Genomic DNA, 55587 nt, shown 5'->3' with positions numbered 1-55587 from the left:
GGTATCGCTCCGGACGCGGTCGACGTGGCCACCCCGCTCCAGCTCGACCGGGCCGCGCGGTGGCCGGCGGTCACGAGTGGGTGACCGCCCACGCCGTTACACCACAGCGCTCTCGACGATCACAGCGCGACCGCAGGCTCTTCGGCATAGGCGGCGTGCAGAATGCGCAGGAATTCCTGGTCCTGGACGAGCGGCTCGTCGCCGAGTCGCGCGACCGCGATGCCCGGCGTCCACGAGTTCACCACCGCGGCCGCGACACGCCCGCCGAGCTCGCCGCACCTGACCTCCTGCGTCCGTTGAGGAACCCTTAGTGCGTCGAGTCGGCGCGTCAGGATCTGCATCGTGACGCCGGGGAGGACCTCGGCGCACGGCCAGATAACGGCCTCTCCGTCCCAGAAGGCGAGGTTCCAGATGGTGGCCTCGCTCAGCCGACCCGATCGGTCGGCGAACGCGGCGTCGTCGAAGCCCCGGGCGCTCGCGCGCCTGAGCAGGAGCGTCTTCGACACCTCGCCGACGTGCTTGACGCGGGGGAGATGCCGCTCGTGCTCGACGACGTCGAGCGAGAGAGGTCCGGACGGCGCAGTCGCGGGATCGGTGACCTTCACCAGCACGTCGAGGTCAACGTCCTCCCCAGCGGGGGCGAACTCTTCCGGCCGCGAGGAGACGAAGCATGTCAGCGACGCGTCCGGGGGAGCGGCCGCCAGAGCGCTGCGCATCTGCTTGAGGATCGTCTCGTCAGCCAGGTGACGGCCGAAGAGCTCGTCGCTGGCGTCCCGAAGACGGGCCAGGTGCAGGTCCAGCCCTCGCACACGATGGTCCCGGACCTGCATCGCGGTGAAGTGGGCGAACCCGGCGAAGGCCAGTGGCGCGAGGTCCGCCGCCTCGGCCGCCCTACCATTGAACAGAGTGATCGATGTGGTCATGCAAGCGACCGTAGGAGTTGACACCAGTGGCAGAGGCAAGCGGCGCGACCCAGGGAGCGGCGCTGCGGATCGGCGATGTCGCGGCTCTCACGTCGGCCACGCCGCGGATGCTGCGTCACTACGAGAACCAGGGCCTCATCGCTGCGGAGCGCTCGTCCGCCGGCCAGCGCCTGTTCGCCCCGTCCGTCGTCGAGCAGGTCCGCTCCATCCGGTGGCTGCTCGGCGCAGGGTTGCCCGTGGAGGCTATCCGCGAGCTCCTCGACTGCATCCACGACACCGACCGCCTCGAACCGTGCGCAGTTCCGCTGCTCGTGGAGCATCTCCAGGCGTACGACGGCCGCATCGCCGAGCTCACGACGACGAGGGACGCGCTGCAGGGGCTCATCGACGCGTCGAACGGGTCATGATCGACCATCTGCGTCCCTGATGGCGGCTCGGACCACCGTCGACACGACGTCGTTCGGTGGCGCTGGTCGAGGATGCGGCGCTCCTCGCCTCCCATGACAGCCCCGGCCGGGCGCGGGCGCTGATCGTGCTCGCCATGGAGGAACTCGCCAAGGCACGCTGGCTGTACGAGGTGGCCGAGCTTGGAGACGTTCACGGCCACGGCCAAGCAGCGCAACCTCGACAAGCAGGCAGGCTTCTACGTCGATCGGGACGGCGAGAGCATCACCAGCCCTCTCGCCATCACCGCCGGCGACATCGCGAACGCCATCCGGCGCATCGCCAAAGTGGTGCAGATGCACCTGGTTGAGGACCACACCCGTCAACAGGATGCGCCCGATGCTTCATTGAACCCTTGGAGAGGCGCCACAACTCCAAGATCGCCGACCCCCGGAGTCCGAGACGTCGGGGGCTCTCGCAGCGCCGAACCGGCCTAGCTCTCCTCCTCCGAGCCCGCGCGATCTTGCACTTGCATACCCCACGAGCCTCGCAAACAGGGCGTTCCGGGGGCTCAAACTGCAAGATCTGTGCCCTCACCTCCTTGAGCACGGGTGGGCGGAGTGGGGCGGTCTGCCCGGCGGGGCGGGGGTTCTGGGGTGGGTGTCCGGTTCGGGGGTGGTGGGCGGCACCGTGGAGGCGGAATCGGTGGCGGGTCGGTGGCGTTGTAACCGGGTGAACGACCGAGCAAGGGCTCGCCCCCGAGCGGGGCGGTATCCGTGAAGGCCCGGGAATCATCCCGGCCCGCCGGTCGTTGAACACGTCTCCGGCGCCGCGTAGAGGCACCCCCTGTGCCCCGCGAGCAGCCGGATCCCCTCGAAGACTTTTGAGCGCCTGACGGTGCCCACGTATCCCGTCCCCCGCGGGTGCGTCGACCCCCGAATGGAGCATTTCTGATGAACACGATTCTGCGTAAGAGCGTTCTGGGTATTGCTGGTCTGGCTTTCACCGGTGGCGTGTTCGCCGGCCCGGTGGCCGCCCACGCGGCCGACACGACCGCGAGCGTGAAGCCGGTGAGTGTCGCGGTGCAGGGTGACAAGCTGATCCCGCATGGCGTGCAGGGTGAGCAGTCGCGGATCGAGTTGAACGACGAGCAGACCAAGAACGTCAAGGCGATCATCGCGGCGACGAAGAAGGCCGGCATGGACGAGCGTGCCGCGGTCGTCTCGATCGCCACCGCGTTGCAGGAGTCGAAGTTGGAGAACCTCGGCCACCTGGGTGACCGTAACGACCACGACTCGCAGGGCCTGTTCCAGCAGCGTCCGTCCAGTGGTTGGGGCACGGTGGAGCAGATCACCGATCCTGAGTACTCCACGACGGCGTTCCTGAAGGGTCTGAAGCAGGTCGACGGTTGGCAGGACATGCCGCTGACCAAGGCCGCCCAGACCGTCCAGGTGTCGGCCTACCCGGACCACTACGCCCAGTGGGAGCAGCAGGCCGCCGACCTCGTCGCCGAGCACTGGAACAAGTAAGACCAAGAGCTGAAGGCCGGCACCCCGAACCAACGGGGTGCCGGCCTTCACGCGTCCGGGTGAACCGGGCCCGGTAGCCGGGGTGGCCGCAGCGGCCGCGAGGGTTGGATGCGGGCATGGACGAGGTGGACGCCCCGGCACTACGGCAGGCGTACGAGGAGTTGTTCGTGGAGATCGACGCGGGCGGGTTCGGCCCACCGCCCGAGGGCCAGCTGAGCGCCGAGCAGATCGTCGCGCACCTCGCCGCCAACGACGAGCTGATGAGCGAGGCGACCGAGGCGGTGCTGGCCGGGTCGCCGTTCGCCTACTACGACCTGGACACCATCCACCGTCCGCAACTGGACGCGCTGGTCTCCGAGTGCGGCGGGCTGGACGGTCTGGCCGCGTTGTTCCGGGCCACCAGCCAGAAGTTGTGCGCGCTGGCCGAGCGGCTCGGCCCGGCGGCGGAGACACCAGTGGACACGGTGCTACGCGAGGGCTTCGACCTGGACGTGGACGACTCATTACCGTGGGGCAGGGCGCTGGACCTGCACATCCGCGTGCACCTGCCGCTGCACCTCGCCCAGCTCCGCGCCCTGCGCCGCCAGCCCCACCTCGCCTGAGCCGCCCGAACCGTCGAGCCGCCCGGACCGTCGATCATGCAGTTGTGGCAGTGGACAACTCCGGCATGCCCGGCCTTCCAGGCGCCACAACTCCATGATCGACGAGAGTGGAACGCGGATTGGAACGCGGGGCAGGAGACGGGCGGAACGTTCGGCGGTAGGCGGTGGGGGATACGCCGACCCGGGTGTGGAAGTGCTGGCGCAGTGCGGCGGTGGTGCCGAAACCAGCGTCCCGGGCGATCCGGTCCACGCTCAGATCAGTCGTCTCCAGCAGCACCCGGGCGTGCTCGGTCCGCTGCTGGAGCAGCCACTGCGCCGGGCTGAGCCCGGTCTCGGAGCGGAAGTGCCGGGTGAACGTACGGACGCTCATCCGTGCGTGCGCCGCCATCTCGCGCAGTGCCACCGGCTCGTGCAGCCGCTGCCGTGCCCACTCGCGGGTGGCGGCGGTGCCGTTGCCGGCGCCGCGGGGCACGGGCCGTTCGATGTACTGGGCCTGCCCGCCGTCGCGCCACGGCGGCACCACGCAGCGCCGGGCGGCCCGGTTGGCGACCGCGCTGCCGTGGTCGGTGCGGACGACGTGCAGGCACAGGTCGATGCCGGCGGCCACCCCGGCCGAGGTGAGCACGCGGCCGTCGTCGACGAAGAGCACGTCGGGGTCGAGCGGTACGCCGGGGTGCAGGCGGCGGAAGCGCGACGCGTACGCCCAGTGCGTGGTGGCCGGGCGGCCGTCGAGCAGGCCGGCGGCGGCGAGTACGAACGCGCCGGTGCAGATGGACATGACGCGCGCGCCTCGGGCGTACGCGGCCCGCAGCGCGTCGGCCACCTCGACGGCGAGCGTGCCGTCGTGCAGCGGTGTACCCGAGTGGATGCCGGGGACGATCACGGTGTCGGCGCGCTCCAGCAGATCCAGGCCGTGGTCGGGGAGGACCTGGAATCCGGCGCTGCTGCGGACCGGCAGCCGGCCGGGGGTGCAGGTCGCCACCGCGTACAGCGGGATGTTGTCGTCGGCGCGGGCGGCGCCGAGGACCTGGGCCGGGGTGCCGAGGTCGAGCGCCACCACGCCGTCGAGGGCGAGGACGGCGACCCGGTGCGGTACGGACATGGCCCGATTATTGCGCACGATGGCTTTCCGGCCACTCGTCGCGGAAACCGCCCGGCCCGAGACTCGGTAGGTGACCCGATTCCGCCTGCACCCGGCCTGGCTCGTCGCCGCCGTCGCCTTCGTCGCGCTGGTCGGCGCGGCCGGTTTCCGCGCCACCCCGGGCGTGCTGCTGCACCCGCTGCACGCCGAGTTCGGCTGGCCGCTGGCGACCATCTCCGCCGCCGTCTCGGTCAACCTGCTGCTGTACGGCCTCACCGCGCCGTTCGCCGCCGCGCTGATGGACCGGTTCGGCATCCGCCGGGTGGTGGCCGGCGCGCTGGTGCTGGTGGCCGCCGGCAGCGGCCTGACCGTGGGGATGACCGAGAGCTGGCAGCTCCTGCTGTGCTGGGGCGTCCTCGTCGGGCTGGGCACCGGGTCGATGGCGCTGGCGTTCGTGGCGACGGTGACCGGGCGCTGGTTCGTCAAGCGGCGGGGCCTGGTGACGGGTGTGCTCACCGCCGGGGGCGCGGCCGGGCAGCTCGTCTTCCTGCCGCTGCTGGCGGTGCTGGTGCGCGACCACGGCTGGCGCACGGCGGCACTCGTCGTCGCCGGGGCCGCGCTGGCGGTCGTACCCCTTGTGGTGTGGTTGTTGCGGGAGTATCCGGCGGACCTGGGGCGGCCCGCCTACGGCGCGACCGAGGTCGTGCCGCCGGCCCGGCCGGCGGGCGGCGCTGCGGCGCGGGCGGTCGGCGCGCTCGCCGCCGCCGCGCGGACGCGGCCGTTCTGGCTGCTCGCCGGCGGGTTCGCGATCTGCGGCGCGACCACGAACGGCCTGGTCGGTACGCACTTCGTGCCCGCGGCGCACGACCACGGCATGCCGGAGACCACAGCCGCCGGGCTGCTCGCCGTGGTCGGGCTCTTCGACATCGCCGGCTCGATCGCCTCCGGCTGGCTCACCGACCGGGTGGACGCCCGGCTGCTGCTCGGCGCCTACTACGCGTTGCGCGGGGCGTCGCTGCTGGTGCTGCCGGGCCTGTTCGCCGGTACTGCGGAGCCGAGCATGCTGGTCTTCATCGTCTTCTACGGGCTGGACTGGGTGGCGACGGTCCCGCCGACGGTGGCGCTGTGCCGGGAGTGGTTCGGCGCGTCCGGCGCCGTGGTGTTCGGCTGGGTGTTCGCCGCGCACCAGTTCGGCGCCGCGCTCGCGGCCACCGGTGCCGGCCTGGTCCGGGACCGGCTCGGCGACTACGCGCTGGCCTGGTACGTGGCCGGTGCGCTGTCGGTCGGCGCGGCCGGGCTGTCGCTGCTGCTGCGCCGCCGTCCCGCCGACGAGCCCGCGTTCGTGCTGCCGGTGGTCTCGGACCGGCGGGCCTGGAGCTACCGGGGGTGACGGGCCGCCGCCACCGGGGGCTGACAGGTCAGCGCCACCGGGGCCGACCGGTCAGCCGGCCGCCCACTGCTGCTCGGGAGCGCCGCTGCACGGCGCCTGCTCCAGCTCGCGGCCGGGCTCGGTGCCCGCGTCGTCGACCTGCGCGCACTTGCCGCTGTGCACTGCGACGAGCAGCGCCGCGCCGTCACCGGCCGCCTGGAACTTCCACTGCTGATTGGCCTGCCCGTTGCAGGACCACTGCTGCACGTCCGTGCCGTCGTCGGTCTTCGCCTCGTTGACGTCCAGGCACTTGCCGCTCGCCGCGTTGACGAGCAGGTAGGTGTCGTTGGTGACCGGCGTGACCACCCACTGCTGCTCCGGCCCGCCGGTGCAGTCGGCGAGCGCCGCCTGGGCGCCCTCGGCCTCGTCACCGGTCACGCCGAGGCAGCGCCCGGACGGCACGCCCCGGATCACCTTCGGCGTGGCCACCGGCGCGGCGGGGGTGCTCGGCGCCGCGCTCGGCGAGGGCGACGCCGACGGCGTGGGCTCCGCCGTCGGTTCCGCGCTCGGTTCGCTCGGCGCTACGGTGGGCACTGCCGCCGCCGGCACGACCGGCCGGTCGGAACCGCCGCCGAGCACACCGGTGGCGAAGAAGGCCCCGAGGAGTACGCCCGCCACGCCGACGCCCAGCGCGACCCGCATCAGCGGGTCCTGGGGCAGCCGGACGCCACGGGCGCCACGGGCGCGGCGGGCTCCGTAGACGGTGCCGGACGGGTCGGAGTGCGGGTCGGCCATGGGGGCATAGTGACCCACCGGGGCCGCCGGGTGCCAGTCGCCCGGCGGCGCGGTGACTCAGCCGACGACCCGGACGTCCTTCCAGAACGCCACCCGGTCGCGGACCATCTCCGCCTCCGGCTTGGGATCGGGGTAGTACCAGACGGCGTCCGGGCTGGTGGCGCCGCCGTGTTCGAGCGTGTAGTAGGAGGCCGTGCCCTTCCACGGGCAGACCGTGTGGGTGTCGGACTCCCGGATCAGGTCCGCGCGCAGCGCGGTACGGGGGAAGTAGTGGTTGCCCTCGACCACCACTGTGTCGTCGCTCTCGGCGACGACGAGGTCGTTCCAGACGGCTTTCGGCATGTCCTCCACGCTATGCCGGTGGCCGCACTACCGGCCACCGCTCAACGCGTCGGCTCCTCATCGGTCACGTCCGCCACCGTCGCGCCGAGCGCGGCCAGCGCGGTGTCCGCGTCGACGGCGACGGCGAGGCCGTGCTCGCCCGCGCCGAGCGTGACCTCCCGGCCGCGCAGCCGCTCGTCGGCGACGACCGGCCAGGCGGTGGTGGAGCCGAACGGCGTGATGGTGCCGCGCGCGTACCCGGTGGCGGCCTTCGCCGCCTCGGCGTCGGGCATCGACAGCCGGCTCACCCCGAGCAGGGCGCGCAGCTTCGGCCAGGAGACCACCCGGCCGCCGGGCGTGAGCACGAACAGCAGGTCGCCCTCGCCGCGGCGGACCACGATCGTCTTGACCACGTCGGGCACCTCGACGCCGCGTGCCGCGGCCGCCTCGGCGAGGCTCGCGACCGGACCGTGGCGGATCACCCGGTACGGCAGGCCGGCGTGGTCGAGAGCGGTCAGCGCGGGATTCGCCATGGCGGTCACGGTAACGCGCGAGTCGACCGCGAGTCGGCGAGGCCACCGTGGACGTCCCACGAATTGTCGTACCCGCGCGTAAGGTGATCTCATGCACGCTGTCCGTGATCATGAACGGGCGGTGGACACGCTGCGGCGCTCCTACGCCGCGGTGCCCGCCGGGGAACCCGTACGGCTGGCCAAGCAGACCTCGAACCTGTTCCGGCCCCGCTCCGCGCCGCGTACGCCCGGCCTGGACGTGAGCGGCCTGACCGGTGTGCTCGCCGTGGACCCGGCGGCCCGTACCGCCGACGTGCAGGGCATGTGCACGTACGAGGATCTGGTCGACGCGACGCTGCCGCACGGCCTGATGCCGCTCGTCGTGCCGCAGTTGCGCACCATCACGCTGGGCGGGGCGGTGACCGGCCTGGGCATCGAGTCCACCTCCTTCCGCAACGGCCTGCCGCACGAGTCGGTGCGGGAGATGGACGTCCTCACCGGCGCGGGGGAGATCGTCACGACCCGGCCGCAGGGCGAGCACGCCGACCTGCACCGGGCCTTCCCGAACTCGCTCGGCAGCCTCGGCTACGCGACCCGGCTGCGCATCGAGCTGCAACCGGTCCGCCGGTACGTGTCGCTGCGCAACATCCGGTTCACCCGGCTGGAGGAACTGGTCGACGCGATCGGCGAGGTGGTCGCCAAGGGCGCCTGGGGCGGTGAGCCGGTCGACGCCATGGACGGGGTGGTGTTCAGTCCCGGCGAGGCGTACCTGGTGCTCGGCACGTTCACCGACGAGGCCGACGACGGCCCGCCCGACTACACCGGCCAGGAGATCTACTACCGCTCGCTGCGCCGGCGCACCCGGGACACGCTCACCGCGTACGCCTATCTCTGGCGCTGGGACACCGACTGGTTCTGGTGTTCGGCGGCGTTCGGGGTGCAGCACCCGGTGGTGCGGCGGCTGTGGCCGCGGCGCTACCGGCGCAGCGACGTCTACCACCGGATCGTGCGGCTGGAGCACCGGCACCAGGTGGCCGCCCGGGTCGACAGGTGGCGTGGCCGCCCGGCCCGGGAGCGGGTGGTGCAGGACGTCGAGGTCCCGCTCGACCGCACGCCCGAGTTCCTGCGCTGGTTCGCCGCGAACGTGGGCATGACGCCGGTGTGGCTGTGCCCGCTGCGGCTGCGGGAGCCGTCCGGTCCCGGGTCGGCGAAGGCGTGGCCGCTATATCCGCTCCAGCCGGGCGAAACGTATGTGAACATCGGCTTCTGGGGGAGCGTGCCCATCGCGGCGGGCGCCGCCGACGGCGACGTCAACCGCCAGATCGAGCGCATGGTGTCGGAGGTGGGCGGCCACAAGTCGCTCTACTCCGACGCGTACTACGACCGGGGCGAGTTCGACCGCCTCTACGGCGGGGACACCTGGCGTGCCGTGAAGGACCGCTACGACCCGGACCACCGACTCACCGGACTGTACGAGAAGGCGGTATCCCGAGCATGAGTCTGACCGACCGAACACCGGGGGCGGCGAGCGCCCCGGCCGGCCCGCCGGCGGGCGGGCGGCGTACCGGACCCACAGTCGCGGACGTGGTCCGCGCGGTCACCACCGGCGACCTGCCCGTCCGGGTCACCGGCTACGACGGCAGCGCGCTGGGCCCGGCCGACGCCGGGATCACCCTGGCGATCCGCACCGAGCGGGGCCTGTCCTACCTGCTCACCGCGCCCGGCGACCTGGGCATGGCCCGGGCCTACGTCAGCGGCGACCTGGGGCTGGAGGGGGTGCACCCGGGCGACCCGTACGAGGCGCTGCGGGTCATCAAGGACGAGGTGCCGCTGCGGCTCCCGGCGATGAGTGAGGCACTCGCGCTGGTCCGGGGGCTGGGCTGGGAACGGCTGCGCCCGCCGCCGCCCCCGCCGCAGGAGGCGGCCCCGCGCTGGCGGCGGCTGATGACCGGGCTGCGTCACTCGCGTACCCGGGACAGCAGCGCGATCTCGCACCACTACGACGTGTCGAACGCCTTCTACGAGAAGGTGCTCGGGCCGTCCATGACGTACACCTGCGCGGTGTACCGCAGTCCCGGCGACACGCTGGAGGAGGCGCAGCGGAACAAGTACGACCTGGTCGCCGGCAAGCTGGCGCTCAAGCCGGGGATGCGGCTGCTGGACGTCGGCTGCGGCTGGGGCGGCATGGTCCGGCACGCGGCCCGCGAGTACGGCGTCAAGGCGCTCGGTGTGACGCTGTCGAAGGCGCAGGCCGAGTGGGCGCAGGCGGCGATCGAACGGGAGGGGCTGAGCGAGCTGGCCGAGGTGCGCCACCTGGACTACCGGGACGCGCCGCGCGAGCAGTTCGACGCGATCTCCTCGATCGGGCTGACCGAGCACATCGGCGTGCGCAACTACCCGGCCTACTTCGGCGCGCTGCGCTCCCGGCTCAAGCCCGGCGGGCGGCTGCTCAACCACTGCATCACCCGCGCCGACAACCGAGCGCCGCACCGCTCCGGCGCGTTCATCGACAGGTACGTCTTCCCGGACGGCGAGCTGGCCGGCCCGGGCCGGCTGATCAGCGAGATCCACGACGCCGGGTTCGAGGTGCACCACGAGGAGAACCTGCGCCAGCACTACGCGCTGACGCTCGCCGGCTGGTGCCGCAACCTGGTCGAGCACTGGGACTTCTGCGTCGGCGAGGTCGGGCCGGGCACCGCGAAGGTGTGGGGCCTCTACATGGCCGGCTCCCGGCTGGCGTTCGAGCGCAACGGCATCCAGCTGCACCACGTGCTCGCCACGCACAACGGCCCGGAAGGGGTGAACGGGTACCCGCTGCGTCCGGACTGGACGCCCTGACCGGTCGTACCGACGAAAGGCCGCGCGGACCGCGCGGCCTTTCGTCGAAGCCATTGACAAAGAAGTTTTGTACGTACAAACTGATTTTGCCATGAGAGACGTCCTGTACCTGGAACAGCGCGAGCAGGCCGAAGTCCTGCTCAAGCCGCAGCGCATCGAAGTGCTGCGGCAACTCGCCGAGCCCCGCACCTGCACCGAGGTCGCGGCCCGGCTGGAGCAGACGCCGCAGCGCGTCTACTACCACGTCAAGCAGCTCGTCGCGGCCGGGCTGGCCGAGCAGGTGGCACAGCGGCAGGTGCGCGGCATCACCGAGGGCATCTACCAGGCCGTCGCCCGGTCGTACTGGCTCTCGCCCCGCCTGGTCGGCCGCATCGGCGGCACCCGCCGGGCCCGCGACGAGCTGAGCCTGGGCTACCTGCTCGACCTCATGGAGGAGGTCCAGGCCGACATCGCCGCGCTGGACCGCACCGCCCCCGAACTGCCGTCCGTCGGCGTCTCCGGTGAGATCCGGGTGCCCGCCGAGCGACGGCAGGAGTTCCTGCACGACCTGCAGACGACGCTGCAGGACCTGTTCACGCGCTACGGCGGCGCCGAGGGAGACGCCTTCAAGCTCGCCGTGGCCTGCTACCCGAAAGGCGACACGCATGACTGAGCCGATGACCATCCGCGCCCGCCTCGCCGCGCCGGTGGCGACCGTCCGCCGGGCCCTGACCGACCCCGCCGAGCTGCGCGTCTGGTTGGCCGAGCACGTCGAGGTCGAGCTGCCCCGGCGGTACGAGTTCTGGGGCCGCTACACGCCCGAGGGCGACGCGCCACACCAGCGGCTGCTGCACGTCGACGACCGGACGCTGCGCTTCGCGTGGACGCTCGACGGGGTGGAGACCACCACCGAGTTCGAGCTGGAGCCCGACGGCGACGGCACCATACTCACGCTGCGGCAGAGTCACTTCGACTACGCGGAGGCGATGAGCGGCAGCAGCATCCGCGGTGTGCTCCAGACGTACTGGTACCTGGCGCTCGCCAACCTCAACGACCACCTGGACGGCCGGCCGCTGCTGCCGCGTACCGACTTCACCTCCGCCGACCTGCGCGGCGAGCTGCTGATCGACGCGCCGATGGACAAGGTGTGGACGTCACTCACCGACTCGGAGCAGGCGGGCGCCTGGTTCGGCTACCCGATCGGCATCGAGCCCTGGGAGGGCGGCCGGTACGCGATGGGCGGCTTCGACGCCGGTCAGGCCGCGAAGGTGTTCGACGTGACGCCGGGACGGGGGCTCTCCATCGACTGGGGACCGACCGGCGTGACCTCCTGGGAGCTGGACGAGTCCGAGGGCCGGACGAAGCTGACGTTCGTGCAGTCCGGCTTCGACGAGGGCAACCCGCCGTACGGCGCCTGGACCGGCATCGTCTCCGGGTTCGCCGAGCTGCGGCGCTTCCACGAGGTGCCGGACTGGCGGCCGATCTGGCTGACCGACGAGGTTCCCGCCTGACCTTCCGGTGACCCGCCCGGGGCCGGCTTAACCCGGGTCCCGGGTGGGTAATGCCGGGCGATGTTCTTCATCTTCGGGCTGCGGACCAAGGTCGTCCGGTCCGGCGTCGTCACCCAGGTCTGCCGCAACTGCGGCAACCAGGCCGCCCAGGTGATCACCCGCCGGGTCACCAGGTTCAGCCTCTTCTTCATTCCGCTGATCCCGCTGCGCACCCGGTACGCGCAGCAGTGCACGTTCTGCGGCGCCGAGTACGACATCTCCCGCGCCGAGGCCGAGCGCCTCCCGGTCGGCTGACAGTGACCCGTTTCCTCTACTGGCTGATCGGCCGGCAGCCCGCCACTCCGATCGCCCCGCCGGTGCACACCGCCGCCCGTCCACCCTGCACGCCCGGGCGCCGGCACCGCCGCCGGCGTCGCCGGGTCGCGGGCGCGCAGTCGCCCCGCTCGCCCTGGAACCGTTCCGCCGGCCGCTGAGTCCAGGGTGCGCACACCTATTCTGGGATCATGGGTGGCGTGGAGGAGCGGCTGGCGCAGATCAGGGGTGGTGGGCCGCCCCGACGGCACAACGCCCGCACCATCGCTGCGCTGACCGGCAACCCCGGCTGCACCCGCCGCGCCGTGCTGGACAGCGCCGGTGCGGACAAGCCGGCGCTCGCCGAGCAACTCGGCTTCCCGGCGAAGTTCGGCCAGTCCCGCTTCGCGATCACCCGGGGCAACGCGTTCGAGGCGCAGGTCAAGGCCGACGGCGGGGCGGAGTTGCTGCGCCTGGTCGCGGAGCGGCTGGGCGTACCGGTCCCGGCCGATGCCACCTGGACCGACCTGGGTGCCGACGACGACCGGTCGGAGCGGTCCCGGGCGGCGCTGACCGCGAGCGGCGACGGCCCGGCGTTGTTCGACCATCCGCTGCTCGGCCTGGACGTGGCGGGCACCCGGGTGCACCTGGAACCGGACCTGGTCGCCGCCCGGCTGGCCGGCCGGTTCCACGTCGTGGAGATCAAGTCGTTTCCGGTGATCGACGGGCAGGCCGACCCGGGCAAGGTCGCCGCCGCCGCGATCCAGTCCGCCGTCTACGTGCTGGCGCTGCGCGAGCTGCTCGCCGCCGAGGGGCGCGACCCGGAGCTGGTGTCGCACGAGGTGGTGCTGGTCTGCCCGCGCGACTTCGCCAACCAGCCGGTGGCCAGCCTGCTCGACGTGCGCCGGCAACTGCTGGTGCTGCGCCGCCAGCTGGCCCGGATGGCCCGGGTCGAGGAGTTGCTCGCCGCCGTACCGGCCGGGTTCACCGTCGACCCGGCGGCCGATCCGGCCACGCTCGCCGCCGCGCTGCACCAGGTGCCCGCGCGCTACGCGCCGGACTGCCTGGCCGCCTGCGAGCTGGCGTACTTCTGCCGGCACGAGGCGCGCGGGCAGACCGGCGCGCTGGGCCGGCCGGTCCGCGAGGCACTGGGCGGCGTGGAGGAGGTGGCCGACGTGCTGGCGCTCGCCGAGGGCGTGGGCGCGCCCGAACCGGAGCAGGCGGAGGCCGCCGCGCTGCTGCGGGCCGCCGCGCGCCTGCGCGCCGACGCCCTAGCGGGGCAAACCGCGTGAGTACGCTGCGCGCGCTCGCCCGGGCGCAGGCGGTCGCCACCGGGCGGGCCCAGCCGGTGACCACCGTCCGCCACCTGCACCTGTCCGAGCGGCCACTGGTGCTGGTGCCGCTCGCGCTCGCCGGTGAGGCGAACGCCCCGCTGGCCGCGATGGTCGGCGCCGCGCCCGACGAGGCGCGGCTGCTGGTGGTGCCGCAGCCGCGCAACCGGGACCAGCGGTTCGCGTTCGCCGCCGAGCTGGCCGCGATCGTGCTGCCGTACCTGGACGAGTTCCGCGACCTGACCGAGGTGGTGCCGGTGGACCGGGGCCGCGACGTCCGCCACCGGTACGTCGACGCGCCGCAACTGCTGGTGCCGAACCCGGCCGGGATCACGTTCCTGCGGCTGTTCGGCCGCTCGACCCGGTTCCGCCGTACCGACGGCGACTATCCGGTGCACCAGTCGGTGCCGCTGCTCGGCCGCTGGCTGACGTTCTTCGCCGAGCGTGCCGAGCAGCCCGGCTCGTCGGCGTTGCTGGCGCTCACCGACGCGCTGACGTTGCACTGGGCGACCGGGCAGAGCGTGGTGGAGGATCTGCACCTGCCGGCGGTGCTGGGCTGGCTGGACCCGCCCGCCGGGCTGACCGGCGCCCAGGCGGCGGTCCGTGCCGAGGACCCGAAGAACTGCCCGCCGGCCGGGCCGGCCACCGACCCGGACTTCGACAACCGCCGGCTCGCCCCGGCGATCGAGGCGTACACCCGGGCCGAGGACGACCCGGCGGCCCGCGCGGCCGCGTACGACGAGCTCGCCGGTCTGTTGCGGGACCAGCTCGCGCCCACCTGGGAGCTGATGTGGCGCGGCGTCGGGCTGTTGCGGACGCTGCCGGCCGGCGCGCGGGTGACCGGCCGGTGGGCCGGTGACCGGGACGCGTTCACCGCGCACGCCGAGCACGTCGACGCCGGGGGCGGCCCGCAGCCGCGACGCGACGGCGCGGTGGCGGCGGCGCTGCGGTTGCAGCGGCTGGAACGGGCGTCGACCGCGTGGGCGGTGCAGCGCGCCTACGACGATCCGCTGGTGATGGCCGAGCACCGGCTGTCCGGGGAGGCGTTCGTCGGCGAGGTGACGCTCGCCGACCCGGTGCGGGTGGACGACTCCGGCAAGCGGCCGGTGCTGCGCCCGCGCATCCAGGTGGTCACCACCGAGCCGGTGCCGATGCCGGTGGGCGCGACGCTGTACTCCCCGGCCCGCCCGGGGCAGAAGGCGAAGGTCGTGTTCGTGACGCCCGGCGGCGACGGCAAGACCGAGGTGGTGCTGGAACTGTCCGGCGGGATGGGCCGGGGGCTGACCGCGCCGCCCGGCAGCGTCCCCGAGGTGGGCGAGCGGATCTGCCTGACCAGCCTGTCCGACGGGTTCCTGCCGGGTGGCGCGTTCCCGGCGCCGGAGGAGACGCCGTGGACGCACGGCGGGCCGCCCGGCACGGCCGTCGCGCCGCCGGACCCGGCCCCGGCGGAGGACTGGTCCTGACCCGCGCGGCTCAGTCCAGGGCGGCGAGGGCCGTCCGTGCCTCGGCCGCCGTCGGCCGGTCCGGGTCCGCCGCCAGCAGCGCCTCCAGGCTCCGGCGGTACGCGACGTCGTGTGCCCGGTCGGCCGGGGTCTCGACGTCCGGGGCGACGCCGCAGCCCTCCCAGTTGGTTCCGCTCGCCGCGTGCACGGGCCGGGCCACCGGCACCGTCAGTTCCAGGTGGGGGTGCAGCCGGTGCCCGACGCGGGGATGCGCGCCACCCCGGGTGGGCTCACCGACCACTGTGGCCCGGCCGAACTGCTGAAGGTCGTACGCCAGTTCCTCGCCGCCGGAGAACGTGACCGGACCGGCGAGCACGTGCACCGGCTTCTCCGGGGCGTACCGGGGGACCGGCAGACAGGCGGCGCTCCAGAACTGGCGGGTGGCGCCGGAGCGTTCGTGCATGGTGTGCAGGTGCGTCGGCTCGGCGAAGAACCAGCCGCAGATCAGTGCCACCCCGTCCGGGCTGCCGCCCTCGGTGCCGCGCAGGTCGAGCAGGAGCGCGTCGGTGCCGGCGAGCAGCCGCAGCGCGGCGGTCAGCGCGTCGCCGGCCAGGTCGGGCGGGAACACGTACGGCTGGATCTCCAGCAGCCCGACGTTTCCCGGTAGCCGCTGCACCCGGGTCACGCCGCCCATGCCGAGCGCGGCGAGGCGCGCGAAGTGTGCCCCGGTCGGGTCGTCGGCCTCGTCGGACAGCGGCTGCTCGTGATGCTTGAGCCGCAGGTGCAGGTCGCGGTTGGCCGACTGGAGGTCGGCGGTGACGAGCGCGCCGAGCGTGGCGGCGTCGCCCGCCTCGGCGTACGCGCCGGCGCCCAGGCGCTCGCGCAGCCGGCCGGCGATCCGGTCGGCGACGTCGGGCAGGACGTACTCGTCGGCGACCAGGGCGGCGGCCCGTTCGACGATGGCGGTGATCTGGTCCGGATCCATCGAGTCCCCGTTCTCGTGGTGGGCGAGAAGTAGAGCAGCCGGTTGACAAAAGCGTCAAGAGAACTAGACGCTTTCGCGGTGACCGACGATCCGCTGGAGATCCGCGACCCGGCCCAGTTCAAGGCGCTGGCCCACCCGTTCCGGCACCGGCTGCTGTTCGCGCTCGGAGCCGGTCCCGCCACGCTCAGCCGGCTCGCCGCCCGTCTCGGCGCGGCGAAGGGCACTGTGGCCCACCACCTGGCGGTGCTGACCGAGGCCGGCATGGTCCGCCCGGCACACAGCCGCCAGGTCCGGGGCGGCACCGAGCGCTACCACGAACGCACGTTCCGCCGCCTCGTCGGCGCCGACACCGACGCGAGTGCCACCGCCGCGCTGCTCGGGGCGTACGCCGAGGAACTCGCCGGTGACACCGACCCGCTCGTGCACCTGCGACACCTGCGGCTCACGCCGGCCCAGGCCCAGCGTCTGCGATCCACGCTGGACGAACTGGTCGGTGAGGCCGAGGAGGCGCCGCCGGGGCAGCCGCGCTACGGCGTGCTGGTCTCCCTCTACCGGCACCCGCCTGCGGTCCGCTGACCGACAGTCGTCGACTCTGGCGGCAGTCCCCGGCGCTGGCTAGGCTTGCGCCGTCCGTCGTCCGGTCCTCGTCGTCGAGGGTGCACGTCTGGAAGAGAGCCGGAGCGCATCGTTGTATCCCAGCACGACGTGAGCCTCGCCGCCGCGGCGCCGGCCCGTCATCCGCTCGTCGGCCGTGTCGGACTTGTCGCGGCCGCTGTCGTCGTACTCGGGGAGATGGCCTGGCTGGCCGCCCGGCTGCCGGGCGCGGCGCTGGTGAGCGACGTCGGCGCGATGGCGGTGTCGAGCTGGGCGGCGGTGCTCTGCGTCGGCGCGGCGCGACGGCAGCCGGCCGTGCTGCGCCGGTTCTGGGAACTGCTCGCCGCCACCATGGTGCTCGCCGCGCTCGGCCGCGCGGTGTGGACAGTGGAACGGCTCGGCGGGCTCGGCCTGCCTCACACTCCGCTGGTGGCGGGCCTGTTCGCCGCCGGCATCGTCACCGGCACCGGCGCGCTGCTGTGCTCCCGCACCGGCCCGCGCAGCGTGATCGGCCGGGCCCGCACCCTGCTCGACGGGGTGATCGTCGGGCTGGCCCTCATCCCGATCGGCTGGGTGGTGGTGTTCCACCGCATCACCGACGCCGAGCTGGCCGACCCGATGCGGACGTTCGGGCTGCTCTACCCGATGTTCGACCTGATGCAGCTCACCATCCTGGTGGCGGTGGCCGGTCCGGGCCGGCCGATGTGGCGGGCGCTCACCGTGATCGGTGCGGGCCTGGCGATCCGGTCCGGCGCGGACGCCGTCTACGTCTCGCTGGTCGCACGCGGCGACTACACGCCCGGGCACCCGGTCGACGTCTGCTGGCCGCTGAGCTACCTGCTGGTCGGCCTGGCCACCCGCTATCCGCCTCCGTCCGACGGGGACGGCGAGGACGACCTGGTCGACTCGCCGCTGCCGCCGTGGTGGCGGGTCGCCTTGCCGTACCTGCCGGTGGGCGGCGCGATCGTCGCGGTCCTGCTGTCCCGGCAGCCCAGCGGGCAGACCCCGCAGGTGGTCTTCGTCGGCATGATGGGCCTGCTCGGGGTGCTGGCGCTGCGCCAGGGGCTGGCCGCGAACGAGAACCTGCGGCTGGTCGGCCGGCTGCGCCGGCTCGCGTACTCCGACCAGCTCACCGGCCTGCCCAACCGGCTGACGTTCGTCCGGCGGCTGCGGCGGGCGTTGCGCGCCGGCGGCCCGGTCGCCGTGGTGCTGCTCGACCTGGACGGCTTCAAGCAGGTGAACGACAGGTTCGGGCACGCCGCCGGGGACCGGCTGCTCACCGCCACCGCGGAACGCATGCGGGACGCGGTCGGCCCGGACGGGATGATCGCCCGGCTCGGCGGCGACGAGTTCGCGGTGCTGGTGGCCGGGGAACGTCAGGTGTCACCGGAGCGGCTCGCGGTCCGGCTCCTGGCCGCCCTGGAACCGCTGCCGGGCGAGGAGGACCTCGGCGTCCACCCGTCGGCGAGCATCGGCATCGCCGAGTACGGGCCGCAGCACACCTCGCACACCGACCTGCTCCGCGACGCCGACATCGCCATGTACGCGGCGAAGGCCGCCGGCAAGGCCGCGTACCGCACGTGCACGCCGGAACTGCGCGAGTCGGCGGTCAGCCGGGCCGAGCTGATCGCCGACCTGCGCCGCGCGGTGGACGAGGGCCAGTTGCTGATGGAGTTCCAGCCCATCGTCGACCTGGACACCGGCACGGTACGCAGCGCGGAGGCGCTGGTGCGCTGGCGGCATCCCCGGCTGGGCGTGCTGACCCCGGCGCGGTTCCTGCCACTGGCCGAGGAGACCGGGCTGATCGTGGCCATCGACAGGTGGGTCATCCACGAGGCGTGCCGGGCGGCGGCCACCTGGCGCGAGCACGCGCCCGACGTGACCGTGGCGGTGAACATCGCCGCCGCCCACCTGTGCCGGCCGGACCTGATCGCCACCGTCACCGGCGCGGTCGGCGCGGCCGGTCTGCCGCCCCGCGCGCTCACCCTGGAACTGACCGAGTCGGCGCTGATCGAAGGCAGCGAGTCGGTGCTCGACCGGCTGTCCCAGCTACGTGACCTCGGCATCCGCATCGCCATCGACGACTTCGGCACCGGTTACTCGTCGCTGAGCTATCTGCACCGCATCCCGGCCACCGAGCTGAAGATCGACAGGTCGTTCGTGTCCCGGCTGGACGCCGGCGACGCCCGCGCGTACGCCACAGTCGAGATGGTGAACCGGCTGGCCGGCGCGTTCGACCTGGCCGTGGTCGCCGAGGGGGTGGAGACCGTCGCACAGCACGCGGCGGTCACCGCGATCGGCTGCCGGCAGGGTCAGGGCTGGCGGTACGGCCGTCCGGCCGCCCTGACGGACCTGCTTCCCGCGTTGTCCGGAGCGGACGCCGGGCGCTGACCGGCCCGGGGCCACGGGGGCCGAAGGTCCCGGACGGGACAGGGGATTCGACCCTGCTCATCTGCGGTCCGCCACCGCCATTATGGTTCTCGTCAACAAGACGAACACACCCTCCACACGGGAGCTTGATATGAAGCGACGGACTCTCGACCTGCTGTTCAGCATCGGTGGGCTGGGCCTGGCGGTCCTGCTGCTCGTCGTCGGCGTCGTCCTGACGACGAACGCCAACTTCGCCAACGACTACGTACGCGACCAGCTCGGCGCGCAGCACATCACCTTCACCCCGGCGGACAAGCTCTCCGACGAGGAGAAGAAGTCGGACTGCCTGCGCGAGTACGCCGGCCAGAAGATGACCACCGGCAAGCAGGCCGAGTGCTACGCCAACGAGTACATCGGCCTGCACCTGAAGAACATGGCCGGTGGCAAGACCTACGCCGACCTGGGCGAGCCGCAGAGCGCGCTGCGCGAGCAGGTGGCCCAGGCCGAGCAGAGCAACGCCGCCAACCTGGCCGACCTGCAGAAGCAGCTCGCCGAGGTGAGCGCCCAGCGGGAGACCGTGTTCAAGGGCGAGACGCTGCGCGGCCTGCTGCTCACCTCGTACGGCTTCAGCGAGTTCGGCCGCAAGGCCGAGCAGGGCGCCCTGGCCCTGTACCTCGGCGCGGGCCTGCTCCTGCTGCTCTCGGCCGCCGGCCTGGTGCACGCCTTCCGCACTCCGGCAAACGCGACCTTCGCCGCCCCGGAGAAGGAGAAGGTCACCAACTGACCGCACCGACGACGCCCCCGGCCGATCATGGTCGGGGGCGTCGTCGTGTTTCCGCCTTGACCCTCACGCAGCGGAAGGCGGCAGCCTTGGTCGCGGAAGGGAGGGAACCATGGCGTACACGGTGGGGCAGGTGGCGCGGGCGGCCCGGGTGACGGTCCGGACGCTGCACCACTACGACGAGATCGGGCTGCTGCGGCCCAGCGGGCGCACGGCGGCGGGCTACCGCCGCTACGACGAGGCGGACCTGGACCGGTTGCAGCTCATCCGCTACTACCGCGAGCTGGGGTTCCCGCTGGAGGAGATCGCCGAGATCCTGGACGATCCGGACGCCGACCCGGTGGCGCACCTGCGTCGGCAGCACGAGTTGCTGTCCGGGCGGATCGGGAAGCTCCAGGAGATGGTCGCGGCGATCGAACACGCGATGGAGGCGAGGACGTTGGGGATCCAGTTGACGCCGGAGGAGCGGTTCGAGGTGTTCGGGGACTTCGACCCGGACGAGCACGCCGAGGAGGCGGAGCAGCGCTGGGGCGGCACCGAGGCGTACCGGCAGTCGCAGGAGCGCGCGGGCCGCTACTCGAAGGAGGACTGGCTGCGCAACAAGGCGGAGAACGAGGACTGGGGGCGGCGGTTCGCTGCGCTCATGGACTCGGGCGCGCCGGCTGACGGCCCGGAGGCGATGGCGCTGGCCGAGGAGCACCGGCAGCTCATCACGAAGTGGTGGTACGACTGCTCGTACGAGATCCACACCGGCCTGGCCGACATGTACGTGGCGGATCCGCGGTTCACCGCGTACTTCGAGACGCTGCGTCCCGGGATGGCCGCGTACCTGAACGAGGCGATCCACGCCAACGCGATCACCCGGTCCTGACCGGGAGCGGGTGGCAGGATGGCCGGCATGCTCATCGTCGCCGGCACCCTCTACGTCGATCCGGCCCGGCGGGACGCCTACCTGGCGTCCTGCGAGGCCGCCGTCCGCGCGGCCCGGGACGCGCCCGGCTGCGTCGACTTCGCGGTCAGCGCCGACCTGGTCGAGCCGGGCCGGATCAACGTCTACGAGCGGTGGGAGTCCGACGAGCAGTTGCTGGCGTTCCGGGGCTCCGGCCCGGAGGCCGAGCAGGTGACGGACATCCTCGGCGCCGAGGTGCACAAGTTCCGCATCTCCGGCGTCGAGGCTCCCTGACCGTCGCTAGATGAAGACGTCGAGCAGCAGGACGCCGAGGAAGCCCACCACCGAGATGATGGTCTCCATCACCGACCAGCTCTTGATGGTCTGCCCGACGGTCAACCCGAAGTACTCCTTCACCAGCCAGAAGCCGGCGTCGTTGACGTGGGAGAAGAACAGCGACCCGCAGCCGACGGCCAGCGCCAGCAGCGCCACCTCGGGGGCGGCGAGCGTGTCGGCCAGCGGCGCGACGATGCCGGCGGCGGTGATGGTGGCGACGGTGGCCGAGCCGGTGGCGACCCGGATGCCGACCGCCACCAGCCAGCCGAGCAGCAGCGGCGAGAGGTTCGCGCCGTCGGCGGCGTTCGCGACCAGGTCGCCCACGCCGGCGTCGACCAGCACCTGCTTGAAGCCGCCACCGGCGGCGACGATCAGCAGGATGCCGGCGATCGGCGGCAGCGAGCCGCCGAGGAAACCGGAGACCTGGGCACGGCTGAAGCCGGACCGGTAGCCCAGGAAGATCATCGCGAAGATGACGCCCGCCAGCAGGGCGATGATCGGGGTGCCGACGATGTCCAGCGCCTTGCGGCCGGTGGTGTCCTCGCCGAGCGTCAGTTCGCCGATCGCCCGCAGCAGCATCAGCACCACCGGCAACAGCACCGTCACCACCGCCGCCCAGAGCGCCGGGGACCGGCGCGAGCGCCGTCCGACCGGCTCGTCGATCGCGCCGCCGGGCCGCCCGGCGCCCGGGTTGACCAGGTCGTCCTCGGTGACCAGGTCGCCGTCGGCGTCGAGCCGGCCGTCACCGGGTCGGGTGGGGCTGCGGTCGACGGCCGCGTCGCGCCGGGTCGGCAGCAGCTCGGCCGGTGCGGTGGCCGGCACGTACCGGGAGATGAAGTTGCCGAAGACCGGACCGGCGATGATCACCGTGGGGATCGCCACCAGCAGGCCCAGGGCGAGCGTCTGACCGAGGTTCGCGCCGAGCGCGTCGATCGCCACCAGCGGGCCGGGGTGCGGCGGCACCAGGCCGTGCAGCACCGACAGGCCGGCGAGCGCGGGAATGCCGATCTTCATCAGCGGCACGTTCACCCGCAGCGAGACGAGCAGCACGATCGGCACCAGCAGCACCACACCGACCTCGAAGAACAGCGGCAGGCCGATGAGCGCGGCCACACCGGCCATCGCCCAGGGCAGCGCGGTTCCGGAGACCCGGCCGACCACCCGTTCCACGATGCCGTCCGCTCCGCCGGACTCGGCCAGCAGGCCGCCGATCATCGCGCCGAGCGCGATCAGCAGGCCCACCCCGCCCACAGTGGAGCCGACGCCGCCGCTGAACGACGTGACGATCTTGTCGACGGGTACGGCGGCGACCACGCCGAGCACCGCCGCGCCGAGGATCAGCGCGAGGAACGGGTGCACCTTGCCCCACGCGATGAGCAGCACCACCGCGGCGATGCCGAGCAGGGCCGCGAGGACGAGCTGGGTGTCACCGGCGTTCGTGAGCGGTTCCGCGGGTGCGGCGAGCAGTGTGACCACGGCTATCACGCCCTTCGGTCGTCAGCGGGGTGGTGCGGTGGGTGGCGGTTCCGGCGGCAGGCTCGGCGCCATCCGCCGCAGGGACGCGAACGTGGGTACGAGGGCGTCGTACAGCTCGGAGAAGAGGGGGAGCAGCGCCGCGTACGTGGCGGCGGAGGCGGGATCGGGGCGGACCGTCTCCTCGATCCGGACCAGGTCGGCGGCGACCTCGATCGATTCGATCAGGCCGAGCGCCTGCATGCCGAGCAGCGCCGCGCCGAAGCCGGACCCCTCGTGCCCGGCGGGGAACCGCACCGGCATGCCGAGCGCGTCGGCGAGGATCTGCCGCCACAGCGCGCTGCGGGCGAAGCCGCCGCTGGCGCGGACCTCGCGTACCTCGTTCCCGGCGGCCCGGACCGAGGCGAGGACCAGGGCGAGCTGCTGGCAGACGCCCTCCAGCGCGGCCCGGACCAGGTGCGGCCGGCCGTGGCCGTGGGTCAGCCCGACGTACGCGCCGCGCGGCAGCGCGCTCCAGTGCGGTGCCCGCTCGCTCAGCAGGTACGGCAGCATGATCAGCCCGCCGGAGCCGACCGGCGCGGTGGCGGCCAGGGCGAGCAGTTCCTCCTCGGCGTGCTCGCCCAGCTCGGGGGCGAGCGCGTCGTTCGCCCACTGGAGCACGATCCCGCCGTTGTTGATCGCGCCGCCGACCACCCAGCGGTCCTCGGTGAGCGCGTAGCAGAAGACGCCGCCGAGCGGGTCCACGCCGGGGCGTTCCACCATCACCCGCATCGCGCCGCTGGTGCCGATCGAGCAGGCCACCACGCCGGGGCGGACCGCGCCGAGGCCCAGGTTCGCCAGTGGCCCGTCCCCGGCGCCCACCACGAGCGGGGTGTCCGCCGGCAGCCCGGTGGCCCGCGCCGCCTCCGGGGTGAGCCCGGGCAGCACGTAGGTGGTGGGTACGAGCTGGGGAAGCTGCTCCTCGGTGATGCCGGCGATGCGCAGCGCCTCGGCGTCCCAGGCCAGCTTGTGGATGTCCATCAGGCCGGTGGCGGACGCGACCGAGTGGTCGGTGACGAGCGCGTCGGCGAGCCGCCGCAGCACCAGATCCTTGATGCCGACCCAGTGCGCGACCCGCTCGTGCAGTTTCGGTTCCTGCTCGGCGAACCACACCAGCTTGGGCAGCGGCGCCATCGGGTGCACCGGGGTGCCGGTGCGCCGGTGCAGGGCGAGCCCGGACGGCGCGGCCCGCAGGCGTTCGGCCTGCGCGCTGGCCCGCGAGTCGGCCCAGGTGATCGACGGGGTCAGCGGGGTGCCGTCGGCGTCCAGCCCGATCAGGCTGTGCATGGCGGTGCTGAACGACAGGCCGGCCACCGGTACGCGCAGCTCGTCCACGACCGCGCGGATCACGCCGAGCACGGCTTGATGAATGAGGTCCGGATCCTGCTCGGCCCAGCCCGGGTTCGGCTCCTCCAGCGGGTAGCCGATCGAGTGGCTGGCCAGTTGCCGGCCTGTGGTGTCGAACGCGACGGCCTTGGAGCTGGTGGTGCCGATGTCCACACCCACCACCACGGCCGGGTCGCCCACCGGTGCACCTCCTCGCCGCCCGGGGCCGCGCTCCGCCCCGCCGTTGCGGCTGACGTTACCGACGTGCCCCCGCGCGCGCATGACGAAGCGGGACCGCCCGGAGCCGGTGCCACGGAACGTGAATCGACGCGCGAGTTTCCGCCGATTGTGTAGGTCAATCAGCCGATCGGTCTAATTGGCGACTTTCGCGTGTCTTGGTACCCATCCCGCGTCGTTGACATGAATGACACCCCGATTGGTGGGCTCGCGCGGCGGAGGAGTCGGCGTGGCGAAGACTGATTCGACGGGTTCCACATGGCGGTACCGGTGGGCGCACCGGCAGAACGAGCGGCGACGGCGGGCCTTCCGCGCCGCCGACGAGGCGTGGCGACGCCGCGACGACGAGCTGCGCCGCCTGCGTACGCTCGCGGTGTCCTTCCACGGCTCGACCCAGGCGGGCGTCGGCCTGCCGATGGAGCTTGCCCCCGGCGAGGTGGTCTTCTGGACGCTCCCGGCCGCGCAACTGGTCGAGGTACGGCACACCGCGGTGCTGCCCGCCCCCGAACTGACAGTCGACCCCGACCCACCCGTGCTGCGTCCACGGCGCCCCGAGGGCGTCAAGGTGGTCGACGCCGGGCTCGCCGTGCTCACCAACCGGCGCCTGGTGCTGCTCGGCGGGCGCGGCCGGCGCGACTGGGCGTACGGCCGGATGACCGGCCTGTCCCACGACCCCGGCGCACCGGTCACCCTGATCCAGGTGCTGGACCGGCGGCGTACCTCCGGGTTGCTGCTGCCCACCGGCGCGGCGGCCGACTTCCGGTTCACGCTCACGCTGGCGTTCGCCGACGCGATCGAGCAGCGCGCGGCGGTAGTGGCCGAGCTGGACGAGCTGATCGCGGAGCACACCGCGGCACGGCCCGAACGCCCCGCTGTGCTCACCCCCGCCCAGGCCCGCGTCACCGCGCTGGTGCCCGGCGGCCGGCGCACGGTGGCGGTCGGCGCGGCGCTCGCGCTGATCGTGCCGGCGATGCTCATCGAGTCCAACCCGCCCACCCGGGCCGGCTCGGAGCGGGCCGCCGCCGCGACGCCGGCTGCCAGCGTCACCCCCGCCCCACCGCAGCACGTCGCACCCGCCGTCCAGGTCCGGCCCACCACGAGCCCCGAGCCGTCCCGCGCCCGTCCCGCGCCGTCGCGCGGCACGCCGCAGCCGCCGGTCGAGCGCCGCTGCGGCGCCCCGGCGAACCCCTTCGGGTACGACTTCTGCGGCGGCCAGCGCATTCGCCGGCCGGCTGCCGGGGTGTGCGACTGGTTCGAGTGCGTACCGGGGTTCTGGTCCGACCGCGGCTGGCTGGTGCAGTGCCGTGACGGCGCGGTCAGCCGCAGCGGCGGGCAGCGCGACGTGTGCGCCGGTCACAAGGGGTTCCGCCGGACCGTCTGGCGCTGACGGCGGTCAGGCCACCGGGCGGGGCGTGACGCGCAGCGGCAGCAGCCCGGCCAGCACCAGCGTGGCGCCCACGGGCAGCAGGTCGAGGTTCACCGCGATCGCCAGGAACCCGGCGAGCACCAGTACCGGCGCCCACACCGGCAGCAGCCGGGCCGCCGCCGCCCGGTACAGCAGCACCAGCAGGCCGACCTCGAACAGCAGCGGTCCGCCGTACAGCACCAGGCCGGGCGTGGGCACCGCGTCGGCGAAGCGCGGGAACAGGTCACCGAGGATCACCCAGACGAAGGCGGCGGCGCCGACCAGGCCGGCCGGCGCGGCCACGTCGTCGAGCGTCCGCAACCGCGGCGACCGGGTACGCAGCAGGCCGTGCAGCCCGACGATCAGCGCGGCGAAACCGAGCACGCCGAGCAGGAACAGGGTGTGCCCGGTGTTCCAGGCCCAGGCGCCCTTGTCGCTGTGCCCGTCCAGGCGGTCGAGCAGGCGCAGCAGGCCGTAGCCGAGCAGCAGCGCCGCCGACGCCACGGCGACCGGGCGCACCCACTGGTACGGGCGTGTACGGGAATCGATGAGGCTCATCGCCTCAGCGTTCCGCCCGCCGGTGCGCGGGGCATCCGGGTCCGGTCCCGCACCGGACCCGGATCAATCCGCTCGCCTCCCGTAGGGGTGCCCGGATACCGTCCGGCCGTGTCCCGCACCGTCACGCTGGTCCTGCTCGACGCCGCCGGCCGCCCGCTCGGCGCGCTGCCGCCGTTCGGCGTACCGGAGCCGTGGTGGCAGGAGGTCCACTCGATCGTCGACACGGTCCGGCAGAGCCACGGGCTGGAGGTCGCGGTGCTGCGGCTGCTCGACGCCGACCGTCCCGCGCCTCCCGGCGGCCACGTCCGCTACCTGGCGCAAGCAGTCGACGCGCCCGCCGTACCCCTGGAACCGGCGACCGTGGACCTGGCGCCGCACCCGCTGCGCCAGCCGTGGGCGGACGCCGGCGGTCCGGCCCGCAGCGTCGCATGGGCGACCGGCGAGCTGAGCCGGCTCGGCCGCCGGGTGACGGCGGTGGCGCAGCAGCGCACCTGGAACCTCTCCGCCATCTGGCGCCTGGACACCACCCAGGGGCCGGCGTGGCTGAAGCAGCTCCCCCCGTTCTCCCGCCACGAGCCCATGGTCCTGGCCTTCCCCGGTGATCAAGGAGTTGGTGTCGGTGTCGATCTCCCTGGTGACACGAACTCCTTGGTCAACGGGCCGGTGGTGCTCGCCGCCGATCGGGAGGGGCGGATGCTGCTGGCGGACGTGCCGGGGGAGGACCGGTACGGGGCCGGGGAACGGGAGCGGGCCGCCGTCGCGGCGGAGCATCACTCGGTGCAACTGCGGGCGTGCGGGGTCGTCGACGAACTGGTCGCGGCCGGGGTGCCCGACCTGCGCGGGGCGGGGCTCGCGGGCTGGATCCGGGAACGGCTCGCCGGGCACGACGTGTCGGCCGCCGCCGGTCTGCCCGACGGGCACGACGTGTCGGCCGCCGCCGGTCTGCTCGACGGGCTCGATCGGCGGTTGCGGCAGGTCGGCGACTGCGGCCTGCCCGACACGCTCGTGCACGGCGACCTGCACCCCGGCAACGTGCGCGGCGACGACCGGCGCCGGACGGTGATCGACTGGGCGGACTCGTTCGTCGGCCACCCCGCCTTGGACATTCTGCGCCTCACCGAGGACGTCGACGCGGACGCCGCCGCCCGGCTGGTCGACGCGTGGGCGCGGCGGTGGCGGGCCGACGTGCCCGGCAGCGACCCGCACCGGGCCGTCGACCTGCTCCGGCCGGTCGCGCCGCTGCGGCTGGCCGCCGTGTACGCGATGTTCCTCGCCGCGATCGAGCCGAGCGAGCACCCGTACCACGTACACGACGTGCCGGCCGCGCTGGCGCGAGCGGCGGCGGTGGCGTGCCTCTAGACCCGGCGCACCGGGATCCACAGCTCCGCGTCGGCGGTGCCACCGTTCTCGGCGACCCGGACCCGGGAGATCTCCGGCCCCGGCCTGGTCTCGTACGGGTTGGACGGGAACCACGACGTGAACACCGCCCGCCACAGGTGCTGCACCGCCACCGGGAACGCCCCGGAACTGGAGAACACCGCCCAGTCGCCGGCCTCGACCGGCAGGCTGCGCAGGTCGTCCGGCACGTCCGCGCCGGTCACCGCCGCGTACCAGTAGTCCAGCTCGGCGCCCTCGTCGCGGGCACCGGCCAGCTCGGCGCTGACGTTGACGATCCCGCGCGGCTCCTGGTCGGACAGCGCCTCGATGCGGCGGACGGTGACCGGGTCGATGCCCCTGACGAACGCCACGATGTGCGGGTTCATCCCCTCGTGCACGAGCGGCACCCGCGCCGTCAACCCGGCGAGCCGGAAGGCGTCCTTGGTCACGATCCGGTAGTCCATGCTGGTGTTCCCTTCGACGACGAGCCGGAAGGACAGCCGGGGCTGGGACCGCAGCACCGCACCGGCCTGCCGGGCCTGCGTCGGCCCGACGCCGTGCACGGCCCGGAACGCGCGGGCGAACGCCTCGTTCGAGCCGTACCCCCAGCGGACCGCCACGTCGAGCAGCGACTCCCGGCCGGCGAGCACGTCGGCGCCCGCCAGCGTCATCCGGCGACGGCGCACGTACTCCGACAGCGGCAGCCCGGCCAGCGCCGAGAACAGCCGGCCGAAGTGGTGTTCCGACACGCCCGCGATCCGGGCCAGCGCGGCCACGTCGAGCGGCTGGTCGAGCCGCTGTTCGAGGTGGTCCAGCGCGGCGTTGAGCCGATCCAGCACCCGATGTTCCTTCCTGGTGACGCCTTCGACGCTAGGTTCCCGGCCGACCGCCGACCCGATCACACCGGACCCGATCCGGTCGCCTCATCGACACTGGCGAGCGTGTCGCATCATGGCGTGGTGATCTTCCGGAAGCGGCACCACAAGAAAAAGAAGAGCCGGGACTGGTGCAACTGCGACGTGCCCACCTGTGACGGTCCGGGCTGCTGCGACCTGGGCCTCTTCTCGATGCTGCTCACCCTCGGTTCGGTGACCGCGGGCGTCGTCGGGCGGCCCGCCGTGGATCGCGCCGGCCGGGCCGCCATCCTCGGTTACCGGCGCTGGCTGTCGCACCGCTGGCCGGCGACCTGTCGCTACACGCCCACGTGCAGCGCGTACGGGCTGGCCGCGGTGGAGCGGTACGGGCTGGCGGTGGGCGGTCGGATGGCCGCCGACCGGGTACGCCGATGCCGTCCCGACGTGCCGCACGGCACCCACGACCCGTTGCGCTGACTCTGATCGGTGCGCCCCGCGTGTCGGCCGGCCGTCACCCGACCGACGTGGGGCTGCCGAAGACGACAGGTACGCCGGGGGAGTAGAGCACGCTCACCGGCGGCCCGTCCGGTGCGGGCAGGCCGCCGGCGGTGACCAGTTCGTCGTCCAGGTCGAGCAGTTCGGCGTGGTGCAGCGGCCACTGCGGATGCCAGTTCGGCACGTGCCGGGTGCTGCCGTACGCGCGGGTGTGCAGGCCCCAGCGCGCGGTGAGGAAGTGTTCCAGCGGCGTCGGCTCGGCGATCGGCGCGCCGACACGCAGCGTCATCCGGCTGGTCGCGCCGGACGGACCGGGCCAGCGGCGGCGGCATCGGTAGGTGAGCGTGTCACCGGAGCGGTCCAGCCGCATCGCCGACCACTTGTACGGCAGGCGCAGGCTCATCTGCGCCACCAGCACGGGCACCAGCCGGGACGCGTCGAGCGAGCGGAACACGACAGCGCGCCGCCCCGAGCCGTCGACGGAGTAGAGCCGGACGTTCGTCTCCCAGAAGGTGCCGAAGTAGGGCACGCCCGGACCTCGCCCGAGCCCCAGCCCGACCATCCGGAAGCCGATCAGCCCGACGTAGGTGAGCCCCTCGAACGTGTCCGGCCGGGTGCCTGCGGGCAGCAGCGGCACCACCCGCTCCGGCGGGACCGCCCAGTGCAGGAACGTCAGGTCGTGCCAGCGCTGCGCCAGCCAGGCCCGGCGGATGGCGCGTACCGGAGCGTGCTCGACCGGCTCGATCTCCACCGGTCCATCCTGCCTCGCCGGCACAACGGACTCACTCCGGGCGGTGGCAGACCGCCTCGACGTTGTTGCCGTCCGGGTCGCGGACGAACGCGCCGTAGTAGCCGGCGTGGTATTCCGGCCACTCCTTCGGCGCGTGCAGGACCTCCGCGCCCGCTGCCACCGCCGCGTCGTGGAACGCCCGCACCGTCGCGCGGTCGGCCGCGGTGAACGCGATGTGCACGGGCACCGGCGTGGCGCCGGACGGCGCGGGCTCCACCCAGAAGTCGGGCGCGTCGACGCCGTAGCCGATCGGGCCGGGCTCCATCAGCCGCCGCCCGCCCAGCGGGGCCAGCACCGTGTCGTAGAAGGCGCCGCTGGCCGCCAGGTCGCGCACCGCTACGGAGAAGTGGTCGAGCACGTCGCCTCCCGTGGTCGTCGTTGACCGCCTCAGGCTACGAGCCGCATCCGACACTTCCGCCGCCCGGTTTTCGTCGCGCCCGCCGCCGACGGGGCAGCCGTCGCGGTGACGCCAGCCGTCGTCGAGCGCCTGGGCTCGGTGGTCCAGCCTCGCTTAAGACGTATGCCGTCGAGAGCGATATGCCTCAGAGTCATAATCATGACTCTGAGGCATATCGCTTCTGCCTCTATGTGTTTCCGGCGGCGGTAAGGACCGCCGGGCGGGACGCGCGTCGTCGCCGCGCCGTGTCCGCGACGATCAGCAGGCCGGGCACCGCGCCGAGCAGCCAGATCGCGCAGACCGGCCAGTGGATCAACTCGCCCACCGCGCCCCGGATCTCCGGTACGTCACCCGCACTGTCGCCACCCAGGAATAGGCGGCGGCGTCGCTGCCGTAGTCGCCCGGCGGGACGGAGACCGGCTCGGCCGCCCGGATCATCGACGAAAGTCCGCGAGCCGTCCGAAAGGGATTGCTCACGCAGCGTAGGATCGCGTGCGACACAGCCGAACACACGGGGGAAACGATGTTCGAGCGCCTGGGCAGATTCGTCGTGGGCAAGGCCTGGTGGGTGATCGGCGGCTGGGTCGTCGCCGCGATCGCGATCATCGCCGCCAGTCCTTCGCTGAGCGACATCACCTCCGCGGACCAGGAGAGCTTCCTGCCGCGTTCCTACGAGTCGGTGCAGGCCACCGAGTTGGGCGCGAAGTCGTTCCCGCAGGCCGCCACCGCCACCGCCACAGTCGTGGTCAAGCGCAGCGACGGCAAGCCGCTTACCCCGGCCGACGAGGCGCGCGTGGGGCAGCTCGCCACCGCGCTCAAGGCCCGGAACATCCCGCAGACCTCCGGCTACCTCACCGGCCCGCAGGCCGTCGCGCCGGACAAGTCGGTGCAGGTGGTCACCGTCGGTCTCGACGCCGACAGCCCCGACGACCCGGGCCTGCTCGACGCGGTACGCGACCTGCGCGCCGCCCTCGGGCCGGACCTGTCCGGCAGCGGCCTGACCGCCGGGGTGGCCGGGGACGTGGCGAGCTTCGTCGACAACGAGGACACGTTCAACGACGCGTTCGCCGTCGTCGGCGTCGCCACCATCGTCCTCATCATCGGGCTGATCCTGATCATCTTCCGCAGCCCGATCGCCGCGCTGCTGCCGGTGGTGGTCATCAGCGTCGTCATGTCCGTCACCACCGGGCTGGTCGCGGCCGCCGGCAAGGCGTTCGACCTCAACGTCAGCCAGGACCTGCAGACCATCCTGCTGATCGTGCTCTTCGGCATCGGCACCGACTACATCCTGTTCCTGCTGTTCCGCTACCGCGAGCGGCTGCGCGCCGGCGACGACAAGCGCACCGCGATGGTCGTCTCGGTGCAGCGGGTCGGCGAGGTCATCACGTCCGCCGCCGGTGCGGTCATCGTGGCGTTCCTGGTGCTGCTGCTCGCCTCGCTCGGCTTCTTCGGTTCGCTCGGTCCGGCGCTCGCCATCGCCGTCGGCGTCATGCTCGTCACCTCGCTGACCCTGATCCCGGCGCTCGTGTCGCTGCTCGGCCGGTGGGTGTTCTGGCCGTCGAAGGCGTGGCAGCGCCAGCCCAAGGCGACCCTGTCCCGGCGGCTCGGCGCGGTCGTCGGACGCCGCCCGGCGATCGTGGCAGCGGCCTCCGGCGCACTGCTCGTGGCGCTCGCCGCCGGGGTGCTCGGCTACAAGGCCGACTACGACTTCGGGGCCGGCTTCCCGCAGGACACCGAGTCGGCGCGGGCGGCCCAGGACCTCCAGCGCGGCTTCGCCGCCGGGGCGCTCGCGCCCACCGAGGTCTACCTGACCACCGGCAACGGCACCCGGCTCACCGAGCAGCAGGTGAACGACTTCGCCGCCGCGTCGGCACGCGCTCCGGGCGTCGGGCAGGCGCAGCCGCCGGAGCGCAGCGCCACCGACCCGAGCGTCGTCCGGATCAACCTGCTGCTCGACGAGAACCCGATGTCCAACGAGGCGATCACGCTCGTGCGCGACGACCTGCGAAAGGCGGTGCACGAGGCGGCTCCGCCGGGCACCAAGGCACTCGTCGGCGGCACCACGGCGATCTTCGCGGACATCAACTCGGCGAACAACAGGGACCTGTCGGTGATCCTGCCGGTCGCCGCACTCCTGATCGCGATCATCCTGGCGCTGCTGCTGCGCAGCCTCGTCGCGCCGGTCTACCTGGTGATCGCGGTGCTCCTCAACTTCGCCGCCACGCTCGGCGCCACCGTCTACGTGTTCCAGGGACTCCAGGGCAACCCGGGCGTGACGTTCCAGCTGCCGATCATCCTCTATCTGTTCGTGGTGGCGATCGGCACCGACTACAACATCCTGATGATCGCCCGGCTCCGGGAGGAGGCGCGCGAGGGCCACGAACCGCACCAGGCCGCCGCGATCGGAGTGGAACACGCCGGCCCGACAGTCGCCGCCGCAGGGCTGATCCTGGCCGGCACGTTCGGGGTGCTGATGCTCGCGCCGATCTCGTTCCTCCAGCAGATGGGCTTCGCGGTGGCGATCGGGATCGTGCTGTCCGCGTTCGTCATGTCGATGTTCTTCGTACCGGCGCTGACCGGGCTGATCGGCCATAAGGCGTGGTGGCCGGGGCACGGCGACGAACGACGCAACGGCGGCGGCCGGCACGCGGCACCCGAACCGGCGGACGCGGCGTCGGCCTGACTGTGACCCGCCCCGGCGCGGCTCAGCCCTCGCCGGGGCGGACCAGCCCGCTCTCGTATGCGATGACGACGAGCTGCGCCCGGTCGCGGGCGTTCAGCTTCTGGAGCAGCCGGCTCACGTAGGTGCGGGCGGTGTCCGGGCTGAGGAACAACGCCTGCCCGATCTCGGTGTTGGACCGTCCGGCGCCCACCTGCGCCAGCACGTCCCGTTCCCGGGCGGTCAGTCCGGCCAGCCGCCCCGGATCGGCCACCGGTGAACGGGCCGCCGCGGCCAGCACCCGCCGGGTGACGGCGGGGGAGAGCAGCGCGTCGCCACCAGCCACGGTCCGGACCGCGTCCCGCAGCGCGTCGGGCGGGGTGTCCTTGAGCAGGAAACCGGCGGCCCCGGCACGGATCGCCTCGAACAGGTACTCGTCGTCGTCGAACGTGGTGAGCATGACCACCTGCACGCCGGCCAGCGTCGGGTCGGTCAGGATCCGCCGGGTCGCCGCCAGGCCGTCCCCGCCGGGCATCCGGACGTCCATCAACACGATGTCGGGCCGCTGCTCCCGTACCACGGAGAGGCCGCTGCCGCCGTCGCCGGCCTCGCCCACCACCTCGATGTCCGGCGCGCGGTCGAGCAGCGCGCGCAGACCGGTGCGGACCAGGTGCTGGTCGTCGACGAGGACGACGCGGATCGGGTTCACGCGGCGACTCCCGTCAGTGGCAGGTGGACCGAGACCCGGAAACCGGCGGTGCCGCCCGCACCGGTGCCGCCGGTTTGGACGGTGCCGGTTTCGACGGTGCCGCCGAGCAGGGCTACCCGTTCGGCCATGCCGCGCAGGCCCTGGCCCGTCCCGTCCCCGGCGGGCGGACCGCCGCGACCGTCGTCCACCACCTCCAGCGCGAGCCGGCCGGGCGTGGCGCGGACCGTCACGGTGACCCGGGTGGCCTCGGCATGCCGCAGGACGTTCGTCAGCGCCTCCTGCACGACCCGGTAGACGGTGCTGCCCACCACCGCCGGCAGCGTGTCCACCGGACCCTCGATCCGAAGGTCGACCGCCAGTCCACCCCGGCGTACGCCGTCCACGAGCGCCGGGAGCTGGTCGAAGCCGGGGACCGGTTCCCGCGGCCCGGGCTCGCGGCGCAGCGTGCCGAGCGTCGCCCGCAACTCCGCCATCGCGCTGCCGCTCACCGACCGGATTGCTGCGAGCGCGTCCTCCGCCTGCGCCGGATCGCTGTCGGCGAGCGCCTCCCGGGCGACTGCCGACTGCAACGTGATCACCGACATGGTGTGCCCGAGCGTGTCGTGCACCTCCCGGGCGATACGCAGCCGTTCCGCCTCGACCTGACGGGCTGCCTCCCGGTGCCGCTCCTCGTCTGCGGCGACCGCCTGCCGGACCAGGGCCGCCCGCAGCGACCGCCGGTTGCGTACCGCGTCGCCCAGGGCGATGACGGCGAGCAGCAACGCCGCCTCGGAGCCGAGTTCCGTACCGACGACCACCGCGATGTCGTCCCCCTCGGCCAGCCGGGCGACCACCGACACGGCCAGCAGGCTCCCGGCGACCACGGTGGCCGGGACGACACGCCCGCGCTCGGACACCCGGTAGAGGACGGCGGCGGCAGGGGCGGCCACCCCGACGGGCGGCAGGTCCAGCGCGTAGTACCCGAGGATCACGACCGCCGTCGCGACCAGCGCCGGCAGCGGCCACCGCCTCGCGCACAGCACCAGCCCGCCGAGCACCGCGCCGACCACGACCGCGAGCGCCGCGCCGCCGGGCGACTGCTGGTCGGCCGCCACGGCCACCACGACCAGGCCGAGCGTGGCCGCCGCGAGCAGCACGTCGGCGCGGGTGGGCGAGGTGTCGGGCACGCCTTCGAGCCTAGGTCCGCGCGGACCCTCACCGCTGTCGTCCGCAGGCGTCAGGGACGACCCCGAGGCGTACGCCGAGAAGCGACACCCGGTCGCGCGGCCACGCGGACGACGGTCGAGAACTGCCGACCTAGCGTCGATGGCATCCCCGAAACGTGAGGAGAACCCTCGTGGTACGCACAAGACTGACCTGGCTCGCCCTTATTATCATGGTTTGGGCGTCGATGATGTCGTTCGGCGGGGTCGCCGCCGAGACAGTCATGCTCTACCCGAACATCTTCAACGACGCGCCCGCCTCGCTCGACCGGGCCCGGGAGTTCCTCGTCCACGGCGGCCCGCACGACTACTTCCCGCCGCTCGGCGCGTCGGTGATCCTCAGCAGCGTCGCCGCCACGCTGCTCACCTGGCGCGACCGTCGGCTGCGCTGGTGGGTCGCCGGTGCCACCGCCGTCTTCGTCGTCTGCGAGTTCCTGTTCTCCGCCGTCTTCTTCTGGCCGCGCAACGAGATCATGTTCGTCGACCCGCCCGGGACGCACTCCGCCGAGTACCTGCGTCAGGTCGCCGCCGAGTTCGTCGCCGGCCACTGGGTGCGCCTCGCCGGAGGTGCGGTGACGGCCGTCCTGGCGTTCGTCGCGCTGCTGAAGTTCGTGCGCTCGACCGCGCCGGGCTCGGTGTCGGCTCCCGCACCGACGTCGGCTTCGGCCTCGCCGGAGGTGACGCGATGAGCGCGGGTCGCCGTACCCTCGGGTTCCCCTGGCCGGCGTTGGTCGCGCTGGCCGCGCTGGCCGCCCCGCGCGTGGCGCTGCACGACCTGGGCGTGGTGCCGGAGGGCACGATCGTGGCCGCGCTGCTGGCGGTCGTGCCGCCGCTGTGCTGGGTGGTCGCCGTGCTCTGGCGGCGGCCGCCGCGCCCGTTCCTGACGCTCGTCGTGGTCGGGGCGCTGTACGGGGCGTTCCTGGCGGCCGGGCATCAGGTGTTCTGGGATTCGTCCCTGGGGATGGACGCGCCAGGGCTGGCCGGGCTGGAGCCGGAGGCGCGGGAGGCGTTGTTGCGAGGCGCGACGGTGATGTCGAGCCTGGTCACCGGCACGATGGTCGGGGTGATCGCGGGTGGGGTGGCGGTGCTGTTGTCTCGGGTGCTGCCAGCCCGACGTCGTGAGCAGGCCGACGCCTCTCGTCCGTTCGCCTGACTTGGCAAGCGGACGGAAGCCTCCTAGCTCAGGCGGCTATCGCCCGCGCGGCGGCGTACATGTCGGCGGGAAGCGGCTGCCGCAGTTCCCAGAGGATCCGCATGGGCCGGTCGCCGCTGTGCTCCCGGTACGTCATCGGACCCGCGTACAGGTACGGCGGTGCGCCCAGGTCACGGTCGGCGATTTTGGTCTCGCGGACGAACAGGTGCACCGTCGAGCCCTGCACGACGTGGTTGACGTACCGCTGCCCGGTGGCCGAGCCCGATGACGTGGTGCTCTGCGACTCCCACTGGAACAGCCTGTCCGTGATAGCGCGGTCGGCGTACATGGTGGTGGGCGAGTAGTGCTCCTCGGACTTGACGAGCGTGACGAAGAACAGATCCGCGCGCTCGTCGGGCAGCCACTTCACGCCCTCGCGCAGCGAGCCCGGGTTGGTCATGCCGAAGGCCGCGCACGCCTCGTTGCGGCTGTAGCGGGCGTGTACCCGCAGCGGTACCCGGCCCGGGGTAGGTGGCTCGGTGACCCGATGGATGCGGTCACGCAGCACGTCAACTACCTGCCGCAGTTCGGCGCAGCGCGCCGGTTCTGCCCACAGCCGCTTGAGCCGGGCGTCGCGTTCGGTCAGCGGCACCGACGGCCCCCACAGGCTGAAGTGCAGCATGTCGAGCAGCCGCCCGGCGGTGGGGCGCTGGCCTGCGGCGAGCTGAGCGATCAGGTCCAGCCGATCGACATCGTCGGTGTGGAGCATCCGGCCGATGGCTCGGCTCAGGTCACGGTCGTCCGGGCCGCCTTCGGCCGGGTCGAGACCGGCGAGGCGCCGCAGCCCAGCCCAGCCACCGATGCTCGCCGATCGGTAGACGTCCTCGATTTCCAGGCCGGTCTCGCGCAGGAAGTCGGACAGGCTCACGTCACCGAGCTGCCGCAGCTCGGCCACCAGCGCGTTTTTCGACGTCGGCAGCGCCGACTTGAGGTTGGCGAGCACGATCTCCTTCGCCACCCGGTCCAGTTCGATGTGGCAGCCGCTTGGTAGCGAGGGGAAGTCGTCCCGGACTGCGGCTTCGACCGCCCGCCGGCTGACCCCGGCGAGGGCACGCCAGCGCATGTCGAACCGGAAGTTCGCGTGCTGGCCGCCGATGAAGTCGAGCACCGTCAGGCACGGCTTGTCGTCGTCCAGCCGCAGACCTCGGCCCAGTTGCTGGAGGAAGATCGTGGCGCTTTCGGTGGGGCGCAGCATGAGGATGGTGTCGACCATCGGCAGGTCGACGCCCTCGTTGAACAGGTCGACGGTGAAGAGCACCTTCAGCTCGCGCTTGCGGAAGCGGTCGATCAGCACGTGCTGCTCTGGCCGGTTGACCTGCGATGTCACGGCCGCCGACGGCACACCGTGCCGGGTGAAGAAGTGGGCCATGAACTCGGCGTGGCCGATGCTCACGCAGAAGCCGAGCGCGCGCATCCGTCCGACATCAGCGATGCGGCGGACCGCGTGCAGGATGAGCCGTGCCCGAGCGTCGTTGCCGGTGTAGACGCCGTCCAGCTCGCCCTTGTCGTACCCCTGCCCGCGCTTCCACCGCACCCGTGTCAGGTCCACGTCGTCGTGCAGGCCGAAATACTGAAACGGCGCCAGCAACTGCCGTTCAAGGGCCTCCCACAGGTGCAACTCCACCGACGCGCGGCCGTCGAACCACCGGCGCACGTCGCGGCCGTCGCTCCGCTCGGGGGTCGCGGTCAGACCCAGGAGTACGCGCGGCCGAAGCCGCTCCAGCAACGCCGTGTACGTGGCCGCCTCGGCGTGGTGGAACTCGTCGACGATCACCATGTCGTACGCCCCGGGGTCGATCTCCTGCCGGCGCAGCGACTGGATCGAGGCGAAGACGTGCTTCCACCCATGCGGCCGATCGCCACCCACAAGCGTCTCGCCGAAGGTTCCGTCGCCCATGACCTGGCGGAACACCGACCGGCTCTGCCGCAGGATCTGCTCCTGATGCGCGACGAAGAGCAGCGAGTCGACGTGGCCCGCACGCCGGAGCCGGCGGTAGTCGAGCGCCGCTATCACCGTCTTGCCGGTACCGGTGGCCATCACCACCAGGTTGCGCCAGCGTCCGTGGACCAGACGCTCGGCGTCGAGGTCGTCAAGAACCTCCTGCTGGTACGGGAACGGCCGCACGTCCAGGTTCGCGATCTCGGTCGGGGCGTCGTCGGCGCGTTCCCCGCGCAGTGCGACACGTAGGCGCTCGGCATCGGTTGCCGGGTCGTAGGTCTCAAACGCCGAGTCGTTCCAGTAGTCCGCGAACGTCGCCTCGAACGTGTCGATGACGTGCGGCTGCTCCAGATTCGAGATGCGGACGTTCCACTCCACGCCGTCGACGAGCGCGGCCTTGGAGAGGTTCGACGAACCGACGTACGCGGTGGTGGTGCCGTTGTGCCGCCGGAACAGCCACGCCTTGGCGTGCAGGCGGGTGGTCCGCGTCTCGTAGGACACCTTGATGTCGGCACCCAACTCGGCGAGCCGATCGAGCGCCCGCTGATCGGTGGCGCCCATGTACGTGGTCGTGATGACCCGTACCCGGCCGCCTCGGGCGACCAGATCGGTGATCGCGGGCTCGATGATGCGCAGACCGTGCCACTTGATGAAGGCGCAGAGGAGGTCCACCTCGTCCGCCGACGCCATCTCGTGGCTGACCTCATGGCCGATGCGCGGCTGGTGCCGGCCGTTGACCAGGAGCGCGCCGGTGGAAAGCGGTGTCGAGGGGCGGATCGGGAAGACCGGTGCGGCCGGCGGGGTGGGCGGTGCGGCGATGGCGTGCAGCAGACGCTGGGCGTCCGCCACCTGGTCGTCGGCGGTGACGGCGCGGGGCTCGGCCTGAGCGATGTGCGCGGCGATGCGGTTCGCCAGGTCGACCTGCCGGGCCAGCTTGTTCTCCCCGCCGCCGACGCCGAGGAGCGCCCGGCGCGCGAGGCCCGCGATGTGCCGAGCCAGGACATCATGCGCGTCGGCGGCATCCAGCTTCGCGTCCCGGACGAGGGCGCTATCGACATGCCTGAGCTGCGTCGCCAGCTTCTCCGTGATCAGGTGTTCGTAGATGCCCTTTTCAAGATCCCCCACGGTGGCAAGCTAATCGCGATGAACGCCGGGCGGAAGCCGGTGCGATAGGTGTCAGGAGCTTTGTCCTATGGCCTGTCGGATCATCGACACCTCAAGATGAAGGTCGACGCGTTGCCCATCGGGCGGCAGTCGCTCGCCGAGAGGCTCTCAGGCGAGATCGGCGAATGGCTTCCAACGTAGACCGTGGTCGCCTTGGGAAACTGACTGCAATCGCTTGGCAAATTCGGTCGCGACGCTCGCCGAACTCGCGAGAAGCGGAGTGGCGGCAGCGATCATTTTGAGTTCGCGGGCTTCCCGCAGAAGCGGCCAGTTGCGGTCGGACATCACGTCGTACCCGTACGCCTCGGCGAGCGCCCGATGCGCCCCGCTCTTCCCGAAGCGGGCCTCGCCCACAGCGACCGCTGCCAGGTCCACCTGCCAAGGCCCACGACAAGTGGCGTCGAAGTCGCAGAGCAGGGTGCCGCCCGATGCATCCCGGAGCAGGTTGCCGACGTGTGCGTCCCCGTGGATGAGCGACTGCTCCACGCGTTGGTTGAGATCAGCGACCTGCGGCTCCAAGCGGTCGCACCACGTCATCAAGTAGTCGTGGTCCTCTGCGCTCAAGCCGTCGGCATCCGCCAGGCGTCGACGCGCATCCCCGATCGGATCCCAGGCGGCTAGCGGGAAGGGCGGGGGTTTGAGCGCATGAAACCGCCGCAGCGCCGAGCCGAGGTCATCGACCGTCGGGGTAGGCGCGGCGGGTGGCACGTAAGTCCACACCGAGGCAACCAAGTCACCGACCGCCACTGGCTGCTTCACGCCAGGCGCCAGCCGGATCGTGGGCGCGTCCAGCTCGGCGAACCATCGCGCCAGCTGAACGACCTTCGTCACCCGGTCCCGGAGCCGGTACGTCCGCGCGATGCGGATGACAAGCCCGGATGCCGGCAACGCGAACACGGCGTTGTTGGTCAGCCGCAGGAGCTGAGCGTCGTCGGCCGGCACGTCGAGGCCGCCGGCGATCTCCCGCATGGCGCGGGTCATCGCTTCTTCCGAGAACCGTCCGCTCATGCCGTGGCCGCAGCTCGTGCGGTGAGTGTCCGTTCGAATTCGGCAACGACGGGAAGGTGGCGGTGCCGTCCGAGATCGCGCCGCAGGTTGAGTACTCGATCAACCACTCGACTGGAACTCAGCGCACGCGACTGCTCGATCACGCGCGTGCCGACAGCGACCGCCCGCTCGGGCTCATCGGTGAGGAAGAGCGCGCTGCACAAGCCGACCTCGTTCAGGACCATGCTGCGGACGTTCGCCGGGCCGAAGGCGACGATCGCCTCTTCGACGCTCCGCACCGCCTGTGCCGCGTGCGTTCCGGCCTGCCGGGCCATGTCGCGGTACACGCGGCCGTACTGGGCTAGCAGTTCGCCACGGTCGTAGAAGGCCATCCAGGTCGGCTCGCGTTCGGGATCCACACGCTCGAACTGATCACTCGCGCGACCGAGGAGGGTCAGCGCGCTTCGGTGGTCGCCGAGTGCGGCTGTCGAAGCGGCCTCCGCGCCCCAGAGCAGCGCCGTCACCGCCGGGGTCGCCCGTGATCCCAGCTCTGAGTGGGCCAGCCTCAGCGCGGCCAGAGCATCCTGGTTGTGCCGAAGGTGCTGTAGCTGCTTGGCCTGCGAGTAGCGGATCAGGGCCGCCAGCGGGGCATCGTCAGCGGACATTGCGGCCCGCTCGCCGGCGGCGAAATGCCGCTGAGCGTCCGTGTGCCGGCCGGCGTCCAGCGCGGTCCAGCCGGCCAGTTGACGTGCCGCCGCGACCGCCGCGACCAAGCGGGGTGTCAGCCCGGGGCCGTGCGACCAGTCGAGCATGCGGTACACCGACTCCGCGAACCGCGCGACCTCCCGATAGAGCAGGCCGCCACCGCATTCGTAGTCGACCGACCGGTAGAGCTCCAGGACCGCGTTCAGCCGAGAGACGTCCGCACTGCCGATACGCCGGGGCCGGGGCTGCTCACCGACCCCGACCAGTCCGGCTCCTGCCGACACCGCGGCGATGCCGGCCAGAAGGGTTCGCCGGCCCAGGTCTGGTGTTGTGCGGACCTCGTCGGCCACAGCGCCGACTGCGAACCAGAGAGATCCCGGCGGGATGCGGAGCACGGTCGCCCAGTGCGCCAGCCGGTCGAGATGCACCAGGGCGGGGCCGTTCTCGATCCGGCTCAACTGCGCCTGCGTGATCCCCAGCCACCCCGCGACGACGCTCTGCGGCAACGGGTTCCGACCGTGGTACGGGTGGTGGCGGTACGCCCGGATCACCTGCCCGAGATGCCGCCGGGCCAACGCCGTCCGTACCGGTTCATGGTCCCAGAACGAGTCGGGTACGGCGGGCGGCGTGCTGAGGCGGTCGCGTTCGGCGGCCTGGCAGGGCGCGCAGCGTCCCGTGTCGTTGTCACGCGCCAGGCGCCCGCCGCAGCGGGGGCAGTTCGCAGGTGTCACCGGCAACCTCGCCGTTCGCGGAGAACCTGTGTCCGAAGTCGAGCCTAGCCATTCAACCCGGTCCGGAACGGGCCGGTATACGCGCTGTGCATATCGCGGCATGTCTCGGAATGGTGACCGAGGGTATGCGGTACATGCATTGCGGCCACGATCATCAGGGCATGCGCCTTCTGCCGATAAGGACTGAGGGTCGGCGCATGGCCCGGGGCGGGTGCCGGGCTCCGGCGGCACCGTGTCCCCCGATCGCGGCTTCCGTCGACCCCGCCCGCCCCGGCGCCACTCCACGAGATCCGATCCGGAGGCGTTTGCCGATGTCCGCCGTACTCGCCGACTTCCCCGTCCTCACCCCGGTCACCGACGAGGACCTGCTCGTCGCCGCGCTGGCCGTGCGCGTACACGTGCCCGAGCACTGGCCGCAGGGGCCGCTGTGCCGCAGCGAGCGCGTCCCGTACCCCTGCCGGCTGGCCCGGTGGGGGAGGGCGACGCTCGCCGCGGCCGGGCTGCCCGACGAGGCCGTGGCGGCCGGGACGGTGGCGTGGTGATCTACGTGACCGGGGATCGGATGCAGGCGTACCAGGTACGCAGCGCTGTCTTCGACACCCGCTGGCGTGGCCTGGACCCGGCGCAGGTGCACGACTACCTGTGCCGGGTCGCCGACGAGATGGACCGCCTGCACCGGGAGCTGACCACGGCGCGCACCGAGTCGGAGCGGGTCCGCCAGGCGCTGCGGCAGTGGCAGTCCCGCCACAACGGCTGCCGGCGACGCGGCCACGATGACTGAGCCGCGCTGGATCGTCCACCTGCCGACCACGCTGACCAGCCGGGACGCCGCCGTCGAGCTGGCCGCTGCGCTCGCCCGGTCGCTCGGGCATCTGGATGCCGTCGACTTCGGTGAGACGACGCTCAGCGAGGAGGACGCGCAGCACCTGCGGTACCGGGTCTGGTGCGACGTGCGGCTGCCCGGCGGTGGGCGCTGCGGACACCGGGATGGTCACGACGGGTCCTGCGGGGCGACGGAGCTGCGCTGACAGCGGCGTGTCGATCGATGAACGCCCTGGTGACGGGCCGGTCCGCTGGGAGCGGTCCCAAACGGGGCGACCATCCACCCCGTACGGTCGCTACACTCCCCGAAAACACCCGGAACCGTCCACAGAGTCTGGAGACGCCTGTGACCCGCGACAAGGCCGCGCCGCCCGGAATCGACGTCACCATCCCCAGCGTGGCCCGGGTCTACGACTACTTCCTGGGCGGCAAGGACAACTTCGAGGTCGACCGGAAGGTCGCCGAGCACGCCCTGCGGATCACGCCGGACGGGCCGGCCGCCGGTCAGGCGAACCGGGCGTTCCTCCGCCGGGTGATCCGCTACCTGGTGACCGAGGCGGGCATCGACCAGTTCCTCGACATCGGCTCGGGGCTGCCCACCCAGGGCAACGTGCACGAGGTCGCGATCGAGCACAACCCGGCCGCCCGCGTCGTGTACGTGGACAACGACCCGATCGTCCTGGCGCACGGGCGGGCGCTGCTCGCCGCGGAGGGCACCGCGACGGTGATCCAGGCCGACATTCGGGAACCGCAGGAGATCCTCAACGATCCGGACGTCCGCCGGTTCCTCGACTTCGACCGCCCGATCGGGCTGCTGCTGTTCGCGATCCTGCACCACATCGGCGACGACGAGGACCCGCGATCGGTGGCGGCGGCGCTGGTCGACGCGCTGCCGTCCGGCAGCTACGTCGCGATCTCGCACTTCCGTGACCCGGGCGAGCGGGATCCGGAGGGCTCCCGCAAGGCCCGCGAGGTCGAGCGGGTGTTCAACGAGTCGCTCGGCACCGGCCGCTGGCGTACCGACGAGGAGATCCTCGCGTTCGCCGACGGGCTGACGCTGCTGGAGCCGGGCCTGGTGCCGCTGGCGGAGTGGCGTCCGAACCCGGACGCGCCCGCCCAGCAGCAGACCGACACCTACCACACCTTCGTCGGACTGCTCGCCCGCAAGCCGTAGGCGGTGCGAAGGGCCCGCGAGCGGGTGCGGGCACGTCAACCGGGCTCCTCGTCGCTCTCCTCGAACCGTGCCAACGCGGCGGACAGGTCCCGCAGGAACGCGTCGACCCGGGCGCGGTAGTAGCCGTGGGCGACGAGCGGCAACTCGAGCAGGGCCCGCTCCACCTGTACCTTCGTTTCGAGGCGCAGCAGGTGATCCTCCGACCGCAGCGCCTCCCGGCCCTTCTGCACGAGGGCGTCGACGGCATCCCTGTCGTATCCGCGCGCTTCGATCGGGAAGTCGGCTGAGTCGAAACGCTGCCGGACGATCTGTCGGTGGTCGGTGAAACGGCTGCCGCCGTACCGGGCGAGAGCGTCGGCTACCTGGTCCGTCTTCTCCCGAACGTCGTGCACTTCGAGCAGGACCAGGCAGGGCCGGTCGTCCAACGGGCTGCGGTGTGTCAGTGGAACGTCGAGGGCCGACGTGGCGGCGGGTACGAGCAGCAGCAGCGGCGATGGCATCCTCTTGTCGGACAGCACCGGAGGTTGCTGGTCCAGGACCAGGTGGTCGATCTCCGCCCAGGGCAGCAGCCGGTTCAGTCCGGCCGTCCGGACGGTCAGGCCGTCGACGTTGATGTGGAACCGGACCGGCCGGACCGCCTCGACGATGCCCGCAGCGCCGACGAGCATGACGAGCCCGCCGAAGATCAGCCCGCCGACCAGTCGAAGGGTGCTGCCGGTCAGCCCGGACAACACCATGCAGAAACCGGACGGCAGCATGACGCCGACGAACAAACCGGCGCGACTGCGGTGAAGATCCATCGTCTCACCCGCGATTCCCCGTCTTTCCTGACTGAGAGGGTGACAACCGGGCGCAAGTTGATCGATGAAGCAGGCGGCGATCTTCCTGGCGGCGGTGGGCGGCCCTACCCGCGGGCGTGTTAAGAAGGGGCCCCGCCTCTACCGGAGACGTTAAAAGGGGGCCCTTCCTTGCACGAAGCGGAGCAGGTGATCCAGCGGGTGCTGCGGGATCTGCGCGACGGCACGCACCGCGGCGTCGTCGTGGACTCGCCTCCCGGCGCCGGGAAGTCCACCCTCGTCGTCCGCGCCGCGATCGAGACCGCAGCCACCGGCGACCCGCTGATGATCGTGGCGCAGACAAACGAGCAGGTGGACGATCTCATCGACCGGCTCGGCCGCAAGGCGCCGGAGCTGCGCGTCGGGCGGCTCTCCGCGACCGACTACCGGCCCACCGAGCGGGTCACCGCCCACCCGGCGGTCCGGGTCGCGGCGAAGGTCGCCGACCTGGGAGGGCCGGCGGTCACCATCGGTACGGCGGCCAAGTGGGCCACCGTCACCGAGGGAAGCTGGCCGTGGGCGATCGTGGACGAGGCGTACCAGATGCGCGCGGATGCGCTGCTGCGCGTGGCGGGACGGTTCGAGCGGGCGCTGTTCGTCGGCGACCCCGGTCAGCTCGATCCGTTCAGCACCGTGGAGACGTTCCGCTGGACCGGCCTGACCTGGGATCCGATGCAGTCGGCGGTGGCCACGCTGCTGCGGCACAACCCGGAGCTGCCGGTGCACCGGTTGCCGGTGTCGTGGCGGCTGCCCGACTCGGCCGCACCTGTGGTGTCCGCCGCGTTCTATCCGTTCACCGGGTTCCGCGCCGGGACCGGCCCGGCCGACCGGGCGCTGACGTTCACCGGGCCCGGTGCGGGTGACGCCTACGACGCCTCGGTCGAGCTGGCCGCCGCGACCGGCTGGGCGTTGCACGAGCTGCCCGCCCGGCACACCGTGCGTACCGACGGGGAGGCCGCCGCGGCCTGCGCGGAGCTGGCGTTGCGGGTGCTGGCGCGCGGCGCGGTCGCGGTGAGCGAGGCCGCGCCGGGCGGCGCGCCGGTCACCGCGGACCGGATCGCCGTCGGGGCCGCCCACCGCGACCAGGTCGCGGCCATCCGGTCCCGGCTGGGCGCGGCCGGGGCGGGCATCACCGTGGATACCGCCAACCGGCTCCAGGGCCGGGAGTACGACGTGACGATCGTGCTGCACCCGCTCTCCGGGCGGCGCGACGCGACCGCGTTCCACCTGGAGTCGGGGCGGCTGTGCGTGCTGGCGTCGCGGCACCGGCACGCCTGCGTGGTGGTGGCGCGGGCCGGGATCGGTGAGCTGCTCGACGCGTACCCGTCGACCGAGCGGGTGCACCTGGACGTACCGGTGAAGTTCCCGGACGGGTGGGAGGCCAACCAGACGGTGCTGACCCACCTCGATGCCCACCGGGCGTGACGAGGGGCCGTCGCGGCAGGATCGGCGGACCGTTCGGATCTTCCGGCGTTCGCGGCCGGTGGGCACGATGGCCGGATGCATCCTCACGATCCCTATCAGCAGGATCCGTACCAGCACCAGGCGTACCAACAGCAGGCGTACCCGCAACAGCCGTACTATCCGCCGCCGGCGTACGTGGAGCAGCCGAGCGAGGGGATGGGCCGGTGGGCGATCGTCCTGTGGGTGGCGGTGCCGGCGCTGCTGGTGATCCTGTGCTGTGCCGGGTGCGTCGTCTCCGGGTTCGCGGGCGGGTTCATGGAGGGCTTCAACGAGGGCTACTCGTCGTCGTAGGTGCGGGCCGGTGGTACACCGCCGCCCTCGGCGCGCAGGGCTGGCGGCGGTGCGTTAGACAGAGATCATGACCGCGAGCGTGTTGCAGTGGCTGGGCGGCTGTGTGGTGGCGGTGGCCGCCGGTTTCCTCGCCGTGTCGCTGCCCCGGCGTCGTGCCCGGGCCGAGGGGCGGCGGGTCGCCTGGTCGTCGGCGCGGGCGGCGATCCACGACGCCACGGTCAGCCGGGACGCGTCCCCGGCGGCGGTACCGGAGGCCGAGCGGCTGCTGGCCCGCGCCGAGATGCTCGCCGCCGCCCGCGGCGGCGCCGACGCGGCCCGCGCGGCGGCCGAGCACGCCCGCCGCGCCGACGAGCTGTGGCGGGCCGGGCGATGACGAGGGTACGGCGGGAGCTGCTGCGCTGGTCGCTGCTGGCCGCCGCGGCGGCGGTGCTCGTGGTGTTCCTGGTGGCGCAGCGGCAGAGCGTGGAGGTCAGCTACGGGCGTTCCCCGTCGGCCGCCGCGCTGCCGGAGGGCTCGGCCGGGGAGCTGAGCGACGCGAGCGTGCCGTCGGTCGAGGAGATGACGGCGCTGGTCGCCGCCGAGCCGGTGGTGCGGCTGCCGGGGGCGGTCGCGCGCTGGGACGAGCAGCGGGTCCGGGCCGCCATCGGTGACCGGGGCACGCGCATCCTGGTCGCCCCGCCCGGTCTGGACGAGGCCGAACGCCGGCGGGTCAAGGACGTGGAGAACGCGGAGATCCGGATCGTCGGCACCGAGGTCAGCGGTGGCCTCTACGTGGCGTCGCCGGACGACCTGCCGGGCTGGCGGGCCCGGTTCGCCACACACGACGTGACCGGCTCGGTGCTCGCGCTGCTGGCCGCGCTGCACGACCAGCCGACCCCGCCGGACGGCGACGACCTGCGCTGGCGGGAGCCGACCGGTCCGGAACTGGCCCCGATGGTCACCGCGTTGCGGGCCACCGGCCGGTACGTGGGCGCCGGAGCCACGCTGACCCGCCTGCCGGAGAAGGCGGCTGGTACCGCGTTCCCGGACGGCGCCTGGTTCGTGGTGCTGCCCGCGCAGCCGTACGGGGAGCCGCTGCCCGCGTACGGGCCGGCGCTGCACCGGCTCGCCCCGGACCAGCCGCTCGTGGTGATGTACGGCGACTGGATCGAGTACCACGGTCCGGACGCTGCGGAATTCGCCGAGGTGGCCACCGCGAGCTTCTACGCCCAGTTCGGCGGGCGGATCGGCCGTTACGCCTATCCCCAGCAGAACGTGCTCGGCACGTATCTGGCCCAGGTCACCGACGTGCGGTACGCGGGGCTGTTCGACCGCCCGCTGCCGTACCGGCCGTTCGACCCGCTGCGGGTGGCGCTGCCGGTGCTGCCCTGGCTCTTCGCCGCGTGCGTGGCGGGTTTCGTGGTGCTGTCCATCCGTACCGTGCGGGGGTCCGGCCGCCGCCCGGCCGACGTCGGCCCCGGTGGCACGCCGGCCCGGCTGGCCGGGCTCTCCGCGCTGGCTGTGGAGTTGTCGCTGCTGACCGACGCGCGCAGCGACCCGGCGCTGGTCCGGGGCGTGGGCCGGTTGCGGGCGGCCCGGGACGCCTTCGACGAGGGGTTGCCCGACCGGCACGTACGCGAACTGCTCGCCGATGCGGCGGCCGAGCTGGACGACGTGGCCCGGGACGTGCGGATGCCCGGCTACCGGCCGGACGTCTACCTGCGGGCGAGGCTGTCGTGAGCCGCGTCGCGAACCGGCCCCGACAGGCGGCGGAGCGTCGTGGCGGGACGGCGACCGGCCCGCGCCGGCTGCTGGGCCGGCTGGTCGGTACCGCGTTCGGCCGGGCGGTGCTCGCCTGCCTGGCGCTGGCCGGCTGGGCACTGTGGACCGGCGGCGTCCTGGACGGGCCGATCGCGCGGCAGGTACGCGGCTCCTCGGTCTACGCGGCGCCCGGCGTGGACCTGGACCGGGCCGCCGCCGAACGGGTGATCGGCAACCGGCGGCTGGTGGTGCTGATCATGGAGCCCGGTGCCGACCTGCGGGAGGCGTGCGACGACACCGAGCGCGCCGCCCAGGGCACACTGGTGCTGGCGATGAGCCGCGACGGTGAGGACTGGGACACCTACGGCTGCTCCCGCCTTGGTGGTGACCTGGGCCGGGCCGTGGTCACCGAGACCACCATCGGCCGGGGCGCTGACGCGTTCGTGGACCGGCCGGTCGAGGCGCTGAAGGTGATCGTGCTCAACTACGACCGGCTGGTCCGGGCCGGTCTGGTGCCGGACGGTGCTCGTACCATCAGCCCGTCGCTGCCCCGGTACCTGCTGGCCGGCGGCGCGGTGGCCGGGGTGGTCGCCGGTGCGGCGGTGCTCTGGCTGGGCGGCCGGCGGGCCGGGCGGCTGGCCGACGCCCGCCGGGCCGGGCGGGACGCACGCGCCGACGAGCGGGCCGCGCTCGGCGCTGCCACGGCTGTCCTCGCCCAGCAGATCATCGACCTGGACGGGCATGCCGGGCCGGCTGCCCCGGCGCATCGGCGGCTGGCCGCCGACTACGTGGGCCTGCTCGACGAGGTGTCCGAGGTGGACGACGACGCCGGGGCCGTGCGCCGGCTCCGGGAGCGGGTCGAGGAGCTGAGCCGCCGCGCGGCGGATCTCGCCGACGACGCCGCGTCCGGCCGGCGTGGGACGCGCGGACGGGGCCGGCGGTGATCCGCCGACCCCGTCGTCAGTGCGTCGTCAGCGCTGGGCGCCCACCGTCGAGGCGGCCGGCCAGCTGCCGGTGAAGACCTGGGCGGGCGTCGCGCTGCGGACGGCGAAGCCGAACAGCGAGTCGACCCGGGATGCCTCGGCGGAGCTGGGGTACGGGTTGGTGCAGCTCGTGCCGGCGCTGCCGCCGGACATCAGGATGGCGCAGTTGCCGTTGTAGTTGTCCGGCAGGCCGAGGATGTGGCCGATCTCGTGCGTCATGATGCGCAGTGCCGAGTACTGCTGGGCCTGGTTGTAGTCGATCACCACGCGGCCGTTGCCGAGGCTGGTGCGCTGGGCGTACGAGCCGCCGCCGTAGGTGTAGGTGATCCGCAGGTTGGACCCGCACTGGGCCATGTTGATGTTGTTCGTGTAGTTGTTCCAGATCGCCGCCGCCTGCACCGCCGTGTTGGCGAACGGGCCGGCCTGGCTGATGTTGTAGCAGACGTTGCGGACGGCGGCGGAGGCCGGAGCCGGGTTGACGGCTACCGCGCCTACTGCTGCCAGCGTCGCGGCCGCGAGGGTGGCGAGGATCCGGGACAGCTTGGGCTTACGCATGGTTCACACTCCTTGGGATGGGGGGGTGAGCGGAACGCCGCAAGCCTATAGATAGGCATTCATCGATATCAAGGGTTGCGGTGAACTGACCGGGCTCGATCATCCGTACCCCTGGTCGTGCGGACCACGGAGCTGGTGACCTGTCCCCGCGAGCCCTGCGAACGGCTCGGCCCGGTCGCCGTGCGCGCCGCGGTGCACCGCTGGCTGCGGCTGATCGCTGCGGACGCGGAGCTGGCGCCGTACCTGATCGGGGTGGACCGCCGCCGGCTCGCCGCGCTGCTCACCGCCCGGCTGGGCGCGGCGCTGGGCGGGACGCGACGGAGTCCGGACGGCGTGCCCGCGGACGCCGGCGAACCGGTCCTCGGTGGACCACGACGCCCGCCGCTCACCGGCGAGCAGCGCTGGCGCGTCCTGGACTACCTGGCCGCGGCACTCTGGACGCTCGACCTGCCGGCGGCGACCGTCGTCGACGCGCAGCGGGCCGTGGCCGGGCTGCTCCGGGCCTGACCGCCCGTCCGGCCGGGGTGGCGTGAACCGGGCACAGGAACGGTCGTTCACGCCGCCGGGTATCCCCGGCTTTCCTGTCGGCCTCCCGTCACGCAGGGTGTATTTCTGATCGCTTCCGGTCGATAGCGTCGGAGCACTGCCGTCGACGAAGGGCCGACGATGAACGACAACGGACACCTGCTCGACCGTCGGCGACTGCTCGCCGGCGCGGCGGCGGCCTCTGCGGTCACAGTGACCGGCCTGGCCGTCGCCACCACCACCGGCGCCGCGGCGGCCGCACCGGGCCGCCCCGCGACGCCACTCGTCTCCCGGGACCGCATCGCCACCGCCGCGCTGCGGGCGCCCGACGGATCCGCACTCCCGGTCGCCGTCCAGGCCGACTTCCACGCCCGGCTCGCCGCCTGGCTGGCGTTCTGGTCGGCGAACTCGCCGGCGGCCTGGAGCGTGCCGGTGCAGGTGGTCGCCCGGATCGAGGCGGCCGGCGACGCGCTGGTGCTGCACGGGATCCGGCACCGCCGCGACGACGAGCTGCGCGCCGGCTTCGCCGCCGGCCGGCGGGACGCCACCCACCTGGCCACGCTGGCCAGCCTGCACCACCACTTCCCGAGCGTGCGGGTCCGCCCGGACGGCACGATCCGGGTCGCCGACGGACCCGCCGGGTTCACCGGCGCGCCGGAACAGGTCGCCTTCGCGGTCGCGTCCTGCCGCGAACTGTGGGGCGACACCACGGCGACCGCCGACCGCTGGGCGGAGCACGCCGCCCGGGTGCTCGCCCGCGCCGGGCATCGCACCGACGCCGCCTCGCACGCCGGCTGGGCGGCCTTCACCCGCACCAGCCTGCGTCGCGGGCTGGGCACCGAATCGTACGAGTGACCGGAGGAAGCACATGGCCCGCAACGAGTTCCGCTTCGTGGTCGACGGCGTCGACCTGAGCCCCGAACAGCAGACAGTGATCGCCGCGGAGATCCAGAAGGCCGGCCTGGCCGCGCTGCGTACCGCCGACGCCAGGCTGACCAACCCGCTGACCGTCGGCCACGGCAACATCAAGCTGCGTCCCGAGTGGTACGGCCTCTGGGTCATCGACGGGCCGTTCGCCCAGGACCTCGGGCAGAAGATCAACGACATCGGGTTCTGGATCCAGCGGTGACCGACGCCGCCCGGCCGGCCGGCACGCCGGAGCGGATGTGCCCGAGCACCCCGGCGTCGAACGCCACCGTGTTCCTCGGCATGATCACTCCGGCGGGCCGGGTGGCCTACGTGACTCCGGCCGTACCGGCCGAGGTGGCGCTCGCCGGGCTCGGTGACTCCGACGAGCCGATCGAGTCGCGGGCCCGACTCGCCGGCCCGTGCGTCACCTCGTCCTGTGGCTTCTGGACCGGCTCGCACTGCGGGCTGGGCGCCCGGATGGCCGCCTCGTACGCCGAGACCGCCCCGCCGGCCGAGGAGACGCTGCCGAAGTGCGCGATCCGGCGTACCTGCCGGTGGTTCGCCGAACAGGGACCGGCCGCCTGCCCGGCGTGCGCGCACGTGGTGACCGACGCGCGGCTCTGAGGGACCCTCCTTGTCGGACCCTTCGGCTAGCGTCGTGAGGTCATGGAGCCGCGGTTCGGCCAACACCTCATCGGGCGGGAGCATCCCGCTGCGCTGCTGCGCGCCGAGGTGGCCCGGCTGGTCGACAGTCACGGCGGTCTCGTCCTGGTCACCGGCGAGCCGGGCATCGGCAAGACCACGCTGGTGTCGGCCGCCGCCGACGAGGCCCGCCGCGGCGGGGCGCTGGTGCTCGGCGCCGCCTGCTGGGACTCCGACACCGCTCCCGACTACTGGCCCTGGGTGCAGGTGCTGCGCCGGCTGGCCCGGTCCGCCGACGACCCGCGCGGGGTGCGGGAGGCAGCCGCCGTCGGCCTGGCGGCACTGCTCGGCGAGCGCGCCGCCGGCGACCCGGCCGAGCCGGGCCGCGTCACCGACCGGGGCGACATGGCCGCGCCGGGCGACCCGGCCGAGCCCGGCGACGCGGCCGAGCCCGGTGACGCCGACGCACCGGGCGACGTCGGCCGGGCCGAGTTCGACAGGCACGACGCGGTGACCGCAGCGCTGGTCGCCGTGGCCCAGCACCGGCCGGTCGCGGTGGTCCTCGACGACCTGCACTGGGCCGACCCGGCGTCGCTGCGGCTGCTCCAGTTCGTCGCCCAGCACGCCTGGTTCGAGCGGTTGCTGCTGATCGGCACCTACCGGGACGCCGAAGTCGAATCCGGCGACCACCCGCTGCGGCAGTGGCTGCTGCCGCTCACCGCCAAGGCCACCACCGTCACGCTCGCCGGGCTGGGCCGCGCCGAGGTGGCCGCCCTGATGGCCCGCACCGCCGGCCGGGAGCCCGACGCGAGCCTCGTCGACGAGGTGCACCGGCGCACCGGCGGGAACCCCTTCTTCGTGGAGCAGACCGCCCGGCTCTGGCACACCCACGGCCTGACCGACACCGTCGCCCCCGGCGTACGGGAGGTGGTGCGCCGCCGGCTCGACCAGTTGCCCGCCGGAGTGGTCGAGGCGCTCACGGTGGCCGCCGTGCTCGGCCGCGAGTTCGATGGGCGGACGCTCGCGGCCTGCGTACCCGCTCCGGTCGCGCAGGTCGACCGGCTGCTCGGCCGCGCCGCCGCGGCCCGGCTGGTGCTGCCCCGCGACGGCGGCCGGTTCGTCTTCGTGCACGACCTGGTCCGCGAGACGCTCTACGACGGGCTCGCCGACGACGAACGGCGGGCCCGGCACGCGGCGGTGGTCCGGGCCGTCTACCGATCGGACGCGCTCGCGGGCGCGCTCAGCCCGGCCCACCTGGCCCGGCACGCCTGGCTGGCCGGCGCCGAGCTGGACCCGGAACGCGCCGGTGACCTGCTGGTGGCCGCCGCCCGCGACGCCGGGGGCCGGATCGCCGTGGACGAGTCGGTACGGCATTACCGGCGCGCGCTCGAGCTGACCGGCGAGCCCGGCCGGCGGGTCCGGGTGCTGCTGGAACTGGCCGGGCTGTTGCACCACGCCGGCCCGCCGGCCGAGGTGGAGCGGCTGCTGGCCGAGGCCGCCGCGCTGGCGAGGGAGCTGCCCGATCCCGGCGTGCTGACCCGGGTGGCGCTCATCGCCCACCGGCAGCACTCCGCCACCCGCCGCCGGCTCGACGCCGCCGAGCTGGTCCGGGAGGCGTACCGGCGGTTGATCGCGGAGCCGGATCTGGAACGGCCGGTACGCGCGCTGGTCACCGACCTGATCACCGCCACCGAGACGCTCGCCCGGCACGGCCGCGACGACGAGGCGCTCACCTTCAGCCTGTGGGCCCGCCACGACACGACCTGGGGTCTCGGCACCGCGCAGGAGCGAGCAGTGGTCACCGCCGAGATCCGGGAGGTGGCCCGCCGCAGCGGCGACCGGGAGACCGAGCTGTGGGCCACGGCGCTGCGCTGGGTCGCGCTGCTGGAGCTGGGCGATCCGGGTTACCGGCAGGAGCTGACCGCGTTCGTGACCGGCGCGCGACGCGACGACGTGGCCCGGCAGCGGGTGGCGGCGATCGCGGACACCGCCATCATCGCCGCCTTCCAGGGCGACCTCGCCGCCGCCGAGGCGGGCTTCGCCGAGGCGGAGAGCTACCGCGAGCCGGGGCACTCCGACCACGCGTTCATGACGCACCACATGCGCTGGTCGATTCTGCTGCTGTACGGCCGCCTCGCCGAGGCCGAGGCGGTGCTCGACCGGGTGGGTACCGGGCACCCGCAGGCCGAGCTGCTCCGGGCGATCACCGCGGCCGAGCGCGGCGACGCGGCCACGGTGCTGCGGCTCACCGCCGCGATCGAGGCCGCGGGAACCGCGTACCCCCGGTCGGTGTCGCCGTTGTGGCTGCGCCTGCGGGCGCAGGCGGCGGCAGTGGACGGCGACCCGGCGCGGTGCGCGGCCGTGCGGGCCGACCTGACCCCGCACCGCGGGCAGTGGGCGGCGGCGTTGTTCGGCTGCGACATCGGCGGCCCGGTCGATCTGTGGCTGGCCGGTGTGGACGCGGCCGAGGGCCGGTGGGACGACGCGGTCGACTGCTACGCGGCGGCCCGGGACTCCGCCGACCGGCTGGGCGCCCGGCCCTGGTCGGTGCTGGCCCGGGCCGGTCTGGTGGGCGCGCTCGCCGGGCGCGACGGGCCGGGCGACGCGGCCGAGGCGCGGCGACTGCGGGCCGAGACGGTGGCCGAGGCGCGGGCGCTGGGGATGATCCAGGTGGTGGACCGGCTGGGCGCGGCGGATCCCGCCCCGGCGGCGGCGTCCGCAGTGGTCGCGCCGGTGGCGGCCCGGCTCGGCGCGGGCGTTCCGGCCCTGGCCGTCGCGCCGTCGCTGCCCAGCCGGCGGGGCGCGTCGGGCCTGTCCCGGGCGGGTGTGGTGCACGGGCGGACGCCCGACCCCGGCGCGGACGTCATCCGGCCCGAGTTCCGTCCGGACGGGCCGGTGTGGCGCCTCGCGTACGACGGCGTCGTGGTGCACCTGCCCGACGCCAAAGGGCTGCACGACCTGCGCCTGCTGCTGAGCCGTCCCGGCACGGACGTGCCCGCCGTCGAACTGCTCGATCCGGCGGCCGGTCCGGAACTCGTCGCCGCGCGCCGCCTCGGAGCCGATCCGGTGCTCGACGACGAGGCGAAGGCCCGCTACCGCCGGCACCTGCGGCGGCTCGACGACGAGATCGACCGGGCGGCGGCCAAGGACGACGGGCGGCGGCTGGCCGAACTGGACGCCGAGCGCGCGGCGCTGCTCGACCAGTTGCGTGCCGCCGCCGGGCTGGCCGGGCGCGACCGGCGACTCGGTGACCAGGCGGAACGGGCGCGCAAGGCGGTGACCGGGCGGATCCGGGACACCCTGCGCCGCATCGACGAGCGGCATCCGGCGCTCGCCGCGCACCTGCGCGAGTCGGTCACCACCGGCGGCGCCTGCCGCTACCGGCCGGCCGAGCCGGTGCCCTGGCGGCTCTGACCACCGACTGTGGCGGGGCCGCGTGGACCCCGCCACAGTCGTCGCGTCAGCGGCGGTTGTAGCGGTACATCGTCAGCGTGCCGAACACGACCACGAAGAATGCGCTCCAGAGCAGCATCCACATGGTGCTCGGGCCGTCCATCGAGCCGGCCATCGCCGCCCGGACCGAGGTGACGAGCTGGGTGATCGGGTTGATCTTGACGAACGCCTGCAGCCAACCGGGCATGGTCGACGGGTCGACGAACACGTTGCTCAGGAACGTCAGCGGGAACAGCACCATCATGCTGGTCCCCATCACCGACTTCTCGCTGCGCAGCACCAGGCCGAAGAACGTCCACACCCAGGAGAACGCGAACGAGAAGACCACCAGCAGCCCGATCCCGGCGAGCACCCCGAGCAGCCCGCCGTCGGGACGGAAGCCGAGCACCACGCCCACGGTGAGGATGACCACGGCGGCCAGGACGTAGCGCAGCACGTCGCCGAAGATCATCCCGACCAGCGCCGCCGGCCGCCAGACCGGCAGCGTACGGATCCGGTCGAAGACGCCCTTCTCGATGTCGCTGTTCAGCCCGACCCCGGTGTACATGGTGATCATCACGACGCTCGTGACCATGATGCCGGGCAGGAAGAACTGCAGGTACGCACGCGGGCTGTCGGCGAGCGCGCCACCGAACAGGTACGTGAACATCAGCACCATGATGATCGGGAACGCGGTCACGTCGAACAGCTGCTCCGGCACGTGCTTGATCTTCAGCAGCGCCCGCCAGCCGAACGTCAGCGACGCCGACAACGCGCTGGGCCGGGCCGGCCGCTCGGCCGGGGCGAGCACAGTGGCCAGCGCCTCGGCGGACGGCATGTAGACGGACGGCGACCGCCCGGTGCTGATTGCGGTGTCGCTCATCGCGCCGCCTCCAGTTCGTCGTCCCGCTCGTCCGCCGGGACGGCCGGGTGGTCGGTCAGGGCCAGGAAGACCTCGTCCAGGCTGGGCTGGCCGAGGGAGAAGTCGTCCACCACGATGCCGGCGGCGGCCAGCTCACCGAGCGCCCGCGCCGCCTGCGTACCGGCCTCCAGGTCGGTGCCGTGCTCGCCGACGCGGGCGGTCAGCGCCGCCGGATCCGCGGCGAGCTGCA

The 55587-nt window shown here is 73.1% G+C and carries 59 protein-coding genes and 1 pseudogene (1 of these 60 cut by a window edge); 38 read left to right on the top strand and 22 right to left on the bottom strand.

The genetic code is table 11. The features are described from left to right. Positions 1 to 119: 119 nt before the first annotated feature. Positions 120 to 923 carry an aminotransferase class IV family protein gene (locus SM452_RS19750; protein ID WP_262014962.1) on the bottom strand — a complete coding sequence of 268 codons (804 nt, stop codon included), beginning with the start codon at positions 921 to 923 and terminating at the stop codon, positions 120 to 122. Between the two features lie 26 nt (positions 924 to 949). On the opposite strand from SM452_RS19750, the gene SM452_RS19745 reads away from it, so the two are divergent. The 5 genes and pseudogenes from SM452_RS19745 (at position 950) to SM452_RS19725 (ending at position 3438) form a co-directional block, all read left to right on the top strand. After that, positions 950 to 1330: a MerR family transcriptional regulator gene (locus SM452_RS19745; RefSeq protein ID WP_262014961.1), complete on the top strand. Its 381-nt coding sequence runs from the start codon at positions 950 to 952 to the stop codon at positions 1328 to 1330. 56 nt (positions 1331 to 1386) lie between these two features. Next, a pseudogene (locus tag SM452_RS19740) lies at positions 1387 to 1461 on the top strand (hypothetical protein); the annotation flags it as partial. 49 nt (positions 1462 to 1510) lie between these two features. Next, the gene (locus tag SM452_RS19735) at positions 1511 to 1804 is read left to right on the top strand and encodes a hypothetical protein (RefSeq protein WP_355506445.1); all 294 of its coding nucleotides are present in this window, start codon (positions 1511 to 1513) and stop codon (positions 1802 to 1804) included. Between the two features lie 456 nt (positions 1805 to 2260). Further along, complete coding sequence (locus SM452_RS19730) at positions 2261 to 2836, top strand: hypothetical protein (protein ID WP_463840456.1); 576 nt, start codon at positions 2261 to 2263, stop codon at positions 2834 to 2836. Between the two features lie 116 nt (positions 2837 to 2952). Beyond that, the gene (locus SM452_RS19725) at positions 2953 to 3438 is read left to right on the top strand and encodes a hypothetical protein (protein ID WP_463840455.1); all 486 of its coding nucleotides are present in this window, start codon (positions 2953 to 2955) and stop codon (positions 3436 to 3438) included. A 34-nt stretch (positions 3439 to 3472) separates the two neighbouring features. Here SM452_RS19725 and SM452_RS19720 read toward each other — a convergent pair whose 3' ends face one another. Then, positions 3473 to 4540 carry a GlxA family transcriptional regulator gene (locus SM452_RS19720; protein ID WP_463840454.1) on the bottom strand — a complete coding sequence of 356 codons (1068 nt, stop codon included), beginning with the start codon at positions 4538 to 4540 and terminating at the stop codon, positions 3473 to 3475. Between the two features lie 70 nt (positions 4541 to 4610). Here SM452_RS19720 and SM452_RS19715 point away from each other — a divergent pair, with 70 nt between their 5' ends. Then, a complete protein-coding gene (locus SM452_RS19715) occupies positions 4611 to 5909 on the top strand; it encodes an MFS transporter (protein WP_262014957.1) in 1299 nt (432 codons plus the stop codon). 51 nt (positions 5910 to 5960) lie between these two features. Here the strand turns inward: SM452_RS19715 and SM452_RS19710 are convergent, their stop codons facing one another. From SM452_RS19710 to SM452_RS19700, 3 genes are read right to left on the bottom strand one after another with little or no spacing between them, the layout of a single operon-like run. Further along, on the bottom strand, positions 5961 to 6683 hold the full coding sequence (locus SM452_RS19710; protein ID WP_262014956.1) for an RICIN domain-containing protein: 723 nt from the start codon (positions 6681 to 6683) through the stop codon (positions 5961 to 5963). Between the two features lie 57 nt (positions 6684 to 6740). Next, positions 6741 to 7025, bottom strand: a complete 285-nt coding sequence (locus SM452_RS19705) for a DUF427 domain-containing protein (protein WP_262014955.1) — start codon at positions 7023 to 7025, stop codon at positions 6741 to 6743. A 41-nt stretch (positions 7026 to 7066) separates the two neighbouring features. Further along, positions 7067 to 7537 carry an aminoacyl-tRNA deacylase gene (locus SM452_RS19700; protein ID WP_262014954.1) on the bottom strand — a complete coding sequence of 157 codons (471 nt, stop codon included), beginning with the start codon at positions 7535 to 7537 and terminating at the stop codon, positions 7067 to 7069. Between the two features lie 91 nt (positions 7538 to 7628). Here SM452_RS19700 and SM452_RS19695 point away from each other — a divergent pair, with 91 nt between their 5' ends. The 7 genes from SM452_RS19695 to SM452_RS19665 all read left to right on the top strand — a co-directional run bounded on the left by SM452_RS19695 (position 7629) and on the right by SM452_RS19665 (position 14929). Next, positions 7629 to 9014: an FAD-binding oxidoreductase gene (locus SM452_RS19695; RefSeq protein WP_463840453.1), complete on the top strand. Its 1386-nt coding sequence runs from the start codon at positions 7629 to 7631 to the stop codon at positions 9012 to 9014. Then, entirely contained in the window at positions 9011 to 10354 is a 1344-nt protein-coding gene (locus SM452_RS19690) for a class I SAM-dependent methyltransferase (protein ID WP_262014952.1), read from the top strand. The genes SM452_RS19695 and SM452_RS19690 overlap by 4 nt, the downstream gene beginning before the upstream one ends. A gap of 91 nt (positions 10355 to 10445) precedes the next feature. Continuing rightward, a complete protein-coding gene (locus SM452_RS19685) occupies positions 10446 to 11006 on the top strand; it encodes a helix-turn-helix domain-containing protein (RefSeq protein ID WP_366621511.1) in 561 nt (186 codons plus the stop codon). Then, entirely contained in the window at positions 10999 to 11844 is an 846-nt protein-coding gene (locus tag SM452_RS19680) for an SRPBCC family protein (protein ID WP_355507228.1), read from the top strand. Before SM452_RS19685 ends, SM452_RS19680 begins: the two co-directional genes overlap by 8 nt. 60 nt (positions 11845 to 11904) lie before the next feature. After that, a complete protein-coding gene (locus tag SM452_RS19675; RefSeq protein WP_366621513.1) occupies positions 11905 to 12138 on the top strand; it encodes a zinc-ribbon domain-containing protein in 234 nt (77 codons plus the stop codon). Positions 12139 to 12347: 209 nt separating this feature from the next. Then, positions 12348 to 13427 carry a hypothetical protein gene (locus SM452_RS19670; RefSeq protein ID WP_463840452.1) on the top strand — a complete coding sequence of 360 codons (1080 nt, stop codon included), beginning with the start codon at positions 12348 to 12350 and terminating at the stop codon, positions 13425 to 13427. After that, the gene (locus SM452_RS19665) at positions 13424 to 14929 is read left to right on the top strand and encodes a hypothetical protein (protein WP_463840451.1); all 1506 of its coding nucleotides are present in this window, start codon (positions 13424 to 13426) and stop codon (positions 14927 to 14929) included. Before SM452_RS19670 ends, SM452_RS19665 begins: the two co-directional genes overlap by 4 nt. A gap of 10 nt (positions 14930 to 14939) precedes the next feature. Here the strand turns inward: SM452_RS19665 and SM452_RS19660 are convergent, their stop codons facing one another. Then, positions 14940 to 15893 (bottom strand): S41 family peptidase, encoded by a 954-nt coding sequence (locus SM452_RS19660; RefSeq protein ID WP_463840450.1) that lies wholly within the window; start codon positions 15891 to 15893, stop codon positions 14940 to 14942. A gap of 78 nt (positions 15894 to 15971) precedes the next feature. Here SM452_RS19660 and SM452_RS19655 point away from each other — a divergent pair, with 78 nt between their 5' ends. From SM452_RS19655 to SM452_RS19635, 5 genes are all read left to right on the top strand, one after another. Then, positions 15972 to 16469 (top strand): ArsR/SmtB family transcription factor, encoded by a 498-nt coding sequence (locus SM452_RS19655; RefSeq protein WP_463840449.1) that lies wholly within the window; start codon positions 15972 to 15974, stop codon positions 16467 to 16469. 129 nt (positions 16470 to 16598) lie between these two features. Beyond that, a complete protein-coding gene (locus SM452_RS19650; protein ID WP_262014945.1) occupies positions 16599 to 18878 on the top strand; it encodes a putative bifunctional diguanylate cyclase/phosphodiesterase in 2280 nt (759 codons plus the stop codon). 130 nt (positions 18879 to 19008) lie between these two features. Beyond that, positions 19009 to 19641, top strand: a complete 633-nt coding sequence (locus SM452_RS19645; protein ID WP_262014944.1) for a hypothetical protein — start codon at positions 19009 to 19011, stop codon at positions 19639 to 19641. A 109-nt stretch (positions 19642 to 19750) separates the two neighbouring features. Continuing rightward, on the top strand, positions 19751 to 20509 hold the full coding sequence (locus SM452_RS19640) for a MerR family transcriptional regulator (protein ID WP_262014943.1): 759 nt from the start codon (positions 19751 to 19753) through the stop codon (positions 20507 to 20509). Positions 20510 to 20536: 27 nt separating this feature from the next. Beyond that, entirely contained in the window at positions 20537 to 20821 is a 285-nt protein-coding gene (locus SM452_RS19635; RefSeq protein WP_262014942.1) for a putative quinol monooxygenase, read from the top strand. Positions 20822 to 20827: 6 nt separating this feature from the next. On the opposite strand, the gene SM452_RS19630 is transcribed toward SM452_RS19635, so the two are convergent. Both SM452_RS19630 and SM452_RS19625 read right to left on the bottom strand, forming a co-directional pair. Beyond that, entirely contained in the window at positions 20828 to 22339 is a 1512-nt protein-coding gene (locus tag SM452_RS19630; protein WP_262014985.1) for a GntP family permease, read from the bottom strand. A 21-nt stretch (positions 22340 to 22360) separates the two neighbouring features. Continuing rightward, positions 22361 to 23902: a gluconokinase gene (locus SM452_RS19625; protein WP_262014941.1), complete on the bottom strand. Its 1542-nt coding sequence runs from the start codon at positions 23900 to 23902 to the stop codon at positions 22361 to 22363. A gap of 265 nt (positions 23903 to 24167) precedes the next feature. Here SM452_RS19625 and SM452_RS19620 point away from each other — a divergent pair, with 265 nt between their 5' ends. Next, complete coding sequence (locus SM452_RS19620) at positions 24168 to 25325, top strand: hypothetical protein (protein WP_463840448.1); 1158 nt, start codon at positions 24168 to 24170, stop codon at positions 25323 to 25325. 6 nt (positions 25326 to 25331) lie between these two features. Here the strand turns inward: SM452_RS19620 and SM452_RS19615 are convergent, their stop codons facing one another. Next, positions 25332 to 25901, bottom strand: a complete 570-nt coding sequence (locus SM452_RS19615; RefSeq protein ID WP_262014939.1) for a hypothetical protein — start codon at positions 25899 to 25901, stop codon at positions 25332 to 25334. A gap of 108 nt (positions 25902 to 26009) precedes the next feature. Between SM452_RS19615 and SM452_RS19610 the strand changes: the two genes are divergently transcribed. Next, positions 26010 to 27260 (top strand): aminoglycoside phosphotransferase family protein, encoded by a 1251-nt coding sequence (locus SM452_RS19610; protein ID WP_463840447.1) that lies wholly within the window; start codon positions 26010 to 26012, stop codon positions 27258 to 27260. On the opposite strand, the gene SM452_RS19605 is transcribed toward SM452_RS19610, so the two are convergent. Continuing rightward, a complete protein-coding gene (locus tag SM452_RS19605; protein WP_463840446.1) occupies positions 27257 to 28117 on the bottom strand; it encodes an AraC family transcriptional regulator in 861 nt (286 codons plus the stop codon). The genes SM452_RS19610 and SM452_RS19605 overlap by 4 nt on opposite strands. Before the next feature lie 120 nt (positions 28118 to 28237). On the opposite strand from SM452_RS19605, the gene yidD reads away from it, so the two are divergent. Further along, entirely contained in the window at positions 28238 to 28609 is a 372-nt protein-coding gene (yidD, locus tag SM452_RS19600; protein WP_262014936.1) for a membrane protein insertion efficiency factor YidD, read from the top strand. Between the two features lie 34 nt (positions 28610 to 28643). Here yidD and SM452_RS19595 read toward each other — a convergent pair whose 3' ends face one another. The 3 genes from SM452_RS19595 to SM452_RS19585 all read right to left on the bottom strand — a co-directional run bounded on the left by SM452_RS19595 (position 28644) and on the right by SM452_RS19585 (position 30139). Continuing rightward, positions 28644 to 29378 (bottom strand): YqjF family protein, encoded by a 735-nt coding sequence (locus SM452_RS19595; RefSeq protein WP_463840445.1) that lies wholly within the window; start codon positions 29376 to 29378, stop codon positions 28644 to 28646. 31 nt (positions 29379 to 29409) lie between these two features. Next, complete coding sequence (locus SM452_RS19590) at positions 29410 to 29775, bottom strand: VOC family protein (protein WP_355507249.1); 366 nt, start codon at positions 29773 to 29775, stop codon at positions 29410 to 29412. 226 nt (positions 29776 to 30001) lie between these two features. Then, on the bottom strand, positions 30002 to 30139 hold the full coding sequence (locus SM452_RS19585; protein WP_355507251.1) for a hypothetical protein: 138 nt from the start codon (positions 30137 to 30139) through the stop codon (positions 30002 to 30004). Between the two features lie 198 nt (positions 30140 to 30337). Between SM452_RS19585 and SM452_RS19580 the strand changes: the two genes are divergently transcribed. Next, positions 30338 to 32497: an MMPL family transporter gene (locus tag SM452_RS19580; protein WP_463840444.1), complete on the top strand. Its 2160-nt coding sequence runs from the start codon at positions 30338 to 30340 to the stop codon at positions 32495 to 32497. Positions 32498 to 32519: 22 nt separating this feature from the next. On the opposite strand, the gene SM452_RS19575 is transcribed toward SM452_RS19580, so the two are convergent. Beyond that, positions 32520 to 33182, bottom strand: coding sequence for a response regulator (locus SM452_RS19575; protein WP_463840443.1), 663 nt, complete (start codon positions 33180 to 33182; stop codon positions 32520 to 32522). After that, a complete protein-coding gene (locus tag SM452_RS19570) occupies positions 33179 to 34348 on the bottom strand; it encodes a sensor histidine kinase (RefSeq protein WP_463840442.1) in 1170 nt (389 codons plus the stop codon). Before SM452_RS19570 ends, SM452_RS19575 begins: the two co-directional genes overlap by 4 nt. 224 nt (positions 34349 to 34572) lie before the next feature. Between SM452_RS19570 and SM452_RS19565 the strand changes: the two genes are divergently transcribed. Together SM452_RS19565 and SM452_RS19560 are read left to right on the top strand one after the other, a co-directional pair. Beyond that, entirely contained in the window at positions 34573 to 35073 is a 501-nt protein-coding gene (locus tag SM452_RS19565; protein ID WP_262014930.1) for an anthrone oxygenase family protein, read from the top strand. Next, positions 35070 to 35537, top strand: coding sequence for a hypothetical protein (locus SM452_RS19560; protein WP_262014929.1), 468 nt, complete (start codon positions 35070 to 35072; stop codon positions 35535 to 35537). The genes SM452_RS19565 and SM452_RS19560 overlap by 4 nt, the downstream gene beginning before the upstream one ends. A gap of 28 nt (positions 35538 to 35565) precedes the next feature. Here SM452_RS19560 and SM452_RS19555 read toward each other — a convergent pair whose 3' ends face one another. From SM452_RS19555 to SM452_RS19545, 3 genes are all read right to left on the bottom strand, one after another. After that, positions 35566 to 38640: a DEAD/DEAH box helicase gene (locus SM452_RS19555; protein ID WP_463840441.1), complete on the bottom strand. Its 3075-nt coding sequence runs from the start codon at positions 38638 to 38640 to the stop codon at positions 35566 to 35568. Between the two features lie 147 nt (positions 38641 to 38787). After that, the gene (locus tag SM452_RS19550) at positions 38788 to 39687 is read right to left on the bottom strand and encodes a phosphotransferase (protein WP_463840440.1); all 900 of its coding nucleotides are present in this window, start codon (positions 39685 to 39687) and stop codon (positions 38788 to 38790) included. Beyond that, entirely contained in the window at positions 39684 to 41102 is a 1419-nt protein-coding gene (locus SM452_RS19545) for a helix-turn-helix domain-containing protein (RefSeq protein WP_463840439.1), read from the bottom strand. Before SM452_RS19545 ends, SM452_RS19550 begins: the two co-directional genes overlap by 4 nt. A gap of 311 nt (positions 41103 to 41413) precedes the next feature. Between SM452_RS19545 and SM452_RS19540 the strand changes: the two genes are divergently transcribed. The 4 genes from SM452_RS19540 (at position 41414) to SM452_RS19525 (ending at position 43098) form a co-directional block, all read left to right on the top strand. After that, positions 41414 to 41644, top strand: coding sequence for a hypothetical protein (locus SM452_RS19540; protein WP_402810129.1), 231 nt, complete (start codon positions 41414 to 41416; stop codon positions 41642 to 41644). A gap of 20 nt (positions 41645 to 41664) precedes the next feature. Further along, positions 41665 to 41883 carry a DivIVA domain-containing protein gene (locus SM452_RS19535; RefSeq protein WP_402810342.1) on the top strand — a complete coding sequence of 73 codons (219 nt, stop codon included), beginning with the start codon at positions 41665 to 41667 and terminating at the stop codon, positions 41881 to 41883. Continuing rightward, positions 41876 to 42130, top strand: coding sequence for a hypothetical protein (locus SM452_RS19530; RefSeq protein WP_355507270.1), 255 nt, complete (start codon positions 41876 to 41878; stop codon positions 42128 to 42130). The genes SM452_RS19535 and SM452_RS19530 overlap by 8 nt, the downstream gene beginning before the upstream one ends. Before the next feature lie 140 nt (positions 42131 to 42270). Then, positions 42271 to 43098: an SAM-dependent methyltransferase gene (locus SM452_RS19525; RefSeq protein WP_463840438.1), complete on the top strand. Its 828-nt coding sequence runs from the start codon at positions 42271 to 42273 to the stop codon at positions 43096 to 43098. Between the two features lie 35 nt (positions 43099 to 43133). Here SM452_RS19525 and SM452_RS19520 read toward each other — a convergent pair whose 3' ends face one another. Next, complete coding sequence (locus SM452_RS19520; protein WP_463840437.1) at positions 43134 to 43898, bottom strand: hypothetical protein; 765 nt, start codon at positions 43896 to 43898, stop codon at positions 43134 to 43136. A 168-nt stretch (positions 43899 to 44066) separates the two neighbouring features. Here SM452_RS19520 and SM452_RS19515 point away from each other — a divergent pair, with 168 nt between their 5' ends. The 5 genes from SM452_RS19515 to SM452_RS19495 all read left to right on the top strand — a co-directional run bounded on the left by SM452_RS19515 (position 44067) and on the right by SM452_RS19495 (position 48373). Continuing rightward, positions 44067 to 45359: an AAA family ATPase gene (locus SM452_RS19515; RefSeq protein WP_194799499.1), complete on the top strand. Its 1293-nt coding sequence runs from the start codon at positions 44067 to 44069 to the stop codon at positions 45357 to 45359. Positions 45360 to 45434: 75 nt separating this feature from the next. Further along, a complete protein-coding gene (locus tag SM452_RS19510) occupies positions 45435 to 45689 on the top strand; it encodes a hypothetical protein (protein ID WP_262014920.1) in 255 nt (84 codons plus the stop codon). 67 nt (positions 45690 to 45756) lie between these two features. Then, positions 45757 to 46062 carry a DUF6403 family protein gene (locus tag SM452_RS19505; protein ID WP_355507275.1) on the top strand — a complete coding sequence of 102 codons (306 nt, stop codon included), beginning with the start codon at positions 45757 to 45759 and terminating at the stop codon, positions 46060 to 46062. Continuing rightward, positions 46059 to 47408, top strand: coding sequence for a hypothetical protein (locus SM452_RS19500; protein WP_463840436.1), 1350 nt, complete (start codon positions 46059 to 46061; stop codon positions 47406 to 47408). The genes SM452_RS19505 and SM452_RS19500 overlap by 4 nt, the downstream gene beginning before the upstream one ends. Then, entirely contained in the window at positions 47405 to 48373 is a 969-nt protein-coding gene (locus tag SM452_RS19495) for a hypothetical protein (protein ID WP_463840435.1), read from the top strand. The genes SM452_RS19500 and SM452_RS19495 overlap by 4 nt, the downstream gene beginning before the upstream one ends. 27 nt (positions 48374 to 48400) lie before the next feature. Here SM452_RS19495 and SM452_RS19490 read toward each other — a convergent pair whose 3' ends face one another. After that, entirely contained in the window at positions 48401 to 48967 is a 567-nt protein-coding gene (locus SM452_RS19490; RefSeq protein ID WP_262014916.1) for a snapalysin family zinc-dependent metalloprotease, read from the bottom strand. Between the two features lie 117 nt (positions 48968 to 49084). Between SM452_RS19490 and SM452_RS19485 the strand changes: the two genes are divergently transcribed. The 5 genes from SM452_RS19485 (at position 49085) to SM452_RS19465 (ending at position 54457) form a co-directional block, all read left to right on the top strand. Further along, positions 49085 to 49474 carry a globin family protein gene (locus tag SM452_RS19485; RefSeq protein WP_355507281.1) on the top strand — a complete coding sequence of 130 codons (390 nt, stop codon included), beginning with the start codon at positions 49085 to 49087 and terminating at the stop codon, positions 49472 to 49474. Between the two features lie 159 nt (positions 49475 to 49633). Beyond that, a complete protein-coding gene (locus SM452_RS19480) occupies positions 49634 to 50347 on the top strand; it encodes a hypothetical protein (protein WP_262014914.1) in 714 nt (237 codons plus the stop codon). 13 nt (positions 50348 to 50360) lie between these two features. Then, positions 50361 to 50621 carry a class I SAM-dependent methyltransferase gene (locus SM452_RS19475; protein ID WP_262014913.1) on the top strand — a complete coding sequence of 87 codons (261 nt, stop codon included), beginning with the start codon at positions 50361 to 50363 and terminating at the stop codon, positions 50619 to 50621. Further along, the gene (locus SM452_RS19470; protein WP_091418959.1) at positions 50618 to 51025 is read left to right on the top strand and encodes a hypothetical protein; all 408 of its coding nucleotides are present in this window, start codon (positions 50618 to 50620) and stop codon (positions 51023 to 51025) included. The genes SM452_RS19475 and SM452_RS19470 overlap by 4 nt, the downstream gene beginning before the upstream one ends. 42 nt (positions 51026 to 51067) lie before the next feature. Next, positions 51068 to 54457: an ATP-binding protein gene (locus SM452_RS19465; RefSeq protein ID WP_463840434.1), complete on the top strand. Its 3390-nt coding sequence runs from the start codon at positions 51068 to 51070 to the stop codon at positions 54455 to 54457. Between the two features lie 46 nt (positions 54458 to 54503). Here the strand turns inward: SM452_RS19465 and SM452_RS19460 are convergent, their stop codons facing one another. Together SM452_RS19460 and SM452_RS19455 are read right to left on the bottom strand one after the other, a co-directional pair. Further along, positions 54504 to 55358, bottom strand: coding sequence for an ABC transporter permease (locus SM452_RS19460; RefSeq protein ID WP_357208096.1), 855 nt, complete (start codon positions 55356 to 55358; stop codon positions 54504 to 54506). After that, positions 55355 to 55587, bottom strand: the 3' end of a protein-coding gene (locus SM452_RS19455; RefSeq protein WP_262014910.1) for an ATP-binding cassette domain-containing protein. 781 nt of this gene lie beyond the right edge of the window; only the last 233 of its 1014 coding nucleotides appear in the window; its start codon lies beyond the right edge, outside the window — the gene reads right to left on this strand; it ends in the stop codon at positions 55355 to 55357. The genes SM452_RS19460 and SM452_RS19455 overlap by 4 nt, the downstream gene beginning before the upstream one ends.

Source organism: Micromonospora sp. SYSU B005 (assembly GCF_055362685.1).
The sequence above is the reverse complement of the archived record's forward strand: the minus strand, read 5'-3'. Positions and strand labels throughout refer to the sequence as shown.

What these genes read in the sequence shown, in the direction of transcription:
- SM452_RS19750 (WP_262014962.1), bottom strand. Translation starts at nt 923, where the DNA reads ATGACCACATCGATCACTCTGTTCAATGGTAGGGCGGCCGAGGCGGCG.
- SM452_RS19730 (WP_463840456.1), top strand. Translation starts at nt 2,261, where the DNA reads ATGAACACGATTCTGCGTAAGAGCGTTCTGGGTATTGCTGGTCTGGCT.
- SM452_RS19725 (WP_463840455.1), top strand. Translation starts at nt 2,953, where the DNA reads ATGGACGAGGTGGACGCCCCGGCACTACGGCAGGCGTACGAGGAGTTG.
- SM452_RS19720 (WP_463840454.1), bottom strand. Translation starts at nt 4,540, where the DNA reads ATGTCCGTACCGCACCGGGTCGCCGTCCTCGCCCTCGACGGCGTGGTG.
- SM452_RS19710 (WP_262014956.1), bottom strand. Translation starts at nt 6,683, where the DNA reads ATGGCCGACCCGCACTCCGACCCGTCCGGCACCGTCTACGGAGCCCGC.
- SM452_RS19705 (WP_262014955.1), bottom strand. Translation starts at nt 7,025, where the DNA reads ATGCCGAAAGCCGTCTGGAACGACCTCGTCGTCGCCGAGAGCGACGAC.
- SM452_RS19700 (WP_262014954.1), bottom strand. Translation starts at nt 7,537, where the DNA reads ATGGCGAATCCCGCGCTGACCGCTCTCGACCACGCCGGCCTGCCGTAC.
- SM452_RS19695 (WP_463840453.1), top strand. Translation starts at nt 7,629, where the DNA reads ATGCACGCTGTCCGTGATCATGAACGGGCGGTGGACACGCTGCGGCGC.
- SM452_RS19690 (WP_262014952.1), top strand. Translation starts at nt 9,011, where the DNA reads ATGAGTCTGACCGACCGAACACCGGGGGCGGCGAGCGCCCCGGCCGGC.
- SM452_RS19685 (WP_366621511.1), top strand. Translation starts at nt 10,446, where the DNA reads ATGAGAGACGTCCTGTACCTGGAACAGCGCGAGCAGGCCGAAGTCCTG.
- SM452_RS19680 (WP_355507228.1), top strand. Translation starts at nt 10,999, where the DNA reads ATGACTGAGCCGATGACCATCCGCGCCCGCCTCGCCGCGCCGGTGGCG.
- SM452_RS19675 (WP_366621513.1), top strand. Translation starts at nt 11,905, where the DNA reads ATGTTCTTCATCTTCGGGCTGCGGACCAAGGTCGTCCGGTCCGGCGTC.
- SM452_RS19670 (WP_463840452.1), top strand. Translation starts at nt 12,348, where the DNA reads ATGGGTGGCGTGGAGGAGCGGCTGGCGCAGATCAGGGGTGGTGGGCCG.
- SM452_RS19660 (WP_463840450.1), bottom strand. Translation starts at nt 15,893, where the DNA reads ATGGATCCGGACCAGATCACCGCCATCGTCGAACGGGCCGCCGCCCTG.
- SM452_RS19645 (WP_262014944.1), top strand. Translation starts at nt 19,009, where the DNA reads ATGAAGCGACGGACTCTCGACCTGCTGTTCAGCATCGGTGGGCTGGGC.
- SM452_RS19640 (WP_262014943.1), top strand. Translation starts at nt 19,751, where the DNA reads ATGGCGTACACGGTGGGGCAGGTGGCGCGGGCGGCCCGGGTGACGGTC.
- SM452_RS19635 (WP_262014942.1), top strand. Translation starts at nt 20,537, where the DNA reads ATGCTCATCGTCGCCGGCACCCTCTACGTCGATCCGGCCCGGCGGGAC.
- SM452_RS19615 (WP_262014939.1), bottom strand. Translation starts at nt 25,901, where the DNA reads ATGAGCCTCATCGATTCCCGTACACGCCCGTACCAGTGGGTGCGCCCG.
- SM452_RS19580 (WP_463840444.1), top strand. Translation starts at nt 30,338, where the DNA reads ATGTTCGAGCGCCTGGGCAGATTCGTCGTGGGCAAGGCCTGGTGGGTG.
- SM452_RS19565 (WP_262014930.1), top strand. Translation starts at nt 34,573, where the DNA reads ATGATGTCGTTCGGCGGGGTCGCCGCCGAGACAGTCATGCTCTACCCG.
- SM452_RS19560 (WP_262014929.1), top strand. Translation starts at nt 35,070, where the DNA reads ATGAGCGCGGGTCGCCGTACCCTCGGGTTCCCCTGGCCGGCGTTGGTC.
- SM452_RS19550 (WP_463840440.1), bottom strand. Translation starts at nt 39,687, where the DNA reads ATGAGCGGACGGTTCTCGGAAGAAGCGATGACCCGCGCCATGCGGGAG.
- SM452_RS19540 (WP_402810129.1), top strand. Translation starts at nt 41,414, where the DNA reads ATGTCCGCCGTACTCGCCGACTTCCCCGTCCTCACCCCGGTCACCGAC.
- SM452_RS19535 (WP_402810342.1), top strand. Translation starts at nt 41,665, where the DNA reads ATGCAGGCGTACCAGGTACGCAGCGCTGTCTTCGACACCCGCTGGCGT.
- SM452_RS19530 (WP_355507270.1), top strand. Translation starts at nt 41,876, where the DNA reads ATGACTGAGCCGCGCTGGATCGTCCACCTGCCGACCACGCTGACCAGC.
- SM452_RS19520 (WP_463840437.1), bottom strand. Translation starts at nt 43,898, where the DNA reads ATGGATCTTCACCGCAGTCGCGCCGGTTTGTTCGTCGGCGTCATGCTG.
- SM452_RS19510 (WP_262014920.1), top strand. Translation starts at nt 45,435, where the DNA reads ATGCATCCTCACGATCCCTATCAGCAGGATCCGTACCAGCACCAGGCG.
- SM452_RS19505 (WP_355507275.1), top strand. Translation starts at nt 45,757, where the DNA reads ATGACCGCGAGCGTGTTGCAGTGGCTGGGCGGCTGTGTGGTGGCGGTG.
- SM452_RS19500 (WP_463840436.1), top strand. Translation starts at nt 46,059, where the DNA reads ATGACGAGGGTACGGCGGGAGCTGCTGCGCTGGTCGCTGCTGGCCGCC.
- SM452_RS19490 (WP_262014916.1), bottom strand. Translation starts at nt 48,967, where the DNA reads ATGCGTAAGCCCAAGCTGTCCCGGATCCTCGCCACCCTCGCGGCCGCG.
- SM452_RS19480 (WP_262014914.1), top strand. Translation starts at nt 49,634, where the DNA reads ATGAACGACAACGGACACCTGCTCGACCGTCGGCGACTGCTCGCCGGC.
- SM452_RS19475 (WP_262014913.1), top strand. Translation starts at nt 50,361, where the DNA reads ATGGCCCGCAACGAGTTCCGCTTCGTGGTCGACGGCGTCGACCTGAGC.
- SM452_RS19465 (WP_463840434.1), top strand. Translation starts at nt 51,068, where the DNA reads ATGGAGCCGCGGTTCGGCCAACACCTCATCGGGCGGGAGCATCCCGCT.
- SM452_RS19460 (WP_357208096.1), bottom strand. Translation starts at nt 55,358, where the DNA reads ATGAGCGACACCGCAATCAGCACCGGGCGGTCGCCGTCCGTCTACATG.